General features: G+C 59.8%; 52 protein-coding genes and 1 pseudogene (2 of these 53 only partly in view). 21 read left to right on the top strand and 32 right to left on the bottom strand.

From position 1 onward, the window contains the following. Positions 1-153, top strand: the 3' portion of a protein-coding gene (locus F8N62_RS20730) for a Crp/Fnr family transcriptional regulator (RefSeq protein ID WP_150712424.1). Its footprint begins 534 nt before the window's first position; the window shows 153 of its 687 coding nt (coding positions 535-687); its start codon lies beyond the left edge, outside the window; its stop codon occupies positions 151-153. 46 nt (positions 154-199) lie between these two features. Here the strand turns inward: F8N62_RS20730 and uraH are convergent, their stop codons facing one another. Continuing rightward, positions 200-610 (bottom strand): hydroxyisourate hydrolase, encoded by a 411-nt coding sequence (gene uraH / locus F8N62_RS20735; protein ID WP_150712425.1) that lies wholly within the window; start codon positions 608-610, stop codon positions 200-202. Beyond that, on the bottom strand, positions 607-1,107 hold the full coding sequence (locus F8N62_RS20740) for a GlcG/HbpS family heme-binding protein (protein ID WP_150712426.1): 501 nt from the start codon (positions 1,105-1,107) through the stop codon (positions 607-609). Before F8N62_RS20740 ends, uraH begins: the two co-directional genes overlap by 4 nt. 136 nt (positions 1,108-1,243) lie before the next feature. Between F8N62_RS20740 and F8N62_RS20745 the strand changes: the two genes are divergently transcribed. Continuing rightward, positions 1,244-1,924: a heavy metal response regulator transcription factor gene (locus tag F8N62_RS20745; RefSeq protein ID WP_150712427.1), complete on the top strand. Its 681-nt coding sequence runs from the start codon at positions 1,244-1,246 to the stop codon at positions 1,922-1,924. Next, positions 1,914-3,299, top strand: coding sequence for a heavy metal sensor histidine kinase (locus tag F8N62_RS20750; protein ID WP_150712428.1), 1,386 nt, complete (start codon positions 1,914-1,916; stop codon positions 3,297-3,299). Before F8N62_RS20745 ends, F8N62_RS20750 begins: the two co-directional genes overlap by 11 nt. A gap of 32 nt (positions 3,300-3,331) precedes the next feature. On the opposite strand, the gene F8N62_RS20755 is transcribed toward F8N62_RS20750, so the two are convergent. Beyond that, positions 3,332-4,336: an AraC family transcriptional regulator gene (locus F8N62_RS20755; protein ID WP_150712429.1), complete on the bottom strand. Its 1,005-nt coding sequence runs from the start codon at positions 4,334-4,336 to the stop codon at positions 3,332-3,334. 100 nt (positions 4,337-4,436) lie between these two features. On the opposite strand from F8N62_RS20755, the gene F8N62_RS20760 reads away from it, so the two are divergent. The 5 genes from F8N62_RS20760 (at position 4,437) to F8N62_RS20785 (ending at position 10,407) form a co-directional block, all read left to right on the top strand. Continuing rightward, complete coding sequence (locus tag F8N62_RS20760; RefSeq protein ID WP_150712430.1) at positions 4,437-5,510, top strand: fatty acid desaturase; 1,074 nt, start codon at positions 4,437-4,439, stop codon at positions 5,508-5,510. A gap of 514 nt (positions 5,511-6,024) precedes the next feature. After that, a complete protein-coding gene (locus F8N62_RS20765) occupies positions 6,025-6,606 on the top strand; it encodes an alpha/beta hydrolase (protein WP_150712431.1) in 582 nt (193 codons plus the stop codon). 49 nt (positions 6,607-6,655) lie between these two features. Continuing rightward, positions 6,656-7,585: a sigma 54-interacting transcriptional regulator gene (locus F8N62_RS20770; protein WP_150712432.1), complete on the top strand. Its 930-nt coding sequence runs from the start codon at positions 6,656-6,658 to the stop codon at positions 7,583-7,585. Between the two features lie 252 nt (positions 7,586-7,837). Next, positions 7,838-8,620: a MetQ/NlpA family ABC transporter substrate-binding protein gene (locus F8N62_RS20780; protein WP_150712434.1), complete on the top strand. Its 783-nt coding sequence runs from the start codon at positions 7,838-7,840 to the stop codon at positions 8,618-8,620. Positions 8,621-9,285: 665 nt separating this feature from the next. Then, entirely contained in the window at positions 9,286-10,407 is a 1,122-nt protein-coding gene (locus tag F8N62_RS20785; RefSeq protein WP_150712435.1) for an RHS repeat-associated core domain-containing protein, read from the top strand. 31 nt (positions 10,408-10,438) lie between these two features. Here the strand turns inward: F8N62_RS20785 and F8N62_RS20790 are convergent, their stop codons facing one another. After that, on the bottom strand, positions 10,439-11,635 hold the full coding sequence (locus tag F8N62_RS20790; protein ID WP_150712436.1) for an AAA family ATPase: 1,197 nt from the start codon (positions 11,633-11,635) through the stop codon (positions 10,439-10,441). A gap of 237 nt (positions 11,636-11,872) precedes the next feature. On the opposite strand from F8N62_RS20790, the gene F8N62_RS20795 reads away from it, so the two are divergent. From F8N62_RS20795 to F8N62_RS20805, 3 genes are read left to right on the top strand one after another with little or no spacing between them, the layout of a single operon-like run. Next, positions 11,873-12,976 carry an efflux RND transporter periplasmic adaptor subunit gene (locus F8N62_RS20795; RefSeq protein WP_150712437.1) on the top strand — a complete coding sequence of 368 codons (1,104 nt, stop codon included), beginning with the start codon at positions 11,873-11,875 and terminating at the stop codon, positions 12,974-12,976. Beyond that, a complete protein-coding gene (locus F8N62_RS20800) occupies positions 12,973-14,037 on the top strand; it encodes an efflux RND transporter periplasmic adaptor subunit (protein WP_150712438.1) in 1,065 nt (354 codons plus the stop codon). Before F8N62_RS20795 ends, F8N62_RS20800 begins: the two co-directional genes overlap by 4 nt. Next, positions 14,034-17,087 (top strand): efflux RND transporter permease subunit, encoded by a 3,054-nt coding sequence (locus F8N62_RS20805; RefSeq protein ID WP_150712439.1) that lies wholly within the window; start codon positions 14,034-14,036, stop codon positions 17,085-17,087. Before F8N62_RS20800 ends, F8N62_RS20805 begins: the two co-directional genes overlap by 4 nt. A 93-nt stretch (positions 17,088-17,180) precedes the next feature. Here F8N62_RS20805 and F8N62_RS20810 read toward each other — a convergent pair whose 3' ends face one another. From F8N62_RS20810 to F8N62_RS20865, 12 genes are all read right to left on the bottom strand, one after another. Beyond that, positions 17,181-17,810 (bottom strand): class I SAM-dependent methyltransferase, encoded by a 630-nt coding sequence (locus F8N62_RS20810; RefSeq protein ID WP_150712440.1) that lies wholly within the window; start codon positions 17,808-17,810, stop codon positions 17,181-17,183. Between the two features lie 170 nt (positions 17,811-17,980). Then, a complete protein-coding gene (locus tag F8N62_RS20815; protein WP_150712441.1) occupies positions 17,981-18,625 on the bottom strand; it encodes a methionine ABC transporter permease in 645 nt (214 codons plus the stop codon). After that, a complete protein-coding gene (locus tag F8N62_RS20820; protein ID WP_150712442.1) occupies positions 18,615-19,736 on the bottom strand; it encodes a methionine ABC transporter ATP-binding protein in 1,122 nt (373 codons plus the stop codon). The genes F8N62_RS20815 and F8N62_RS20820 overlap by 11 nt, the downstream gene beginning before the upstream one ends. A gap of 2 nt (positions 19,737-19,738) precedes the next feature. After that, complete coding sequence (locus tag F8N62_RS20825; RefSeq protein WP_150712443.1) at positions 19,739-20,548, bottom strand: MetQ/NlpA family ABC transporter substrate-binding protein; 810 nt, start codon at positions 20,546-20,548, stop codon at positions 19,739-19,741. Positions 20,549-20,725: 177 nt separating this feature from the next. Beyond that, positions 20,726-22,093, bottom strand: a complete 1,368-nt coding sequence (locus F8N62_RS20830; RefSeq protein WP_150712444.1) for an LLM class flavin-dependent oxidoreductase — start codon at positions 22,091-22,093, stop codon at positions 20,726-20,728. Further along, positions 22,093-23,286: an SfnB family sulfur acquisition oxidoreductase gene (locus tag F8N62_RS20835; protein WP_150712445.1), complete on the bottom strand. Its 1,194-nt coding sequence runs from the start codon at positions 23,284-23,286 to the stop codon at positions 22,093-22,095. The genes F8N62_RS20830 and F8N62_RS20835 overlap by 1 nt, the downstream gene beginning before the upstream one ends. A gap of 38 nt (positions 23,287-23,324) precedes the next feature. Further along, the gene (locus F8N62_RS20840; protein ID WP_150712446.1) at positions 23,325-24,566 is read right to left on the bottom strand and encodes an SfnB family sulfur acquisition oxidoreductase; all 1,242 of its coding nucleotides are present in this window, start codon (positions 24,564-24,566) and stop codon (positions 23,325-23,327) included. A 357-nt stretch (positions 24,567-24,923) separates the two neighbouring features. Further along, the gene (locus F8N62_RS20845) at positions 24,924-25,643 is read right to left on the bottom strand and encodes a hypothetical protein (protein WP_150712447.1); all 720 of its coding nucleotides are present in this window, start codon (positions 25,641-25,643) and stop codon (positions 24,924-24,926) included. Positions 25,644-26,140: 497 nt separating this feature from the next. After that, the gene (gene tcyN, locus F8N62_RS20850) at positions 26,141-26,896 is read right to left on the bottom strand and encodes an L-cystine ABC transporter ATP-binding protein TcyN (RefSeq protein ID WP_150712448.1); all 756 of its coding nucleotides are present in this window, start codon (positions 26,894-26,896) and stop codon (positions 26,141-26,143) included. 4 nt (positions 26,897-26,900) lie between these two features. Beyond that, entirely contained in the window at positions 26,901-27,566 is a 666-nt protein-coding gene (tcyL, locus tag F8N62_RS20855) for a cystine ABC transporter permease (protein ID WP_150712449.1), read from the bottom strand. Beyond that, entirely contained in the window at positions 27,566-28,360 is a 795-nt protein-coding gene (gene tcyJ / locus F8N62_RS20860; RefSeq protein WP_150712450.1) for a cystine ABC transporter substrate-binding protein, read from the bottom strand. The genes tcyL and tcyJ overlap by 1 nt, the downstream gene beginning before the upstream one ends. 287 nt (positions 28,361-28,647) lie before the next feature. Next, positions 28,648-29,640 carry a D-cysteine desulfhydrase gene (locus tag F8N62_RS20865; protein ID WP_150712451.1) on the bottom strand — a complete coding sequence of 331 codons (993 nt, stop codon included), beginning with the start codon at positions 29,638-29,640 and terminating at the stop codon, positions 28,648-28,650. Between the two features lie 190 nt (positions 29,641-29,830). Between F8N62_RS20865 and epsC the strand changes: the two genes are divergently transcribed. Further along, the gene (gene epsC / locus F8N62_RS20870; protein ID WP_150712452.1) at positions 29,831-30,751 is read left to right on the top strand and encodes a serine O-acetyltransferase EpsC; all 921 of its coding nucleotides are present in this window, start codon (positions 29,831-29,833) and stop codon (positions 30,749-30,751) included. 384 nt (positions 30,752-31,135) lie between these two features. Next, positions 31,136-33,091 carry a choline transporter BetT gene (gene betT / locus F8N62_RS20875; protein ID WP_191632412.1) on the top strand — a complete coding sequence of 652 codons (1,956 nt, stop codon included), beginning with the start codon at positions 31,136-31,138 and terminating at the stop codon, positions 33,089-33,091. A 2-nt stretch (positions 33,092-33,093) separates the two neighbouring features. Here the strand turns inward: betT and F8N62_RS20880 are convergent, their stop codons facing one another. Continuing rightward, complete coding sequence (locus F8N62_RS20880; protein ID WP_150712454.1) at positions 33,094-33,354, bottom strand: hypothetical protein; 261 nt, start codon at positions 33,352-33,354, stop codon at positions 33,094-33,096. A 314-nt stretch (positions 33,355-33,668) separates the two neighbouring features. On the opposite strand from F8N62_RS20880, the gene mgrA reads away from it, so the two are divergent. Next, entirely contained in the window at positions 33,669-34,706 is a 1,038-nt protein-coding gene (gene mgrA / locus F8N62_RS20885) for an L-glyceraldehyde 3-phosphate reductase (protein WP_150712455.1), read from the top strand. A 161-nt stretch (positions 34,707-34,867) separates the two neighbouring features. On the opposite strand, the gene tauD is transcribed toward mgrA, so the two are convergent. The 7 genes from tauD to F8N62_RS20920 all read right to left on the bottom strand — a co-directional run bounded on the left by tauD (position 34,868) and on the right by F8N62_RS20920 (position 43,248). Then, positions 34,868-35,710, bottom strand: a complete 843-nt coding sequence (tauD, locus tag F8N62_RS20890) for a taurine dioxygenase (protein WP_150712456.1) — start codon at positions 35,708-35,710, stop codon at positions 34,868-34,870. 145 nt (positions 35,711-35,855) lie between these two features. After that, complete coding sequence (gene tauC / locus F8N62_RS20895) at positions 35,856-36,689, bottom strand: taurine ABC transporter permease TauC (RefSeq protein WP_150712457.1); 834 nt, start codon at positions 36,687-36,689, stop codon at positions 35,856-35,858. After that, complete coding sequence (gene tauB, locus F8N62_RS20900) at positions 36,686-37,480, bottom strand: taurine ABC transporter ATP-binding subunit (protein WP_150712458.1); 795 nt, start codon at positions 37,478-37,480, stop codon at positions 36,686-36,688. The genes tauC and tauB overlap by 4 nt, the downstream gene beginning before the upstream one ends. A gap of 16 nt (positions 37,481-37,496) precedes the next feature. Continuing rightward, positions 37,497-38,474, bottom strand: coding sequence for a taurine ABC transporter substrate-binding protein (gene tauA / locus F8N62_RS20905; RefSeq protein ID WP_150712459.1), 978 nt, complete (start codon positions 38,472-38,474; stop codon positions 37,497-37,499). A gap of 213 nt (positions 38,475-38,687) precedes the next feature. Beyond that, on the bottom strand, positions 38,688-40,271 hold the full coding sequence (gshA, locus tag F8N62_RS20910; protein WP_150712460.1) for a glutamate--cysteine ligase: 1,584 nt from the start codon (positions 40,269-40,271) through the stop codon (positions 38,688-38,690). 269 nt (positions 40,272-40,540) lie between these two features. After that, positions 40,541-40,924 carry a PaaI family thioesterase gene (locus F8N62_RS20915; RefSeq protein ID WP_150712461.1) on the bottom strand — a complete coding sequence of 128 codons (384 nt, stop codon included), beginning with the start codon at positions 40,922-40,924 and terminating at the stop codon, positions 40,541-40,543. Beyond that, on the bottom strand, positions 40,924-43,248 hold the full coding sequence (locus tag F8N62_RS20920; RefSeq protein WP_150712462.1) for a Tex family protein: 2,325 nt from the start codon (positions 43,246-43,248) through the stop codon (positions 40,924-40,926). Before F8N62_RS20920 ends, F8N62_RS20915 begins: the two co-directional genes overlap by 1 nt. A 360-nt stretch (positions 43,249-43,608) precedes the next feature. On the opposite strand from F8N62_RS20920, the gene ompR reads away from it, so the two are divergent. Further along, the gene (gene ompR / locus F8N62_RS20925; RefSeq protein ID WP_150712463.1) at positions 43,609-44,349 is read left to right on the top strand and encodes a two-component system response regulator OmpR; all 741 of its coding nucleotides are present in this window, start codon (positions 43,609-43,611) and stop codon (positions 44,347-44,349) included. A 103-nt stretch (positions 44,350-44,452) separates the two neighbouring features. Next, positions 44,453-45,766 carry an ATP-binding protein gene (locus F8N62_RS20930; RefSeq protein WP_150712464.1) on the top strand — a complete coding sequence of 438 codons (1,314 nt, stop codon included), beginning with the start codon at positions 44,453-44,455 and terminating at the stop codon, positions 45,764-45,766. Positions 45,767-45,893: 127 nt separating this feature from the next. Here F8N62_RS20930 and rimK read toward each other — a convergent pair whose 3' ends face one another. The 3 genes from rimK to F8N62_RS20945 are packed head-to-tail and all read right to left on the bottom strand — an operon-like array spanning position 45,894 to position 48,071. Then, positions 45,894-46,799 carry a 30S ribosomal protein S6--L-glutamate ligase gene (gene rimK / locus F8N62_RS20935; RefSeq protein WP_121731683.1) on the bottom strand — a complete coding sequence of 302 codons (906 nt, stop codon included), beginning with the start codon at positions 46,797-46,799 and terminating at the stop codon, positions 45,894-45,896. Continuing rightward, positions 46,796-47,257 (bottom strand): ATP-dependent zinc protease, encoded by a 462-nt coding sequence (locus tag F8N62_RS20940; protein WP_191632413.1) that lies wholly within the window; start codon positions 47,255-47,257, stop codon positions 46,796-46,798. The genes rimK and F8N62_RS20940 overlap by 4 nt, the downstream gene beginning before the upstream one ends. A 34-nt stretch (positions 47,258-47,291) precedes the next feature. Continuing rightward, positions 47,292-48,071, bottom strand: a complete 780-nt coding sequence (locus F8N62_RS20945) for an EAL domain-containing protein (RefSeq protein WP_150712554.1) — start codon at positions 48,069-48,071, stop codon at positions 47,292-47,294. Between the two features lie 116 nt (positions 48,072-48,187). Here F8N62_RS20945 and F8N62_RS20950 point away from each other — a divergent pair, with 116 nt between their 5' ends. The 3 genes from F8N62_RS20950 to F8N62_RS20960 all read left to right on the top strand — a co-directional run bounded on the left by F8N62_RS20950 (position 48,188) and on the right by F8N62_RS20960 (position 51,476). Next, on the top strand, positions 48,188-48,595 hold the full coding sequence (locus tag F8N62_RS20950; RefSeq protein WP_150712466.1) for an RNA-binding S4 domain-containing protein: 408 nt from the start codon (positions 48,188-48,190) through the stop codon (positions 48,593-48,595). A 254-nt stretch (positions 48,596-48,849) separates the two neighbouring features. Continuing rightward, positions 48,850-49,752 carry an Hsp33 family molecular chaperone HslO gene (gene hslO / locus F8N62_RS20955; protein ID WP_150712467.1) on the top strand — a complete coding sequence of 301 codons (903 nt, stop codon included), beginning with the start codon at positions 48,850-48,852 and terminating at the stop codon, positions 49,750-49,752. 182 nt (positions 49,753-49,934) lie between these two features. Then, positions 49,935-51,476 (top strand): phosphoenolpyruvate carboxykinase, encoded by a 1,542-nt coding sequence (locus tag F8N62_RS20960; RefSeq protein ID WP_150712468.1) that lies wholly within the window; start codon positions 49,935-49,937, stop codon positions 51,474-51,476. Between the two features lie 60 nt (positions 51,477-51,536). Here F8N62_RS20960 and F8N62_RS20965 read toward each other — a convergent pair whose 3' ends face one another. The 5 genes and pseudogenes from F8N62_RS20965 to F8N62_RS20985 all read right to left on the bottom strand — a co-directional run bounded on the left by F8N62_RS20965 (position 51,537) and on the right by F8N62_RS20985 (position 54,262). After that, complete coding sequence (locus tag F8N62_RS20965) at positions 51,537-52,391, bottom strand: DMT family transporter (RefSeq protein WP_150712555.1); 855 nt, start codon at positions 52,389-52,391, stop codon at positions 51,537-51,539. Between the two features lie 139 nt (positions 52,392-52,530). After that, positions 52,531-52,884, bottom strand: coding sequence for a DUF1493 family protein (locus F8N62_RS20970; RefSeq protein ID WP_150712469.1), 354 nt, complete (start codon positions 52,882-52,884; stop codon positions 52,531-52,533). 112 nt (positions 52,885-52,996) lie between these two features. Then, a complete protein-coding gene (locus F8N62_RS20975; RefSeq protein ID WP_150712470.1) occupies positions 52,997-53,284 on the bottom strand; it encodes a helix-turn-helix domain-containing protein in 288 nt (95 codons plus the stop codon). A 143-nt stretch (positions 53,285-53,427) separates the two neighbouring features. After that, positions 53,428-53,721 (bottom strand): annotated as a pseudogene (locus F8N62_RS20980) (hypothetical protein); the annotation flags it as partial. Between the two features lie 262 nt (positions 53,722-53,983). Then, positions 53,984-54,262: a hypothetical protein gene (locus F8N62_RS20985; RefSeq protein WP_150712471.1), complete on the bottom strand. Its 279-nt coding sequence runs from the start codon at positions 54,260-54,262 to the stop codon at positions 53,984-53,986. Between the two features lie 298 nt (positions 54,263-54,560). Here F8N62_RS20985 and F8N62_RS20990 point away from each other — a divergent pair, with 298 nt between their 5' ends. Continuing rightward, a complete protein-coding gene (locus F8N62_RS20990) occupies positions 54,561-55,064 on the top strand; it encodes a polysaccharide deacetylase (protein ID WP_150712472.1) in 504 nt (167 codons plus the stop codon). A 285-nt stretch (positions 55,065-55,349) separates the two neighbouring features. Beyond that, positions 55,350-56,967: the 5' portion of an ATP-dependent DNA helicase RecQ gene (locus F8N62_RS20995; RefSeq protein ID WP_150712473.1), read on the top strand. It continues 311 nt past the right edge of the window; only the first 1,618 of its 1,929 coding nucleotides appear in the window; the start codon lies at positions 55,350-55,352; the stop codon falls past the right edge of the window.

Consider the following 56,967-nt stretch of genomic DNA (forward strand, 5'->3'; position numbering starts at 1 on the left):
CCGCAGGAGCAGCTTGCATCGATGCTGTCGTTGTCGCGCCAGACCACCAATCAGCTGCTCAAGGATTTACAGGCGCAGGGGATTATCGGGTTGGGTTACGGTGAAATCGTAATCCTTGATGCGCCTCGGTTGCGGGCGCTGGCGACGATCTGAAACGTTCTCGTACCCTCCCGCAACGTCGGTTCCTTCAGTGTCGTGCTTACGAGCCGCGATAGGTCGAGAACCCGTAGGGGCTCAGCAGCAGCGGAATGTGGTAATGCTGATCCGTCTGCTTCACTTCAAAAATCACCGGGATCTCCGGAAAAAAGGTCTCGTGCCGGGCCTTTTTGAAATACTCGCCCGTTTTGAACACCACGCGATATTCGCCTGCCTCGAAAGGCTGTTTGGCGGGGAACAGTTCGGCGATGCGCCCCTGTTCATTAGTGGTTCCCTGTGCCAACGGCTGCCAGTCCTGACCGACGTGTTTTTCCAGCGTGACGTTGATGCCCGGTGACGGCAAACCGTTTTCCAGATTGAGCACATGCACGCTCAACGGGTTGCCGGCCGCCAGGGCCAGGCTCGACAGGCTGCTCAGGCCAAGGGCGATAAGGGTGGCGTTGAGGGTATTCATGGTGTGACTCCTTGATTGGTTTTGTTGATCTGCAGGCCGACGGTTTCTGCCGCTTTGATGGCGCAGTTTTCGTCCTGCTCGGCACCGCCGGCCCCGGCTATACCGAGCGCACCCACCAGTTCATTTCCGGCAAACAACGGCACCCCGCCGCCGAGTAAGAGCAACTCGTCGAGGGTGTTGAGGTTGGCGGATTCCGGGTTGTTGCGCGCTCGGTCGGCAAACGCCCGGGTCGGGGTTTTGCTCGACAATGCGGTGTAGGCCTTGCGTTGGCTGGCGGCGGTGTTGTGTGGACCGACACCGTCAGCGCGCAGCACCACCAGCAGGTTGCCGCCGCGGTCGAGCACCGACACGGTGCCGGTGCAACTGGCCAGGCTGGCGTCGGCCAGCAACCGTGCGGTGCGCAGATTGAGGTCGGCGTGACGGGGCAGTTCGACGGCGGCGAAAGCCTGGCCGGTCAGGCCGAACGCCAGGCTCGCAGCGAGTATTTTGAAGGTCATGGGCAGGTTCCAGAAACTGAGGTCGGCACCTTACCCGGCACACCTCGTCAAAACCTCGTCAGCGGGATTACAAGTTTGTAATGGGCAAGCGGCCCGAAGACGCCTAGCCTGTACGCCTGAATGATTGAGGTGTGCCATGCGTTTGCTGGTCGTAGAAGATGAAGCCAAAACCGCCAACTTCCTGGCCAAAGGCCTGGGTGAGTCAGGTTTCGTAGTGGATGTGGCGCTCAATGGCCTCGATGGGCGCTATTTCATTGAGCAGCAGGTGTACGACTTGATCATCCTCGATGTGATGCTGCCGGGCCTCAATGGCTGGCAATTGCTGCAGCTGATCCGCCAGCGCGGCGCCACGCCTGTGCTGTTTCTCACCGCCAAGGATGCCATCGAAGACCGCGTGCGGGGTCTCGAACTGGGCGCCGACGATTACCTGCTCAAGCCCTTCGCGTTCGCCGAGCTGCTCGCACGGGTGCGCAGCTTGCTGCGGCGCGGGCCGATGCGCGAAGCCGAGTCCTACGCCATTGCCGACCTCGAAATCGATGTGCTGCGCCGCCGCGTCAGTCGTGGCGGGCAGCGCATCAGCCTGACGAACAAGGAGTTCGCCCTGTTGCAGTTGCTCGCGAGCCGCCAGGGCGAAGTGCTGTCGCGTACGCTGATCGCTTCGCAAGTGTGGAACCTGAATTTCGACAGCGACACCAACATGGTCGAAGTCGCGGTGCGACGTCTGCGGTCGAAAGTCGATGACCCGTACATGCCGAAACTGATTCACACCGTGCGCGGCGTTGGTTATCAGCTGGAAGCGCCGGACGATGCGCTCTAGATCGATTGCCTGGCGGCTGGCGCTGGCTTATGCGGCCGTCTGTGCACTGGTCCTGAGCGCGATCGGCGTGTTCCTGTATCGCTCACTCGCCTCGGAGCTGGCGTTTCGCGACGACACGGCCCTGCTCGGTCGCCTGGAGCAAGTGCGCGCCTTGCTCGCCGACAGCGACAGCCTCGACGCCCTGCAGGCGCGACCACGGCTGTACCAGAACATGCTGGGCAATCTCGACAGCCTGTTGTTGGTGCGACGCGCCGATGGCTCGAACGTCATCGGCATTAACCCCCGCCAACGCGATTTGCCGTCGCTCAACGCGGTGCCTCGCGATCAATCACCGCAACGGCGCGACGTGCTGACCTGGCGAGCGCCGGACGGAGTTGAATTGGCGTTGTTGTCCGTTGAGGCCCGCGGCCCGAATGGCGAAGCGCTGACCGTCATCGCGGGCAAAGTGCTGAGCGAGCGCGAACAGATGCTCCGCAGCTATCGCATGAGGCTGTACACCGCGGTCGGGGTGGGAGCACTGCTCGCTTTCACCGTGGGCCTGGTGCTATTGCGTCGCGGACTGCGACCGTTGCGCCGGTTGAGCGAAGCAGTGCGCGGCATCGATCTGCGCAGCCTCGATCAACGTTTGCCCGTCCTTGGAACGCCGGCAGAACTACTTGAACCGGTGCAGGCGCTCAACGGCATGCTCGCCCGGCTGGACGACAGCGTGCAGCGGCTGTCGCAATTTTCCGGCGACCTTGCCCACGAGATCCGCACCCCGCTGCACACCTTGCTGGCGAGTAACGGGCAGGCGCTGAATCACCCGCGCACGGTGGCGGAATATCAAGAAGTGCTGGCCTCCAACATGGAGGAATTCGAGCGGCTCAAACGCATGGCCGAGAACCTGATGTTCCTCGCCCGTGCGGAACAGGCCGAGAGGGCGCTCGACCTGCGCACGCTGGATTTGCAACGTGTCGGCGATGAACTGTGCGACTACTTCGAAGCCCTGGCCGATGACCGTGATGTGCGCGTGGAACACACACTGTACGGCCTGTTGCTCGCCGATCAGCAACTGCTGCAGCGAGCCCTGGGCAACCTGCTGGCCAACGCCGTGCGCCATGCCGATGCCGGCACGCTAATCAGCCTGCGTCGCCGCGATGATGCAGGCCAGTGTTGGTTGCAGGTGCACAACCATGGCCCGGTGATCGCCCAGGCGCATTTGAGCAAAGTGTTCGATCGTTTCTACCGCGTCGATCCGTCCCGGAGCGAACCGGGCGACTCGGGCGGCCTGGGGCTGGCGATCGTGCGTTCGATCATGCAGCTGCATGGTGGGCAGGTGCGAGTCAGCAGCGGTGCCGGGGGCACCGTGTTTGAGCTTGGCTTCCGGGTGAATTGAAGACTGCTTTCGCGGGTACAGGCACAACACGTTCACCGCAACCCATCCCGAAACTGCCCCGGCGTCATCCCCGTCCAGCGCTTGAATGCGCGGCTGAAGCTGCTGGTATCGGCAAACCCCAGCAGATAACTGATCTCGCTCAGTGAACATTGCGGGTCACGCAGGTGCAGCAATGCCAGGTTTTCACGGCTTTCATTGAGCAGGGTGTCGAATCGATAGCCCTCATCCGCGAGATGCCTCTGCAGGCTGCGCAAGCTCAAATGCAGGGCCTTGGCGATGTGTTCGGCGCTGGGTTCGCCTTCGGGCAATTGCTCTTCAATGGCGTCGCGCACCTTGCGCTCCCAGGTCAGCGGCTTGAGTTGCGCGAGGGTGCGTTTGAGCACGGTTTCGTTATGTTCGGCCAGTTCCGGGTTAGCGTCATCGAGGTGGCTGTCGAAATCCACCAGCGAAAATTCCAGCCGGTCCTCGTCGGCCGAAAAATGCACGGGCGAGCGAAAGACCTTGTGCCATTGATGCGCGTCGGCCGGTTCCGGGCGGCGCAGGTACACCGCCAGCGGCGCGTAGTCACGGCCCAGTCGATTGCGACAGGTGCGCACGTAAATGGCGGTGAAGGCATCGATGGCCTCGAACGCCGGCGCCGGATTGCCGGGCGGGATTTTCAGGCAAAAGCGGTAGCGATCCTCGGTGCGGCTCAACTCCAGCTCCAGGGCGTCACTGACCACCTGGTGATAACGCACGATGCGTTCAAACACTTCCCGCAGACTGCCGCTGGCCACCAGCGCATAACCGAGCGCGTGAAAGGTGGTGGGGCTGACGAACCTCGACACCCGCAAGCCAATCGCCGGATCGCCACTGACCTGCACGGCGATTTCCCACAGGCGCGTGGTGCCGGACAACGGATAACGGGCGTTCGGGTCGTCCATCAATTGCGGGTCGAGCCCCGCCTGGTGGCACAGGGCGGTGCTGTCGAGGCCCAGCGCGTCGAGTTGCTTGCGCAGGGCACGGGTCCAGCTGGCGAGGGAGGTCGGTTCAGTCATGCTGATTGGCGCTTCCGGTCAACAGGTTGGCGTCCACGGCTACCGCCTTGCACAGGTTCACAAGGCAGGATGCGAACATCAATAACCAGAGGATGGAAGCATGGACGGTACTTCTGCAAGTCCCCAACGACTGAATGCAGCTCAGCGCTCTGCGCATATTCGCGAAGTGGTGCTGGCCAAAGGGGTGGCGTTGCGTAAACGCTACCCGATTCTCAACCATCAGGACGCGCTTGGCGCGGGGATTCTGACCTTCGCTTTGGCTGGAATGATCGGCTCGGCAGCGCTCTACATCAACGGGCATATAGCCTGGTGGGCATGCCTGCTGCTCAACGGGTTTTTCGCTTCGTTGACCCACGAGCTGGAACACGACCTGATTCATAGCATGTACTTTCGCAAACAACGCCTGCCGCACAACCTGATGATGGGCCTGGTATGGCTGGCGCGACCGAGCACGATCAACCCGTGGATCCGTCGGCATCTGCACCTCAACCACCACAAGGTATCCGGCACCGAAGCCGACATGGAAGAACGCGCGATCACCAACGGCGAGCCATGGGGTTTTGCGCGGTTGCTGATGGTGGGCGACAACGTGATGTCGGCGTTTATCCGCATGCTGCGGGCCAGGACATGGGCCCACAAGTTCAGCATTATCAAACGTACGTTGAAGGTTTATGCGCCGCTGGCGTTGGTGCATTGGGGCGCGTGGTACGTGTTCCTCGGTTTTCACGCGGCCAACGGCATCGCGCATCTGCTCGGGGCACCGATTGAATGGTCGGCGACCACCCTCGAGGTGATGCGGGTGATCGATATCGCGGCGGTGGTGATCATTGGCCCTAACGTGTTGCGCACGTTTTGCCTGCACTTTGTCAGCTCGAACATGCACTACTACGGCGATGTCGAGCCGGGCAATGTGATCCAGCAAACCCAAGTGCTGAACCCTTGGTGGATGTGGCCGTTGCAAGAGTTCTGCTTCAATTTCGGCAGCAGCCACGGGATCCATCATTTTGTGGTGAAGGAGCCGTTTTACATTCGCCAGATGACCGTGCCTGTGGCACATAAGGTCATGCGCGAGATGGGGGTGCGGTTCAATGATTTCGGGACGTTTGGGCGGGCTAACCGCTTTGTGCGCAAGGAAACAGCCGCACCACAGGAGGTGCGCGCCGCTCAGGCTTGATCGATGCACCCGGAAACTCAAAACCGCGTAGTCGCTCGTCATCATTCTGACCCAAAGGGGCGATACGTTAGGTGGCAGGCAAGTTCGCGTATTGTTGATCGGCATATGCGTTATGGTTCTAATAACGTAATTAAATATTCCTTTATTAGATATGCATTTCAGCCAATCATCGCGCCATCAGATGTTGAGTTTCCGGGGCCGTCTCCTTGGCAGGGTGCGGCCCCTTTTTTATTCCTCAGGAACCTCCCGAATCCCTAGTGGGAGCGAGCCCTGTGGTGAGGGGATTTATCCCCGTTCGGCTGCGAAGCAGTCGTATACGCGCACTGACTTTGAAATGCTGGGGCCGCTACGCAGCCCAACGTGGATAAATCCCCTCACCACAGGCTCGCTCCCACATTTGATCTGCGTCGTATATTCGATATAGGTCTTAATAAATAGCTTCTTATTCCTTAACGAATATAACTCTCCTCCCTATACTCGACCAGGAACAGACACGCAGCAGGAGAGCTCCCCCATGCGCAACGAATCCATTCGCTACCTGATTGTGCCGGGCTGGCAGGGATCGCCAGAAAACCATTGGCAAAGCCATTGGCAGAACAGCCTGCCGAACAGCGCGCGGGTGGAGCAGGCCGACTGGATTACGCCGCGTCGTGAAGACTGGGTCGCGGCGCTGGCCGAGGCGATTGCCGCCGACAGCACGCCGGTGATTCTGATTGCCCATAGCCTGGGTTGCATCACGGTCGCGCATTGGGCGGCCACTGCTCCGCTGAATTTTTTGCGTCAGGTGCGCGGTGCCTTGCTGGTCGCGCCAGCGGACGTCGAGCGCCCGGCCTGCGCGCCGGCACTGCGTAACTTCGCGCCGATTCCGACGAATCTGTTGCCGTTCCCGAGCCAGGTTGTCAGCTCCGATAACGACAGCGCCGTCAGTGCGCCGCGTGCATTGGAACTGGCACGTCAATGGGGCGCAGAAGCGGGGATTCTGGCGGGGGCCGGGCACATCAATGTGAAGTCCGGACACCAGCGTTGGGAACAGGGTTTTGCCTATCTCTACCGCCTGCAAAACCGCCTGGAACATCACGCCCTGCGTCGTGCTTGAATTTTAATTTAACGCCCCCGTCTCCGGCGGTTTTGGGCGGGAGTCTGCCATGAGTTTTGAAGCCTTCGGTCAGCCGCTGCTGACCTTTCCCGACGCAGAAAAAAGCCCACTGAGCATCCGCGCCAAGGCGTTGGTGTTTGTCGATCCGCGTTCGCGTCAGCTGCGTCAGGAACTGGAGCAACTGGCGCCGCGTTCGATCTGCGTACTGATCCGTGGCGAAACCGGTAGCGGCAAGGAATTGCTCGCGCGACACATTCACCGTGCCAGTGATCGCGGCGGTTTATTTGTGTCGGTCAATTGCGGCGCAATCAGCCCGACGTATGCCGACGCCGAATTGTTCGGCTACGCCGCCGGCAGCTACAGCGGTTCGGCGAGCAGTCGCGCCGGGTGGTTCGGCTCGGCGAACGGCGGCACGCTTTATCTGGACGAGATCGGCGACCTGCCGCTGCCGATCCAGATCAAGCTACTCGCCGCACTGGAAAACCACGAAGTCACCCGCGTCGGCGCCCATCAGCCGAGCCCGGTGGACGTGCGTCTTGTGGCTGCCACCAGCATTGATCTGGCGCAAGCGGTGGCCGCCGGGAAATTTCATGAGCGTCTTTACCATTACCTCAGCGAAGGTCAGCTCCATTTGCCGGCCTTGCGTGAGCGGGTCGGCGACATCCTGTCCCTCGCCGAATATTTCCTCGGCATCTACAGCCAGCGCCTGGAACTGCCGGTGCCACTGATCAGCGAGACTGCGCAGCTCGTACTGGAACGACACAGCTGGCCGGGCAACACCCGGGAGCTGGAAAATGTCATTCACTTTGCGTTGCTGGTCAGTACGGGTGACGAGATTCTGCCGGAGCATCTGAACCTGCCCGAGGCCCCGGCGCCGTTGACGCAGATTGAGCAGCAACTCAAGCACATCCTCGCCAACGGCACCGCTGCCGAGCAAACGGCCCTGAAACAACTCCTGAGGCAAGCCGAATCCCTGTAGGAGCGAGCTCGCTCGCGATGGACGTAAGGGCGCCGCTTGCATTCAGGAAGCCAGCATTATCGTTGACGTCCATCGCGAGCAAGCTCGCTCCTACAGGGTGCGAACAAAATGGAATATAGAAGTAAATAAAAGATATTGTTCCGGAATAAAAAATCCCGGTATTGTCCGCGTCACGCCAGCGATAGCACTTCGCTGGCACTTTCATAGTTAGCCGTCGCCACTGGCGACCGTGATTTTCGATAAGGACACTGCATGAAAAAGGTTCTGTTGTTCACCGCATTGGCGGCTGCCCTGACCGCGGGCCTGGCCCAGGCTGGCGAGAAACTGGTCGTAGCGGCGACCCCGGTGCCACACGCCGAGATTCTGGAACTGATCAAGCCAGCCCTCGCCAAAGATGGCGTGGACCTGGAAATCAAAGTCTTCACCGACTACGTTCAGCCGAACGTGCAGGTCGACCAGAAGCGTCTGGACGCCAACTATTTCCAGACCCTGCCGTACCTGAAAAGCTTCAACGAAGGTAAAGGCACTAACCTTGTGACTGTGATCGGCGTGCACGTTGAACCGTTCGGTGGCTACTCGAAGAAAGTCAAAAGCCTGGCCGAGTTGAAAGACGGCGCGACCATTGCGATTCCAAACGAAGGCAGCAACAGCGGCCGTGCCCTGATCCTGCTGCAGAAGGCGGGTCTGATCGAGTTGAAAGACCCGAAAAACGCTTTGGCCACGCCGAAAGACATCGCCAAGAACCCGCACAACTTCAAGTTCAAGGAACTGGAATCGGCCATGCTCCCGCGTGTTCTGGACCAGGTTGACCTGGACATGATCAACACCAACTACGCGCTGGAAGCGGGCCTGAACCCGGCTAAAGACGCGCTGGTGATCGAGGGTGCCGATTCGCCTTACGTGAACTTCCTGGTGGCGCGTCCGGACAACAAGGACAGCGTTGCCATTCAGAAACTGGCCAAGGCCTTGACCAGTCCTGAAGTGAAAGCCTTCATCGAGAAGAAGTACAGCGGCGCGGTACTGCCGGCGTTCTGATTGGGCGCAGTAACGAAACCCGCAAGTTCAAACGCCGACGGCTGATAGAGCGTCGGCGTTTTTTTGTGTTCGAGGAACCTGTGGCGAGGGAGCTTGCTCCGGCTGGGTTGCGAAGCGACCCTGAAACCTGCCCATGCGCTTCTTCAGGCACACCGCTTTGACTGGTTTTGCGACTGCAGCGCAGTCGAGCGGGAACAAGCTCCCTCGCCACAGAAGCAACCGCGAATCAGGCCACCCTGGCCTTTAACGCCCTGCGCAACGCCATCAACAACTTCACAATGTCCTGCGGATCCAGTCGTTGCGGCACTTTTACGTCAGCCATGTTCTCTTCCTTGTGATGGTTTGGCCGTGAGTCTGGCCAAAAGCGGTGCGTCCTTGGAGGGGTATTCAGAAAAATAGATACTTCCTACGGCGGTAGGGAAAATAGTCGTCTTCCTTCTACGCAGCAAATCTGCAGACAGTGTTTTGCGTGATATCAACAGGTGTTGACGGCGCATGACCCTTACCCACCATCAACGTCGGCATCCGGCGTGATTGTCGAGAGCGGCAAATGGCAGGGATGATTGGCCCGAACAGAAGAATAGCCTCGGATACCTAGCATTTCTGTCAGGTGTTCTAGCCCGCATTACTGGTGCAAGCTGAGGGCTTTGCGAACAGGGGGGCTTATGAGCGAATCAAAGGTCTGCGTGTGCCGTTATAGCTACAATGCGCTGGATTTGCTGACCGGGGTTGAGCCTGTGGGGCAACAAGCCCTGCAACGATTTTACTGCGGTGATCTTCTGGCGACCGATCTTCAAGGGGCGGCCAGTCAGAGCGTATTTCAACAGGGTAATCAACCGCTGGCGCTGCAAACCCGTAAGAGTGGTGGCATCAATAACCGTCTGCTGGCCACAGACCAACAGCGCTCCGTGTTGCAGGTCGCTGATCCAGACGGATCTGTGCATCAGGTTTATTCGCCTTACGGTCATCGTCGGGTCGAAGGTGGTCCTGGCAGTCTTCTGGGGTTCGCCGGCGAAGCGGTTGATCCGTTCACTGGTCATTATTTGCTGGGCAATGGCCACCGGATGTTCAACCCGGTGCTGATGCGGTTCAACAGGCCGGACGGATTGAGCCCGTTTGGTCGGGGTGGGTTGAATCCGTATGCGTATTGTCTGGGGGATCCGGTGAATTTCAGTGATCCGACCGGGCGGTTTGCCGAAATAGGCCGATTTATCGCCAGCATGCTGAGTTTGTTGAATACAGGACTGGGCATGACCCGTCCCATCCCCTCCTTTAACCTGGCCAAGGATGCCTTGAGATATGGTGCATTGAGGAAATTACCGCCCAGACAGTCCTTTGCGGCAACAAGCACGGTGGTGGCCAGTGGTTTGATACTCACCATAGGGGTGGTTGGGGTTGGCAGTGCCGTAGCGGCAATCGCCGACGATCCTGGGGCAATCAAAATACTGGGTTCTGTCGTTTTAGGGCTGACAACGTTGGCGTCTGCATCGAGAGTGGGAACTTACTGGGCGGTGAGAAAGCCCGGGACTGAAGCGGCCTTGATGAGTTTTGTGAAGAACAAGGGGAAGGTAAGCACCGCGTCACCGACCGCGTCACCCCTGCCTTCTGTTGGCCCCTCGGCTCCGTCACTAGAATCAGTGATATCAAGATCAGAGCCGCTGGTGATAGGGGTGAAGCGAAACCACGACACGATGCTTGAACCAGGATTAGGACCTGATCGGGTAATGTTGAAAGCCCACCGCACATTAGCGCCTACGAACGCAGCCAGAAAAATTCGTCGTCGCTAAATCTGAAGACGCAAGCCGAAACGTTGCCCGCTCAATCCGCCCAATACCACGCCGGCTCATCCAGCATCCGCTGCCCGACAATCCCGGTTTGCCCGAGGCTTTTCTCCAGCACGATGCAGTTGCATTCCGGGTCTTCCTGCAACGCCGAGATCAACCGCCGGGCATGCGACACCACCCATACCTGACAGTGCTCCGAGGCCCGGATAATCAACCGCGCCAATGCCGGCAACAGGTCCGGATGCAGGCTCGTTTCCGGCTCGTTCAACACCATCAACGTCGGCGGACGCGGCGTCAGCAGAGCCGCCACCAACAGCAAATAACGTAACGTTCCATCGGACAGTTCAGCCGCCGACAACGGTCGCAACAACCCTTCCTGATAAAACTCGATGGAGAAGCGGCCGCCGGCCAGCGGCTCGATGTGCAGGCGTGCGCCGGGGAATGCGTCGCTGATGGCATCGCGCAAAGCGTCGGGGTCGCCAATTTCGATAATGGTCTGCAACGCCGCCGCCAGATCTCTGCCGTCGTGGTGCAACACCGGGGTGCGCGTACCCAGTTGTGGCTGACGCACCGGTGCGTCGGCGTCGCTGCGAAAGTGATCGTAGAAGCGCCAGCGGCGGATGAATTCACGCATCTCCAGAACTTCTGGCGAGGTGCGCAAGCTGCCGACCTGATCGAACAGGCTGTCGAAAGTTGGCGTGTGCTGGGACAGCACGTCCCAGCCGCGGTTGGCGCGAGTGCGGATCATCGGGCCGTCGCGATCCACCAGCAGGCTCGCTGGACGAAAAAACGCCCCGGCCCACAGGCATTCGCGTTTGATTTGCGGGTCGAGGCTGAACCGTGACGGGATGGGCGTGCTGTGCCCCGGTAGCATGAAATGACCGTTGGACTCGGGTAATCCCAGGCTGATCGAGTAACCGAAGTCTTCCCCGGCAAACCCCAGCCGCAAGCGTTTGACGCCATGGCGCACCGTTGCCTCGATCGGTACTTCACCGTTGCGCATGCGTCGGGTGATGGTCTCCGGTCCGGCCCAGAACGTCGAATCCAGCCCGCCCTCACGGGCCAACGCGTTGACCACGCCGCCCTGAGCGGTTTCTGCCAGCAAGCGTAGCGCGCGATAGAGGTTGGATTTGCCGCTGCCGTTGGGTCCGGTGATCAGGTTCAAACGACCCAACGGGATCACCAGTTTATTGATCGAACGGTAATTGGCCACCGCGAGGGTTTTAAGCATTAAAGTGATCTCACGATAATCGTGCTGAAAAAATGACACGTAGGAGCTGTCGAGTGAAACGAGGCTGCGATCTTTTGACTTTGCTTTCTTAAAGGCAAGATCAAAAGATCGCAGCCTCGTTTCACTCGGCAGCTCCTACAGGGGAAATACTCTATCTGCGTGCGCGCAGGTGGAACCCTGTTCTAAGCTCACAGTCGTATCGCCATTGGCACGTTCGTACAATGCAAAGGAGTCTGCATGGCTGGTCCCGGATTGAAAAGAGTGGTTGGCCTGAGCCTCCTTGTCCTGCTGAGCGCCTGCGGCGAAAAACCTGCGGTCGAGAAAGATCGTCCACGGGTGTTCGTGCAAGCCGTCAGACCCCTGGATTACGCCCCGTCCGTGACCCTCACCGGCGACGTTCAGGCACGCGTTCAGACGGAGTTGTCTTTCCGCGTCGGCGGCAAGATCATCCAGCGCACGGTCGATGTCGGTGACCGCGTTTCGGCGAAACAAGTGCTCGCCAAACTCGATCCGAAGGACCTGCAGACCAATGTCGACTCCGCCCAGGCCCAAGTCGTCGCCGAGCAAGCGCGAGTCAAACAGACCGCCGCCGCCTTCGTTCGCCAGCAAAAACTCCTGCCCAAGGGCTACACCAGTCGAAGCGAATTTGACACTGCTCAGGCTGCGCTGCGTAGCAGTCAAAGCGCGCTGACGGCCGCACAGGCGCAACTGGCTAACGCCCGTGAGCAACTGAGTTACACCGCGCTGATCGCGGACGCACCGGGGATTATCACGGCGCGGCAGGCTGAAGTCGGCCAGGTGGTGCAGGCCACGGTGCCGATTTTCAGCCTGGCGCGAGACGGTGAGCGCGATGCGGTGTTCAACGTCTACGAATCGCTGCTGGCTGAGGCACCGGATGACAAAACCATCGTGGTCAGCCTGCTCGACAACCCGGCCATCAAGACCACCGGTACGGTTCGCGAAATCACTCCGGCGGTTTCCGCAGAGACCGGCACAGTGCAGGTCAAAGTGACGCTCCACGGATTGCCGGAAGGCATGCAGCTTGGCTCAGTGGTCAGTGCCACGGCCAAGACACCGGGCAAATCCGCGGTGGAGCTGCCGTGGTCGGCACTGACCAAAAACCTCAGCGACCCGGCCGTGTGGCTGGTGGACGACGAAGGCAAGGCGCAGTTGCACACGGTCACGGTCGGACGTTACCTGACCGGTAAAGTCATCATCAGCGACGGCCTCAAGGGCGGAGAGAAAGTGGTGATTGCCGGCGGTCAGTTGCTGCACCCCGGGGTGAAAGTGGAAGTCGCCGAGAACACCTACAAGGATCTGGCCGAAGGAACTCAGCCATGAAGCGTTTATTGCTGGTAATCGCTGTGATGCTGGCGGCCTGCTCGAAGGAAGAACCGCCGCCGGAGCCGATACGCCCGGTGCTGTCGATCAAGGTCCAGGCGCTGAACGAGGAAACCCTGGGCCGCTTCGCCGGCAGTATCCAGGCCCGTTACGAAACCAATGTCGGTTTCCGTGTGCCAGGCCGGATCGCCAGCCGTAACGTCGATGTGGGGGCCGAAGTCGAGAAGGGCGCCTTGCTCGCTACCCTCGACCCCACGGATCAGCAAAACCAGCTGCGTTCCGCCCAGGGTGATCTGGCGCGCATTCAGGCGCAACTGATCAACGCCCAGGCCAACGCCCGGCGTCAGCAGGAATTGTTTGATCGCGGCGTCGGTGCGCAGGCGCAACTGGACATCGCGCAGACCGACCTCAAAACCACCCAGGCCTCCATGGATCAAGCGAAGGCGGCGGTCGATCAGGCCAAGGACCAACTCGATTACGTGCAACTGCGCACCGACCACAAAGCCATCGTCACCGCGTGGAATGCCGAAGCCGGGCAAGTGGTCACCGCCGGCCAGCAAGTGGTCACGCTGGCGCAGCCGGACATCAAGGAAGCGGTGATCGACTTGCCCGACACGCTGGTCGATCAGTTGCCAGCGGACGTAGTGTTCCAGGTCGCCGCGCAACTGGACCCGAGCATCACCAGCACCGCCATCGTCCGCGAAATCGAACCCCAGGCCCAGAGCGCCACCCGTACCCGTCGCGCGCGCCTGACGCTGACAGACACGCCACCCGGTTTTCGCCTGGGCACCGCCATCAGCGTGACCCTGAGCTCGGCGATCAAACCGCGCATCGAGTTACCGATCAGCGTGCTGCAAGAAGTGGATGGAAAGACGCGGATCTGGGTCATCGACCCTCAGACGCAAACCGTTTCGCCGCGAGAGGTCAGCCTGCTCAGTCGCACCGACAGCACGGTGGTGCTGACCAACAGCGTGAAGTCCGGCGAGCGGATTGTGAGTGCCGGCGTGAACAGCCTGACCCCCGGGCAAAAAGTCAAAATCGATGAGGACGGCCCGCAATGAAAGGGAGTTTCAACTTATCCGAATGGGCCCTCAAGCATCAGTCGTTTGTCTGGTATTTGATGTTCGTCGCGCTGCTGATGGGCGTGTTCTCGTACATGAACCTCGGTCGCGAAGAAGACCCGTCGTTCACCATCAAAACCATGGTGATCCAGACCCGCTGGCCGGGCGCGACCCAGGAAGAAACCCTCAAGCAGGTCACTGATCGCATCGAGAAAAAACTCGAAGAACTCGACTCTCTCGATTACGTGAAAAGTTACACCCGTCCCGGCGAGTCAACGGTGTTCGTCAATCTGCGCGACACCACCAGTGCCAAGGACATCCCGCAAATCTGGTACCAGGTGCGCAAGAAGATCAACGACATTCGCGGCGACTTCCCCCAGGGCCTGCAAGGGCCGGGGTTCAACGACGAGTTCGGTGATGTGTTCGGTTCGGTTTACGCCTTTACCGCCGACGGTTTGTCGATGCGTCAGTTACGCGACTACGTCGAGCAGGTCCGCGCCGAGATCCGTGAAGTGCCGGGGCTGGGCAAGGTCGAGATGGTCGGCGAGCAGGATGAAGTCCTCTACCTGAACTTCTCCACGCGCAAACTCGCAGCGCTGGGCATCGACCAGCGTCAGGTGGTGCAGAGCCTGCAATCGCAAAACGCGGTGACCCCGGCGGGTGTGATCGAGGCCGGGCCGGAGCGAATTTCGGTGCGCACCTCGGGGCAGTTTGCTTCCGAGAAAGACCTGGAAAACGTCAACCTGCGGCTCAACGATCGCTTCTATCGTTTGGCAGATATTGCTGAGATCAGCCGGGGTTACGTTGACCCGGCGACCCCCGAGTTTCGTTTCGACGGCCATCCCGCCATCGGTCTGGCGATTGCGATGAAGAAGGGCGGCAACATCCAGGAGTTCGGCAAGGCGCTGCACCAGCGCATGACCGACCTGACCGCCGATTTGCCGGTGGGCGTCGGCGTGCACAGCGTTTCCGACCAGGCCGGCGTGGTCGAAAAGGCCGTCGGCGGCTTCACCAGCGCGCTGTTCGAGGCGGTGGTGATCGTACTGATTGTCAGCTTCGTCAGCCTCGGCGTGCGCGCCGGCCTGGTGGTGGCGTGCTCGATTCCGCTGGTGTTGGCGATGGTCTTCGTGTTCATGGAATACAGCGGCATCACCATGCAGCGGATCTCCCTCGGCGCGCTGATCATCGCCCTCGGCTTGCTGGTGGACGACGCGATGATCACCGTGGAAATGATGGTCACGCGTCTGGAGATGGGCGAGACCAAGGAGCAGGCGGCCACGTTCGCCTACACCTCGACCGCATTCCCGATGCTCACCGGCACCCTGGTGACGGTCGCCGGTTTCGTACCCATCGGCCTCAATGCCAGTTCGGCGGGCGAGTACACCTTTACGCTGTTCGCGGTGATTGCGGTGGCGATGCTGGTGTCGTGGATTGTCGCGGTGTTGTTTGCGCCGGTGATCGGCGTGCACATCCTCAGTGCCAAGGTGAAACCCCATAACGCCGAGCCCGGACGCATCGGTCGCGCCTTCAATTACGGCATGTTCTGGGCGATGCGCAATCGTTGGTGGGCCATCGGCATCACCATTGCCTTGTTCGTGGCGTCGGTGTTTTCCATGCAGTTTGTGCAGAACCAGTTCTTCCCGTCCTCGGACCGCCCGGAAATTCTCGTTGACCTGAACCTGCCGCAAAACGCCTCGATTGCTGAAACCCGCAAGGCGGTGGACAAGCTGGAAGCGACGCTCAAGGGCGATCCGGACATCGTGCGCTGGAGCACGTACATCGGCGAGGGTGCGATCCGTTTCTACCTGCCGCTCGACCAGCAATTGCAAAACCCGTACTACGCGCAACTGGTCATCGTCAGCAAAGGCCTGGAGTCGCGCGAGGCGTTGAGCCAGCGTCTGCGCGAGCGCTTGCGCAAGGATTTCGTCGGCATCGGCAGTTACGTCCAGGCGCTGGAAATGGGCCCGCCGGTGGGCCGGCCGATCCAGTACCGGGTCAGCGGCAAGGACATCGATCAAGTGCGCAAGCACGCCATCGCGCTGGCCACCGAACTGGATAAAAACTCGCACATCGGCGAGATCATTTACGACTGGAACGAGCCGGGCAAAGTCCTGCGCATTGATATCGCCCAGGACAAGGCGCGGCAACTGGGGCTGTCGTCGGAAGACGTGGCCAACCTGATGAACAGCATCGTCGTCGGAGCGCCAGTGACGCAGGTGGATGACGATATCTACCTGATCAACGTGGTGGGTCGTGCGGTGGACGCGGAGCGTGGCACGCCCGAGACCCTGCAAAATCTGCAGATCGTCACCCCCGGCGGCACCTCGATTCCGCTGCTGGCCTTCGCCACCGTGCGCTACGAACTTGAGCAACCGCTGGTGTGGCGTCGCGACCGCAAACCGACCATCACCATCAAAGCGGCGGTACGCGACGAGATTCAGCCGACCGATCTGGTCAAGCAACTGAAGCCGGACATCGACAAATTCGCCGCTGCGTTACCGGTAGGCTACAAGGTCGCCACCGGCGGCACCGTCGAGGAAAGCGGCAAGGCCCAAGGGCCGATTGCCAAGGTCGTGCCGTTGATGCTGTTTTTGATGGCGACCTTCCTGATGATCCAGTTGCACAGTGTGCAGAAGCTGTTCCTGGTGGCCAGTGTCGCGCCGCTCGGATTGATCGGCGTGGTGCTGGCGCTGATCCCGACCGGCACGCCGATGGGCTTCGTGGCGATCCTCGGGATTCTGGCGCTGATCGGCATCATCATCCGCAACTCGGTGATTCTGGTGACGCAGATCGAAGCGTTGGAGAAAGAGGGGCTGGCGCCGTGGGATGCGGTGGCACAAGCCACTGAACACCGTCGCCGGCCGATTCTGCTGACGGCGGCGGCAGCGAGCCTGGGGATGATTCCGATCGCCCGGGAAGTGTTCTGGGGGCCGATGGCCTACGCGATGATCGGCGGCATCATCATCGCGACCTTGCTGACGCTGCTGTTTTTGCCGGCGCTGTATGTGGCTTGGTACAAGATTCGCGAGCCGAAGCAAGAATCTGTCTGACCTAAAAGCAAAAGATCGCAGCCTGCGGCAGCTCCTACATGGGATAACGTAGACCCTGTAGGAGCTGCCGCAGGCTGCGATCTTTTGATCTGCCTATCTTGCGCGACGCCAGACACTCGCCAGCCACGGCTGCTGCTCCCGCGGCAACCCCGCCGGCCGGTAGTAATGCTCCAGCTCCACAAACCCCGCCGTAGTCAGCAAATCCTGCCACGCCTGAAGATCGTGATACGCCCCATACCGCGGCCCGTTCCAGCCCTCCTGATTCTCACCCCGCGGATTGGAGCTGAACAACACACCGCCCGGTTTCAAAGCCCCGTACAACTCCTTCAACACCCGGGGCAATTCCTGGCTTGGAATGTGAAACAGCACCGCATTGGCGAAAATCCCGTCGAAGCGTTCAGCCGGCAAATCAAGTTTTAGAAAGTCCTGCTGCCAGACCTCACAACCACTGTCTTCGCGCGCCATCTGCGCAAATTTTTCCGAACCGTCGAGGCCGATGGCGGTGTGGCCCATGCGCGTGAACGTCTGCAAATCACGACCCGGGCCGCAGCCAAAGTCGAGAATGTCGAACGGCGCCTCGCCCTGAACATGCCGCAACAGCGCATCGATGTTCTGGCTGACATCGTGATCGCGCGTCCCATCGCGAAAATCTTCGGCGACCGAGTTGTAATGGCTGAGGGTGGTGGTTGTGATCTGATCGAGGTCGTCGGGGGACTGTTTCATGGTCGGGCTACGCAGGCAGTGTGAATCCGCAGAATATACGCCATGAAGCCGGTGGCTGCTGCGCAGCCATTCGCGAGCAGGCTCGCTCCCACAGGGAAATGCATTCTAATTGTGGGAGCGAGCCTGCTCGCGAAAGCGATATCACGGATGAGCGATGGCTGAAGCCAGTCTCACCGCTTGTTCAACCCCCGCGCCAACCGATCCCCACCCAGCTGAATTACCGCCACCAACACCACCAGCAGCACAATTACCGTCAGCATGATCTGGCTATCAAACCGCTGGTACCCATACCGGTACGCAATGTCTCCCAACCCACCCGCACCAATCGCCCCAGCCATGGCCGATGAGTTGATCATGGTCACCAGGGTAATGGTGAAACCACCGACAATCCCCGGCAGCGCTTCAGGCAACAACACATGCCAGACGATGTGCCAGCGCCGGCATCCCATCGCTTGCGCCGCCTCTATCAAGCCGAAATCAACCTCGCGCAAACTGACTTCGGCAATCCGCGCAAAGAACGGCGTGGCCGCAATGGTCAGCGGCACCACGGCGGCCCACACACCGTAAGTGGTGCCGACGATCAGCCGGGTGAACGGTATCAACGCCACCATCAGAATCAGAAACGGAATCGAGCGAAACAGGTTCACGAACGCGCCTAGTGCGCGGTTCAGCGCCGGCGCTTCGTAGATACCGCCCTTGGCGCTGGTGACCAGGATCACCGCCAGCGGTATGCCCGCCAGCAGTGCGATCAGCGATGAGACGCCGACCATCAAAAACGTGTCGATGAAACCTTGCAGCAAGCGATCAAACCACATAACCCAGCACCTCCACCTGTTGCGCCCAGTGGCTGGCGCGCTGACGCAATTGTTCGGTACCGAGCGACGAGCCGGTCACCGCCAATAGCAATTGCCCCAGCGCATGCCCCTGTATCCGTTCCACGCCACCTTGGAGCAAGCGCACGCGACCACCGAGTGCGGCGAACAACGCTGCCAGATCCGGTTCGTCCGTGGCGCTGCCGGTGAATTGCAGACGCAGCACCACGGCGGCGTCAGGAGACTGTGGCTGAGGTCGCAGACGATTTTGCAGGTCTTGCGGCAACGCGTGTTGCAACGGCGCGAGCAAGGTTTTGCTGACCTCATGCTGCGGGTTGCCAAACACTTCCCAGACCGGACCTTGTTCGACGATGCGTCCGTGCTCCAGCACCACAACGCGGTCGCAGATATCGCGAATCACCGCCATCTCGTGGGTAATCAGCACGATGGTCAGGCCAAGGCGCTGATTGATCTCGCGCAGGAGGCCGAGGATCGATTGTGTGGTCTCCGGGTCCAGCGCCGACGTGGCTTCGTCGCACAGCAGAATCTCCGGGTCATGCACCAACGCGCGAGCGATGCCGACGCGCTGTTTCTGCCCGCCGGACAGCTGTGCCGGATAGGCCTTGTGCTTCTCTTGCAGGCCGACCAGTTCCAGCAGTTCACGAACCTTCTGCTCGCGTTTTTCCTTGGGCACACCGGCGACTTTCAGCGGCAACTCGACGTTCTGCCAAACCGTCTTGGCCGACATCAGGTTGAAGTGCTGAAAGATCATGCCGATGCGCCGACGCAGTGTCACCAGACGCTCCTCATCGAACGCGCCGATGTCCACTTGATCAATCAGTACGCGCCCGGTGCTCGGTTGTTCGAGGCGGTTGATGGTGCGGATCAGCGACGACTTGCCGGCGCCGCTGCGGCCGATGATGCCAAACACTTCACCGCGCTGGATCGCCAGATCGATGCCGTGCAGCGCTGCGACCGGGCCTTGCTGGCCGTTGTAGGTTTTGCCCAGGCCGATGAACCGTACGTGAGCGCGGTTAAGGTCCGGGTGCAGCTCGGTTTGTTCGGCTTTCTGGGGCTCTGGAATTTCCAGTCGCCGTAGGATCGCGGCCGTCATGCTCAGCTTTCCCAACCGGCTTGATAGAGCTTGCCGTGGGCCTTGTCCAAAGCCGCGCGGACGGCGGGCGAATGTTGGTAGATATCGACGAATTTGATCAGGCGCGGGTCGGCGTTGTTTTTCGGCTGGATCACGAACTGGATCACGTATTCCTTGTGGTCAAGGCCGTCGAACAGCAGCGCGGAACCGGCATCAAACGTCTTGGCCAGACGGATATAGGCCGGGTAGCCCTGAACCAGATCGGCGTCATCGTAGGCGCGCACCAGTTGCACGGCTTCGACCTGGAGGATTTTGATGTTCTTCGGGTTGTCGATGATGTCTTCTTCGGTGGCCTTGTAGCCGACCCCCGGCTTGAGCGTGATCAACCCGGCCTTGGCCAACAGTTGCAGGCCGCGACCGCTGTTGATCGGGTCATTGGCGATGGCGACGCTGGCGCCTTCCGGCAGCTCGTCGAAGCGTTTATATTTTTTCGAGTAGAGGCCGACGTTGTTAATGATCCCCGGTGCGAACGGCACCAGGTCAAAACCGGCGGCGGCCTTGGCGTTTTCGAGGAACGGCACGTGCTGGAAGTAATTCACGTCGATGTCGCCAGCGGCGAGGCTGACGTTGGGGGCGATCCAGTCGGTGAACTCCACGAGCTCGACCTTGAGGCCTTGTTTGTTGGCTTCTTCGACAGCGGCTTCCAGCGGGATGGCGAAAGCGGCAGTGGTGCCGACTTTCAGCGGCGCGTCGGCGGCGAAGGTGACGGAGCTGAAGAGGCCGAGGGCCAGGGCCAGTGCTTTGACTGGGTGGGTTAAGAGTTTTTTGGTCATGGTGGTTATTCCAGTCAATGATGTAATGAGTGCGCGCATTTGTGGCGAGGGAGCTTGCTCCCGCTGGGCTGCGGAGCAGCCCCAAAGCCATTCGATGAGGTGTGTCAGGTAAAACTCGGTCGCAGGTTTTGCGACTGCTGCGCAGCCGAGCGGGAGCAAGCTCCCTCGCCACAGGTTTTATCGGCGGTAAGCCGACCCGGTATGTTGCTCAGGCAAATGCGCCTCTGCGTGAAACAGCTTCTCCCGCAGGCTGCCGTCGTCATAAGCGGTCTTGTACGACCCGCGCCGCTGCAACTCCGGGATCACCAGCTCAATGAAATCCACATAGCTTTCCGGCGTGACAATCCGCGTCAGGTTGAAACCATCCAGCCCGGTTTCGGCGATCCACGATTCCAGCTCATCGGCCACTTGCTCCGGTGAACCCACCACCGTGATGTAGCGGCCACCGAGGGCGTGCTGGTCGAGTAATTTGCGTCGGGTCCAGTCGTTGTTTTGCAGATTTTTGGTCGCCGACTGGATCGCGTTGCTTTTCACGTACTGGATCGGTTCGTCGATTTCATACTCGGAAAAATCAATCCCGGTAGAAGCGGAAAAATGCGCCACGCCGGCCTCGGCGCTGGCGTAGCTCAGGTACTCGGCATGCTTCTTCCAGGCCAGCTCCTCGGTGGCGCCGACAATCACGTTCAGCCCCATGAACACTTTGATGTCCTCGGGATTGCGCCCGGCCTCGACGGCGCTGGCGCGAACCTTGTCCACTTGAGCCCTGGTCGACGGTTTGTTCTGGCCGCTGATGAACACGCACTCGGCGTGACGCCCGGCGAACAGCAAACCGCGATCCGAACTCCCTGCCTGAAACAGCACCGGCGTGCGTTGCGGCGAGGGTTCGCAGAGGTGATAACCCTCCACCTGATAAAACTCGCCCTTGTGCTCGACCTTGTGCACTTTGTCTGGCTGCGCGTAGATCCGTTGCTGAGGATCGTTGAGCACGGCGCCGTTTTCCCAGCTGCCTTCCCAGAGTTTGTAGAGGACTTCGAGGTACTCGTCAGCCTGATCGTAACGACGGTCGTGTTCGACCTGCTCGCTGAGGCCCATGGCTTTGGCGGCACTGTCGAGGTAGCCGGTGACGATGTTCCAGCCGACCCGACCGCGGCTCAAATGATCGAGCGTCGACATGCGCCGGGCGAACAGATACGGCGGCTCGTAGGTCAGGTTGGCGGTGAGTCCGAAGCCGAGATTTCTGGTGACCGCTGCCATCGCCGAGACCAGTAGCAACGGATCGTTGACCGGCAGCTGGATCGACTCCTTCAACGGTACGTCCACCGAGTTTTGATAGACGTCGTACACACCGACAATATCCGCAATAAACAGACCGTCGAACAAGCCGCGCTCCAGCAACTGCGCCAGCTCGGTCCAGTATTCGATGGTTTTGTATTGGGTCGAGGTGTCCCGTGGATGGGTCCACAAACCATGGTTGATGTGCCCGATGCAGTTCATGTTGAAGGCGTTGAGCAGGATTTTCTTTTTGGTTTTTAAAGGTGTGCTCATCAGATGGTCCCTCGCAACGGCGGGTTTTCATCGTTGAGGTAGTAATTGCCGACGGCGTGATACTTCCAGCGCACCGGGTCGTGCAGCGTGTGCACCCGGGCGTTGCGCCAGTGGCGATCCAGTCCGTGCTCGATCAACGTTGCCTGGCTGCCGGCCAGTTCGAACAGCGCAGTGCCGGCGGCGAGGGAGATTTCGGTGCTGATGGCGCGGGCTTCGGCGACGGCAATTGACGCGGCGGCGACGGTCTCGGCGTTAGTCTCGGCCTGGGCCTTGTCGAGGAGTTCGCCGGCGCGATCCAGCAGCGCTTCAGCGGCGTGCAGACGGATGCTCAAGTAACCGAAACTCTTGAGAGACAGCGGGTCTTCAGTGGCTTTTTCATGGGTGGCATCGATCCATGGCCGGGTTTTGGTGCGCACAAAATGCAGCGCATCTTCGTAGGCGGCACGGGCGATGCCGGTGTCGATGGCCGCGTGAAGGATCTGCGCCAGCGGACCGACCGGGGTCGGCCGTTCGAACGCACTTTGAAAGGGGATCACGTCTTCGGCGGTGACATAGACGTCTTCGAACACCACCGAACCGCTGCCGGTGGTGCGCTGGCCGAAACCGCTCCAGTCGTCGATGACGGTCAGGCCTTTGCTGTTGCGCGGGACGAATGCGAGTTGCTGCACGCCGTTTTCATCTACCACCGAGGTGGGAATCCGTTGCGCGTAGATCGCGCCGGTGGCGTAAAACTTGCGGCCGTTGATGCGATAGCCATCCCCGTCGCGTGTCAGGCGGGTGATGCGGTCGTGTGCGGTTTTTGTTCCGAGTTCGGCAAGGGCGTTGCCGAAGCGTTGACCGGCCAGCACTTCTGCGTACAAACGTTTTTTCTGCTCGGCGCTGCCGTTCACGCGCAGCACTTCGAGGGCGTAGAAATGATTCTGCGGAATTTGCCCGAGGGAGCCGTCGGCCTGGGCGATCAAGGCGATCACTTTGGCCAGCGTGACGTTGGAAACGCCCGCGCCGCCATACGCCTTCGGCACGCTGATGCCCCACAGGCCGGAGCGGGAAAACACTTCCAGTTCCGGGTGCGGCAGACGGCGTTCGCGGTCGCGCAGGGCGCTGTCACGTTTGAAATCTTCGGCCAGGTCACTGGCGACGATCAGGGCTTGCTCATCGCTGGTGATGACCGCGACGTGGTGAGAAATGGGCATGTGTTTCTCCAGAGATCTGGTCAAAAAAGTGCGGGTCGTTAGATCCAGGAGTGGCGAGCGGGCAATGTGCCGTTCAGGTGGTAAGCACCGACGGCGTGATACTTCCAGCGCACCGGGTCGTGCAGCGTGTGCACCCGCGCGTTGCGCCAGTGGCGATCGAGGTTGAACTCAGCGAGGGTGGCGCGGCTGCCGGCCAGTTCGAATAGCTTTTCGCTGGCCAGTAGCGAGATTTCGGTGGTCAGCACCTTGGCTTCGGCCACGGCGATCGAGGCGCGGGCGGCGGACTCGGCCGTCAGCGGCGCGGCGTTGACCTGATCCAGCACCTGGCCGGCCCTGCGCAACAGCGCTTCGGCGGCGTGCAGTTCGATTTTCAGTTTGCCGATATCAGCGATCACGTACAGGTCATCGCTGGCCCGCTCGACCTTGGCGTCGATCCATGGCCGGGCACGGGTTTTCACGAACTCGATGGCGTCGTCGATGGCCCCGCGAGCGATGCCGGCATCGATGGCCGCTTGAATCAGCTGCGACACGGCGCCCTGAATGTTCGGGGTGTCATTGATCTTCCAGTTATCCACCACCAGCTCGGCGTCGACCCGCACGTTGTTGAGCAAAACGGTGCCACTGGCGGTGGTGCGTTGGCCGAAACCGGACCAGTCATCGACGATGCGCAGGCCCGGTGTGCCGCGACGAACGAAGGCCAGCACTTGCTTGTCGTCATCGTTCAACGCCTTGACCGCCACCCAGTGAGCGAACAGTGCCCCGGTGGAGTAGAACTTCTGCCCGCTGATGACAAAACCGTCGCCGTCGGCGGTGATTCTTGCCTTGAGTTCGAGGGTATTTTTGGTGCCGCGCTCAGGCCCTGCGTTACCGATGCGCCAGCCTTCAAGCACGCTTTTGAACAGCTGCTTTTTCTGCGCTTCAGTGGCACTGCCCAGCAGCAGATTGAGAATGCCGAAGTGGTTCTGCGGGATCTGGCCCAACGCCGGATCGACGGCGGAAATGATCGCGAAGACTTCAGCCACGGTGACGAACGAAACCTGCGGGCCGCCGTATTCGCGCGGGATGGCAATGCTGCCCAGACCGCTGCGGGTGAACTGTTCAATTTCCGACCACGGCAGCTTGCGCTGCTGGTCACGCCTGGCCGCTTGCAGGCGGGCGACATGCGCCAGCTCGTGGGCGGCCTTGATGGCTTGCGCGTCGTTGCGCAAGACCTGTGCGGGCAACAACAACGGGGCGATGTCCAGATCACTCTGAACAATTGCATCTGCCAGACTGGACATCAGTGCCGCTCCTTGGCTGCACGCAATGCCCTGGCGATCTGCACTGGGGTGATTGTGTTCCGGACCATACCTACCTCACATCTCATGGGATCGCCGCGAGGGTGGCGGCGAAAGAAAACAAGAATGTCCGGTGGTCCGGTGCATATACCCTAAACGTGTGTAAAAAATTAATAAACTAACTTTTAGGAATATGAATAGAAGTGTGTCGTGCGCAACTGTATGCAGGGCAACACTTTGTCTTTGTAGCAACAGACACACTTCTGTAGGGAGCGAGCTTGCTCGCGATGGGCGTTAACGATGACGTGGGTTTCCTGGAGGATCACGGCGTCCCTGAGTCCATCGCGAGCAAGCTCGCTCCTACAGAGGGCGGGCTTTTGTGCATCCTATTTTCAAGTTGCGGGCCGGCGCCCAACGGGAGTTGTTGCCCACCCGGTCGAGGATGCAGTAGGTCACCTCCAGCCGCAGGTCTTCGCCCGCTTCGACAATGATTGCCGGCGGCACCCAGACTTGCACCGGCTGGCCGACATCGCCGGCCTTGAGTCGTGGCAGGTCCATCCGCGCATCGCCCCAGCGCAACGTGATCTCGTCGTCTACAGCCATGTTCAGGTACGGCTCGATGGTCAGGGGAACACCGCGCTTGATCTGGTTCGGGTTGACTCCCTGACGTCGAATGGCCTCGGGAATAATCACCGGTGCCAGGCTCTGGTTTTCGTCAGCGTACAAGGTAGAAGGCTGGCCTCCCGGGCAGTTCAGCTTGATCTGCACTCGGGTTGTCGGCGACAGCGCGGGCTCTTGGCCGACCTGCATGAGCCGGTAGTGAATGCGCGAGGAGCCATTGGCGATAAAGCTTTGCGGTACGCGCAGGCTGACGGCTTTCCCGACGTCGTGGGTATTCAACACCCTGGAGGCCACGTAGCAGTTATCCCAGAACAACTCGATCAGGTCGCCTTCGTCCATGTCGGGGTAAGGCGCCACATCGATCAGCAGACGAGCCGCCGACGTCACGTTGATGCCGCTTTTGTGGGATTGCGCCACGGTCGGTGCCGCAAGTTCTTTTTTGTTCGAGATGTTTTGCATGGGTTTCTCCTTGACGTCTTGCAGCGAAGTCCATTTCAGGAATATAAAAAATGCGATTCACGAACAGCAAAACCGTTCATTACATGTATTTAAATAATAATGGGGCGTGATGAGTTTCGATTGCTGGAGACTAGATAAGAGTGCGCTCCATTGGGTGTCAATAGAGCGCATTAGTTAAAAGCAGGATCTGGCGTTATTCAGAAAGCTCCTACGTCTCGAAGTTAATAAACTACGTTGCCCTGTCGAATATTGCCGGCAAAACAAGCGGTTTTCGCCTTGGTGGCGCGGAGGTTACCCATGTCTCACCACATTTCAGGCGAGATCATAGTAAAGACGTTCAGTCGGTTACAGGGCGTACATATGTACCGCAGCTTCTGACAAGAAGTTGTCTATCGTGCGGACACATTTATATAGATTCAGTTTTGTTCGATAGGCGAGGGGGGGTGAAGACGGGGGCACTTCCATCCATGGAAGTTACGCGGCGGTGCGCATGTGTTTCAGGCGTGAGTGTTATTCAGAAACTTGCTGAGAAACTGTTTTGTCCGTTCCTCTTTCGGGTTGGCAAACAATGCCTTCGCTTCACCTTGCTCGACGATTACACCCTTGTCGAAAAACACCACGCGGTTGGCCACGTCGCGGGCGAAGCCCATTTCGTGGGTGACGATGACCATGGTGCGCTTCTCTTCGGCCAGGCTGCGGATGGTCGCCAGCACTTCGCCGACCAGCTCCGGGTCGAGCGCCGAGGTGGGTTCGTCGAACAGAATCACCTCGGGCTCCATCGCCAGCGCACGGGCAATCGCGACACGCTGTTGCTGACCGCCGGACAGGCGTCGCGGGTAAGCGTCTTCCTTGCCAGCCAGGCCGACCCTGGCCATGAGCTTTTTACCCAGGGCAACGGCGTCGGCGTGCGGCATCTTCTTGACGATGACCGGGCCTTCGATGACGTTTTCCAGGGCGGTGCGATGGGGAAACAGGTTGAAGTTCTGGAACACGAAACCCACGTGCTGACGCAAACGACGCACCAGACTCTGCTGCTGGTTCAACGGACGGCTGCCATCGATCTCGATGTCACCGACCTTGATCCGGCCGCTGCTGGGTTCTTCGAGGAAATTCAGGCAACGCAGGAAGGTGGTTTTCCCCGAGCCGCTCGGCCCGATGATCGCCACCACCTCGCCTTCCTTCACCTCCAGATCAATGCCGTTAAGCACTACTTGACCCTTGAACTGCTTTGTCAGTTTTTCCACGACAATCATGGGGTCAGGACTCCTGGTCGTGCCGATTGACCCGTGCTTCCAACTGGTTCTGCAGGTGCGACAGCACCGTGGCCAGAACCCAGTAGATCAGCGCGGCGGCAAGGTACATGGTGAACACTTCGAAGGTGCGCGCTGTGATCAGCTGCGCCTGACGGAACAGCTCCGGCACCTGGATGGTGGCGGCCAGCGCGGTGTCCTTTACCAGCGAAATGAAGCTGTTACCCAGCGGCGGCAATGCGGTGCGCATCGCTTGTGGGATGATGGCCCGGCGCAGGGTCTGCGCACGGGTCATGCCAATGCTGGCGGCAGCTTCCCACTGACCGCGCTCGATGGAGCTGATCGCGGAACGCAGGATTTCACAGGCGTAAGCGGCCATGTTCAGCGAGAAGCCGATCAGGGCCGCCGGCAGCGGATCGAGTTCCATACCCAATTGCGGCAAGCCGTAATAGATCACGAACAGTTGCACCAGCAACGGCGTGCCGCGAAAGAACGACACGTAGATGCGGGCGATCCAGCTGACCAGCTTGAAGCGCGACAGGCGCATCAGTGCCAGGCCGAAGCCCAGCATGAGGCCGAAGAACATCCCGCCCAGGCTCAAGATGACCGTGTAGTAGGCCCCCTTGAGCAGGAACGGCAGGGAGTCCAGTGCGAGTTGGAAAGCTTCTTCCATTACTGAGTAACGTCAGCGCTGAAGTATTTTTCCGAAAGCTTTTTCAGCGTTCCATCGGCACGCAGCTTGTCGATGGCTTTGTTCACCGCAGCCAGCAGTTCAGGCTCGCCTTTGCGCAGAGTAATACCGGCTTCCTGACGGGAGAACGCTTCGCCGGCGGCAACAGTGTCCTTGGCCTTCCTGGCGTATTCGAGTGCGGCGAGGCGATCGATCAGAATGGCGTCAATGCGGCCGACGCGCAGATCCTGGAACTTGGTCGGATCATCGTCATAGGTCTTGATGATCGCTTTCGGCTGGTTGTCCTTGAGCCATTGCTCGTAGTTGGTCCCCAGACCAACGCCGACTTTCTTGCCCGCCAGATCGTCAGCAGTCTTGATGGTGTCTTTGTTCTTGGTCAGAACCAGTGCCTGAATCCCGGAGACAGTGTACGGCTCGGAGAAGTCATACTTCTTCTTGCGCTCTTCGGAGATGGTCACCTGGTTGATCACCGCGTCCAGACGCTTGGATTCCAGCGCCGCAAGGATGCCGTCCCATTTGGTCGGTTGCAGCTTGACCTTCACGCCCAGTTCTTTGGCCAGGGCTTCGGAGAATTCGACTTCGAAGCCGGCCAGTTTGCCGTCGGCGTCGACGAAACTGAACGGTGGATAAGTACCTTCCAGACCGACGTTGATCACGCCCGCGTCCTTGATTTTTTGCAGTTGCTCACCGGCAACCGCTTGCCCCAGCAGACCGGCGCTCAGCGCCAGGCCCAGCGAACCTACCAGCAGATTTCGACGTAGTGCGGAAAAATTCATGACAAGCCCCTGTGTTTTCTTATGAAGACGCTTTTAGGAATGTTGGCAAAATCGGGATTTGGACGACTGCGATATCCTGCCCTAAAGCAGCGTATGCGTCTCGCTCCAAATTCGCCTGCGGCGTGACTATATGATGGCTTTTTTAGATGAGAAAATAATAAATATAGAGATAGTTATTCTATCTGGAAATATATGGTGTCTGATTAAAAGATCGCAGCCTTCGGCAGCTCCTACGGGGGCCGCGCAGTGTAGGAGCTGCCGGAGGCTGCGATCAGTTGACCTTTGCCTTACAGCGACGCTGTATACGCAAACAACGCTGGCGCCCCGCCGGTGTGCAGGAAGATGATCGGCCCCTCATCAAACCGCTGACGCCCGATCCCGTCGAGCAAGCCCGCCATGGCCTTGCCCGTGTACACCGGATCCAGCAGCAACCCTTCCTGGCTCGCCAGCAGCTTCAGCGCCGACAGCGTTCCGGCATTCGGCTCGCCATAACGCGGGCCGAAATACTCGTCCCATAACTCGACCTTGAAACTGGCCGGCAAGTTCACGTCCAACAGCGCTGCCGTGCGCTCGGCGAGGCCTTGAACCTTCGGCCGTTGATCTTCCTCGCTGCGCGAAACCGTCACACCAATCACTGGCAAATCCGGCAGTACTTCGCTCAGCGCGAGTGCCAGGCCGCTGTGGGTCCCGGCGCTGCCCGAGGCCAGAACCACCGCAGCGAAGGTCAGCCCGGTGTCCTTGATCTGCTCGGCCAGTTCCAATCCTGCGCGCACATAACCCAAGGCGCCCAATGCGTTCGAGCCGCCGATCGGCACGAGATACGGCTTCTTGCCATTGCTGCGCAGGCGCGCGGCCAGCGCTTCCAGTTGTTCGTCCGCATTGTCGAGGTTTTCTACCAGCTCAACCTTGGCGTCGAACAAGTCCAGCAGCAGCCGATTGCCGTTGCCGACGTAGTTGGCGTCGTCGGTGCCCAGAGGATTCTCCAGCAACGCGACGCAACCCAGACCCAGCCTGGCCGCAAGAGCGGCGGTCTGACGTACGTGGTTGGACTGAAGGGCGCCCGCAGTGATCAGCGTATCCGCGCCTTGAGCCAGCGCATCGGCGCCCAGGTATTCGAGTTTGCGCAGCTTGTTGCCGCCCATCGCGAGCGGCGTCAGGTCGTCGCGTTTCACGTACACATCGCGGCCCAGCCAGGTCGACAGGCGTTCGAGTTTTTCCAGAGGGGTCGGGTGGCCGAGCAGATCGAGGCGGTCGAAACGGGCGAGCTGTTGTTTGATCATGGGTCCGTACTGGCGGTGGGGGATGTCAGGACTATAGGCACGGCTATTAGCATGGGCAACCGCCATTCACATATATCTAAAAGTGCTGAGCACAGCACAATCGGTTCTTGCTTCGGCTTCGTGACCTTGCCGTAGAGTAAGCGCCGTCAGCGCGGCCAGACAGTCCGGCCGCCGCAGTGGAGTTTTTACCGTGAGCGAGCGTTCCAGTCATTGGCAATTGCAGACCATCGTCAGCCAGCTGCGCACGGCGCGTGACCAATGGCGCGCGCAAAACGGCCGTGCCAGCGGCGAGCAGGGCGGTCGTGAATTGCCCTCGCGCGCCGCCATGGCGGAGATCCTTGAGGCGCTGTGCGGGGCGTTGTTTCCGATGCGCCTCGGACCGGTGGATTTGCGCGAAGAGAGTGAGGACTTCTACGTGGGTCACACGCTGGACGTTGCACTGAATGCCTTGCTGGCTCAGGCGCGTCTTGAACTGCGCTACGCCGCCCGCCACAGCGCCGAGGCCGACACTGAAGTCGAGGCCAAGACCATCCAGATCATCCAGGACTTTGCCCTCGCATTGCCAGGGTTGCGCAGCCTGCTGGACACCGACGTGCTCGCGGCCTATCACGGTGACCCGGCCGCCCGCAGCGTCGATGAAGTATTGCTGTGCTATCCGGGGATTCTGGCGGTGATTCACCATCGCCTCGCACACCATTTGTACCGCGCCGGGCTGCCGCTGCTGGCGCGGATCAGCGCCGAAATCGCCCACTCGGCGACCGGTATCGACATTCACCCGGGCGCGCAAATCGGCCGTAGCTTCTTTATTGATCACGGGACGGGCGTGGTGATCGGCGAAACCGCGATCATCGGTGAGCGTGTGCGGATTTATCAGGCCGTCACCCTGGGCGCCAAACGCTTCCCGGCGGATGAAGACGGCCAACTGCAGAAGGGCCATCCGCGGCATCCGATTGTTGAGGACGATGTAGTGATTTATGCCGGCGCGACTATTCTGGGACGCATCACCATTGGCAAGGGCTCGACCATTGGCGGCAACGTCTGGCTGACCCGCAGCGTGCCGGCGGGATGCAACCTGACGCAGGCGAATCTGCAGCATGATGACGGGACGTAGGAGCTGTCGAGTGAAACGAGGCTGCGATCTTTTCGAGCACCACCTCACATCAAAGTCAAAAGATCGCAGCCTCGTTTCACTCGGCAGCTCCTACGGCCAGCTCCTACGGCCAGCTCCTGCCTTGCGTTCCAGCAAAAACCTGCGAAACCCCACGTCATACCCTTCCTTGAGCTAGCGTACAAACAGTACCGCCGAGCCTTGCGATTAGTCCTTAGCGCCCTATCCATGTTTAACTTGAACGCTCATTCAAGTTAAACCGCCGGTTTGCTGCCCGCTCACAACAGGAGGCTTGCCCTTGCCGAGTCCGTTATTGATTGCCCGGTTTCATTCCCTTGAGGCGCACCTTTCATGAGTGCACCGTCCACCCCCGCCAGCCAGGTCCGCATGAACCCGCCGGTGTTTTACTTCGCGGCGAGCTTCATCCTGCTGTTTGGCATCGTCGTCATCGCCATGCCTGAACAGGCCGGTGCCTGGCTTCTGGAAGCGCAAAACTGGGCGGCCAATACGGTCGGCTGGTATTACATGCTCGCGATGACCCTGTATCTGGTCTTCGTGGTGGTCACCGCCTTGTCCGGCTACGGCAAGATCAAGCTCGGTGCCGACCACGACGAACCCGAATTCAGTTACCTGTCCTGGGCTGGCATGCTGTTCGCCGCCGGGATCAGCATCACGCTGTTTTTCTTTTGCGTGTCCGAACCGCTGACCCACCTGTCGCAACCGCCGCAAGGCGAGGCCGGCACGGCGGATGCGGCGCGTCAGGCAATGCAGATTCTGTTTCTGCATTGGGGCCTGCATGGCTGGGGCGTGTTTGCCTTCGTCGGCATGGCGCTGGCCTATTTCGCTTACCGGCATAACCTGCCGCTGGCGTTGCGCTCGGCGCTGTACCCGCTGATTGGCAAACGCATCAACGGGCCGATCGGTTATGCCGTGGATGGCTTCGGCATCATCGCCACGGTGTTCGGTCTCGGTGCCGACATGGGCTTCGGCGTGTTGCACCTCAACTCGGGGCTCGACTACCTGTTCGGCGTTGCTCACACCCAATGGGTTCAGGTCGGCCTGATCACGCTGATGATGGGGGCGGCGATTATCGTTGCGGTGTCTGGCGTCGATAAAGGCGTGCGGGTGATGTCCGACATCAACATGCTGCTCGCCTGTGCGCTGTTGCTGTTCGTGTTGTTCGCCGGCCCCACGCAACACCTGCTCAACACCCTGATCCAGAATATCGGTGACTACCTCGGCGCGTTGCCGATGAAGAGTTTCGACCTCTATGCCTACGACAAACCGAGCGACTGGCTGGGTGGCTGGACGGTGTTCTATTGGGCGTGGTGGATTGCGTGGTCGCCGTTCGTGGGCCTGTTCATCGCACGGATTTCCCGTGGCCGGACCATCCGCGAATTCGTCTTCGGCGTGCTGTTGATTCCGCTCGGTTTCACCCTGGCGTGGATGTCGATTTTCGGCAACAGCGCCATCGACCAGGTGCTCAACCACGGCATGAGCGCGCTCGGCATGTCGGCCATCGACAACCCGTCGATGACCCTGTACCTGCTGCTGGAAACCTACCCGTGGAGCAAAACCGTGATCGCGGTCACGGTGTTCATCAGTTTCGTATTTTTCGTCACCTCGGCCGATTCCGGCACCGTGGTGCTGTCGACGCTCTCGGCCAAGGGTGGCAACCCGGACGAAGACGGACCGAAATGGTTGCGGGTGTTCTGGGGCGCGATGACGGCGCTGGTGACCAGTGCGCTGCTTTTTTCGGGCAGCATCGATGCGCTGAAGTCGGCGGTGGTGCTGACGTCGTTACCGTTCTCGATGATCTTGCTGCTGATGATGTGGGGCCTGCACAAAGCGTTTTATCTGGAATCGCAAAAGCAGATCGCACAATTGCATTCGCTTGCGCCGGTATCAGGCTCGCGGCGGGGCGGATGGCGCCAACGCTTGACTCAGGCTGTGCATTTCCCCTCGCGCGACGAGGTCTACCGCTTCCTTGATACGACGGTGCGCCCGGCGATCGAAGAAGTGACGGCGGTGTTCGTCGAGAAGGGTTTGAACGTGGTCACTCAACCCGACCCGGCCAACGACAGCGTCAGCCTGGAAATCGGTCATGGCGAGGAGCATCCGTTCATCTATCAGGTGCAGATGCGTGGCTACTTCACGCCATCGTTCGCCCGCGGCGGCATGGGTTCCAAGGAGCTCAATAATCGCCGTTACTACCGGGCCGAGGTGCATTTGAGCGAAGGCAGCCAGGACTACGATCTGGTGGGCTACACCAAGGAGCAAATCATCAACGACATCCTCGATCAGTACGAGCGGCACATGCAGTTTCTGCATCTGGTGCGTTGACCCTAAGTCTCGTTGCTCAGCGCCATGAACAACACCAGCGACGCCACCGGCACGCCGAACACAATGCTGCCGACCACCAGTTCCGTCATCACAGGCTGGCCGGCAGTGACCACCCCAACGGCGCCGTTGATCATGGTCAGGGCCAGCCACAGGACGATGAAGCTGTAAGTCAGCGTCTGGCGGCTGAAGCCAATGTTTTCGCCGATGAACAGCATCAGCGCCAGAAGGATCAGGCCGAAGGTGATGATGATCGTGGTGTGCATGACTGCGTTCCTCCCTGCAGATGTTTGGTGCCTTGCGGAACCCTTCGCGAGCAGGCTCGCTCCCACATTTAGAATGCATTCCCCTGTGGGAGCGAGCCTGCTCGCGAAGGGTTCACTGTGGCCTGAAATAAGCATAGTTAAGCCAACCCGCCATTGACCCGCAGTATCTCCCCGACGCAGAGCGTGGGAGCTATCGTTTGTGAAACGTTTCAGCATTTTCTCGAGTCCGAGGTTTATCGGCGTTTGTCCGGGCGTATGCTGGGCAACTTGCGAAGCAGTCGATACCCACTTCAAGACAGACTAGAGAGGATCCGATGACCTACACCGCTGCCGAAAACCGCTACGACTCCATCCCTTACCGCCGCGTTGGTCGCAGCGGCCTGGTACTGCCGGCGCTGTCCTTGGGCCTGTGGCACAACTTCGGCGACAGCACGCCGATCGACACCCAGCGCGCGTTGCTGCGCACTGCGTTCGACCTGGGCATCAACCACTTTGACCTGGCCAACAACTATGGCCCGCCGTACGGCAGCGCCGAGATCAATTTCGGCCGTTTGCTGCGTGAAGACTTCAAGCACTACCGCGACGAACTGATCATTTCCAGCAAGGCCGGTTGGGACATGTGGCCCGGCCCTTACGGTCAGGGCGGCGGTTCGCGCAAATACGTGCTGGCCAGCCTTGATCAGAGCCTGCAACGGCTGGGGCTGGACTACGTGGATATCTTCTACTCCCACCGTTTCGACCCGGACACACCACTGGAAGAAACCGCCAGCGCACTCGCTACTGCGGTGCAGCAGGGCAAGGCGTTGTATATCGGCATCTCCTCCTATTCCGGAGTGAAAACCCGTGAAATGGCGGCGCTGTTGAAAGAATGGAAAGTGCCTTTGCTGATTCACCAACCGGCGTACAACCTGCTCAATCGTTGGGTGGAAAAAGACCTGCTGGACGTCACCGACGAACTCGGCACCGGGGTGATTGCGTTCACGCCGTTGGCGCAAGGCTTGTTGACCGACAAATACCTCAATGGCATTCCCAAGGATGCGCGGGTCAATCGTCCGGGTGGCGGCTCGTTGCAGTCTTCGCACCTGTCCGAGGCCAACATCGCCCATGTGCGCGGGCTCAATGAGATTGCCAAGCGTCGTGGTCAGAGCCTGGCGCAACTGGCGTTGGCCTGGACACTGCGCGATCCGCGCGTGACTTCGGCGCTGATCGGTGCGAGCCGGCCGGAACAGATCATCGAGAACGTCGGGGCGTTGAAGAATTTGAGCTTCAGCGCAGAGGAACTGGCGGAGATTGACCGGTTTGCCCAGGAGGGTGGGATCAATCTTTGGGAGAAGCCTTCGACGGCTGAGTAATTAGTCGGCACCGGATTATTCGGTGCCTTTCAGATCGCCATCGCGAGCAAGCTCGCTCCCACAGGTTCAGCGGTGTTTACAGGATCTGTGTACGACACGGACACTGTGGGAGCGAGCTTGCTCGCGATGAGGCCTGAACAAGCAATGAAGATGACAGGGGTTCAGCGAAAAAACGGCACATCCCCCAACACCGTAGCCCGCTGCATCACCCGCCGCGCCGGGCGGTAATCGTCCACCGCGTAATGCTGTGTCACGCGGTTATCCCAGAACGCCACATCGTCCTTCTGCCAGCGCCAGCGAATGGTGAATTCCGGCCGCGTCGCATGTGCGAACAGAAACTTCAAAATCGCCTCGCTCTCGGTTTCCGACAGTTCATTGATCTTCGACGTGAACCCTTCACTGACGAACAACGAGCGGCGCCCGCTCACCGGGTGCGTGCGGATCACCGGGTGTGACAGCGGTGGATTCTTGCGGCGTGCTTCTTCCCACTGAGCCAGTGCTTGCGGCGTATTGCCGTAGCGCTCCAGCGGAAACGAGCGGGTGAAATCGTGAGTGGCCGTCAGCCCTTCAAGCAAACTTTTCATCGGCGCCGACAATGCTTCATACGCCGCAATACCGCTGGCCCACAGGGTGTCGCCGCCGAACTCTGGCAGCAGTTTGGCGCTGAGCACCGCGCCCATCGCCGGGGTCGGCAGGAACGTCACGTCGGTGTGCCAGATGGCGTTGTCGCGCACGTCGGTGACGGCGGTGTCGAGGATCAGTACTTCCGGTTGTTCCGGCACATTCGGGTAGATCGGGTGGATGTGCAGGTCGCCGAAGTTGGCGGCGAAACGCGCCTGTTGTTGCGGCGTGATCGGCTGGTCGCGGAAGAACAGCACCTGATGCTTGAGCAATGCCTGCTCGATCGCATCGCGCTGTTCCGGGTTCAGCGGCTGGCTGACGTCGATGCCGTGGATTTGCGCACCGAGCGCGGAGCTGAGAGGAACGATGGTCAGGTTGCTCATGGTCTTTCTCTTCTATCCAGGGTGTCGAACACCGCCTCTGTAGGAGCTGCCGAAGGCTGCGATCTTTAGCTTTTCTGTTGGAGGGCAAGATCAAAAGATCGCAGCCTTCGGCAGCTCCTACAGGGGGGGGCAAAAACAGGGGGCGTTAGTGAGCCTGGCCGTGCCACGGCACCAGTTTGCGTTGCAGGGCGCGCAGGCCCATTTCCATGGCGAAGGCGATCAGCGCGATGACCAGAATCCCCAGCACCACCACATCGGTGACCAGAAATTGCGCGGCCGACTGCACCATGAAGCCCAAGCCGCTGGTGGCGGCGATCAGCTCGGCGGCGACCAGCGTCGACCAGCCCACCCCCAGACCAATGCGCACGCCCGTCAGAATGTCCGGCAAGGCGCTGGGTAAAATCACATGGCGAATCAACTGCGCCCGGGTCGCGCCCAACGACTGCGCGGCGCGCAATTTGGCCGGGTCGACGGTGCGCACACCGGTCGCCGTGGCAATGGCGATCGGGGCGAAAATTGCCAGGTAGATCAGCAAGACTTTCGACAGCTCCCCGATGCCGCACCAGATCACGATCAGCGGCAAGTAAGCCAACGGCGGAATCGGCCGATAGAACTCGATCAACGGATCGAGAATGCCGCGAGCGATACGGTTGTGACCGATGGCAATACCCACCGGAACGGCGGTCAACACCGCGAAGCCGAGACCCAGACCGATACGGCTGAGACTCGAGCCCAAGTGCTGCCACAAGGTCGAATCCATGTAGCCGGCTGTCGCCAGCAGCCAGCCTTTGTGCAGCACGGCGGACGGTGGCGGCAGGAACAGCGGCTCGATCATCCCGGTGGCGGTCACGGCCCACCACAGTGCAATCAGCGCCACCAGCGTCAGTACGCTGATCCAGCGCGTGCTCACACTGCGCCGCAGAACAATTACCGTCGAGCCTGGTTTCACCGTCACGACCGGAATTTCATAGCTGCTCATGCGCGCTCCTGCCGCGTGGCGGCGCTGCGTTGGTTAAACACTTTGGCGAGTACGTGTTCGCGGGTTTCGATGAAGCGCGGGTCGGACTTGATCGAGCGTGCCGATTCGCCGGCGGCGTAACGCTGACCGAAATCAAGGCTCAGGCGCTCGACGATCTGCCCGGGGTTTGGCGCCAGCAGTATCAGGTCCGTGGCGAGGAACACCGCTTCTTCGATGTCGTGGGTAATCAGGAACACCGGTTTGGCGGTGCGCTGCCAGACTTGCAGCAGCAGCTCCTGCATCTGTTCGCGGGTAAAGGCGTCGAGGGCGCCGAAAGGTTCGTCCATCAGCAGCACGCGCGGGTCGGCAGCCAGCGCACGGGCCAGGCCGACGCGTTGCTTCTGGCCACCCGAGAGTTGCCAGATGCGCCGATGTTCGAAGCCGCGAAGGTCGACCAGTGCGAGCATTTCCCGGGCGCGGATTTCGCGTTTGTCCCGGGATACACCTGCCAGTTCAAGACCGAAACCAACGTTGGCCAGCACGTCCTGCCAAGGCAGCAAGGCGTCGTCCTGGAACACCACGCCGCGTTCGGCGCTCGGGCCTTTGACCGGCACGCCGTCAAGGGTGATGCGTCCGGCGCTGGGTTCGACAAAACCGGCAATCAGGTTCAACAGCGAAGTCTTGCCACTGCCGGACGGGCCCAGAGCCACCAGCAATTGCTGGGGCCCGAGGCTCAGGGAAATATCCGCCAGTACCGGTTCCGGGCTGCCGGGGTACTGTGCGCTGATGCGCTCCAGCTGTAGCAAAGCCATCGCAATTGACTCCGGATCAGTTAGTGATGAACTTGGCGCTGACGTAAGGCGCGTAGTCCGGCAGCACGGCCTCGACCTTGCCTTGTTCCTTGAGGAACGCGGCGGTGTCGGTGATGGCTTTGGTGGTCGGTGCGCCAAGGGTGATCACCTGATCAGCCGCCAGCGGGTAGACGTTGCCTTGCAGCAGCAGCGGGATGTCGCTGGCCTTGGCACCTGACAGCTTCACCAGTTTGTCGACGTTGGACTGATTGGCGAGCCAGGCTGTCGGGTCTTTGCGGTACTCGGCGTAGGCGTCGAGGGTGACTTTGGCGAACGCAGTGACGATTTCCGGGTGCTTCTCGGCGAAGTCTTTGCGCACGATCCAGGCATCGAAAGTCGGTGCACCGAACTTGGCCAGTTCGCCGGAAGTGATCAGCACTTTGCCGTTTTCCTTGGCCACGCCGAGCGCGGGGTCCCAGACGTAGGTGGCGTCGATGTCGCCGCGTTTCCATGCGGCGATGATCGCTGGCGGCGCGAGATTGAGCACGGTGACTTTCGAGGGGTCGATGTTCCAGTGCTTCAGAGCGGCAAGCAGGCTGTAATGTCCGGTGGACACGAACGGCACGGCGATTTTTTTGCCGATCAGGTCTTGTGGTGTTTTGATCCCGGAACCGTCGCGGGCGACCAGGGCTTCGGCCGCGCCGATCTGGGTGGCGATGAGGAAGGTTTCTACCGGGACCTTGCGAGTGATTGCAGCCGTCAGGGGGCTGGAACCGAGGTAACCGATTTGCACGTCGCCCGAGGCGATGGCGGCAATGATGTCGGCACCGTTGTCGAATTTGCGCCAGTCGATGTTGGCGTTAGTGGCTTTTTCGTAGGCGCCGTCGGCCTGGGCGACTTTCGCCGGGTCAACGGTGGTCTGGTACGCGACAGTGACGTCAGCCGCCTGGGCAAACAGACTCGCTGCAGCCAGGGACGCGGCCGCCAGGAGGCGAAGAGAGAAATTCAGTTTCATTGAGAAGCTCCTTGTCAGGCGACCGAGTGTCGGCTTGAAAGGAGACTAAATGATCTAAGAATCCGAAAATAAATAACTTTTTCGAATGAGCTTATGAGCGGAAAATTCTAAGAGATCAAAAGATCGCAGCCTTCGGCAGCTCCTACAAAAAGCAGCTTGAAACCGATCAAAAGTAGGAGCTGCCGCAGGCTGCGATCTTTTTACAGGCGCTGATTAATTGCTAATCGCCAGAATACTGGCCTGATACGACCCGACAAACACATCGAAATCGCCCACCTCGTTCTGCTCCAGCTCAACCTGCTCCGCCAGCGACGAACGCGCCCGTTCTTCAAACCGCGCTTGATCTTCGGCGTTCAAAGGCTCGCTGCGGAAATACTCGGCATGAGCCTGGCTCTGGCGCAGGGAGAACTGGCTGAAACTTTCCTTGTGCTCCGCCATCGCTGCCAGCACCTGGGCCGATGGCGTCAGGGACGGATCCTTGACCTTGGCCAGTTGCGCATCCATTGCCTTGCTGTGCGCATCGCCGCCATGACTCTGATCCAGCAACGCGGCCAGTGGTGCGATCTGCTCCAGCAACTCGCTCGCCCATTCCTTGAGGTCAACCGGTTGCCCGTCGCGTTGCAATTGCAGGCCCGGACGGCGACCTTCCTTGACCACGCTGAGGAAGTTCGAGGTCGCGTTGCCACAGCTGTTGTTGGTCAGCAGCGGACTGTCATTCAGCGCGCAGTACAGCAGGAATGCATCGAGGAAGCGCGATTCCGTGAGGTCGATGCCCATTGGCAGGAATGGGTTGATGTCCAGGCAACGCACTTCGACGTACTGAATGCCACGGGCCATCAGCGCCTGAATTGGCCGTTCGCCGGTGTAGGTCACGCGCTTCGGACGGATGTTGGAGTAGTACTCGTTTTCGATCTGCAGGATGTTGGTGTTGAGCTGAACCCACTCACCGTCCTGATGCGTGCCGATTTCGACATACGGCGCGTAAGGCGTTGCCACCGCTTTGCGCAGGCTGTCGGTGTAGCTCGCCAGATCGTTGTAGCACGGGGTCAAACCGGCCTGAGCGTTGCTCTGGTAACCCAGATCGCTCATACGCAGGCTGGTGGCGTACGGCAGGTAAAGCGTATCCGGGTCCAGCTGTTCCAACTGGTGCGAACGGCCGCGCAGGAAACCGGCGTCCAGCGCCGGCGAAGCACCGAACAGGTACATCAACAGCCAGCTGTAGCGACGGAAGTTGCGGATCAGCGCGATGTAGGCCGTTGACTGATAGTCGCGATCAGTGCCGACAAACCCTTCCGTTTCCTTGAGCAGCGGCCAGAGCGCTTCCGGCAGGGAAAAATTGTAGTGAATCCCGGCGATGCACTGCATGGTCTTGCCGTAGCGCAGGGCCAGGCCCTTGCGATACACATACTTGAGCTGCCCGATGTTTGAGGTGCCGTAATAGGCGATCGGGATATCTTCCTCGGCCGGCAACGGGCACGGCATCGATGGACTCCACAGGTACTCGTTGCCGAGCTTGCTGTAGGCAAACCGGTGAATCTTTTCCAGGCTCGCCAGCGTATCCGCCGGGTCGGGCAGGGCGGGCGTAATGAACTCCAGCAACGACTCGGAATAGTCGGTGGTGATTTGTTCGTTGGTCAGCGCGGAACCCAATTCTTCCGGGTGCGGCGTTTGCGCCAGGCGACCTTCGCCGGTCACGCGCAGGCATTCACGTTCGATGCCGTGAAGGCACTGTTCGAGCAGAGAGAGGTGGGCGCGCTCACCGAGCAGAGCCAGGCGGCGGTTGAGAAGTTCGCTCAAGTTGGATTCCTTCACGCGTCAGTCGCCCCAATATGGGGGTGGGCAAGACGGTCTACAAGGGTGAAGTTGAAACTGGCGTTTTCGCCTGGTTTTTGAGCAGCACAGGCCAATGTCAGTAGCCGAGTCGCCACAATCCCTGTGGGAGCGAGCTTGCTCGCGATGAGGGCGTGTCAGGCAACATCATTGTTGTCTGACCCATCGTCATCGCGAGCAAGCTCGCTCCCACAGGTTTCGTAGCGCCGAAATTAACTCAAATCGATGACGGCTAGCTACAGGACAGCGAACGTGCCTTGTGCTTTTGCGACGAGTTTATCGCCCTGCATCACGTCGGCCTCGACCACCAGCGTGCGACGGCCCGGGTGAATCACCCGCGCCGTGCACATCACTTCGCCGTCAGACACAGCGCGGATGTAGTTGATCTTGCACTCGATGGTCACGCTCTGCTGGTCAAAGCCGTGGGCGCTGGAACACGCCAGCCCCATGGCAATGTCCACCAGACTGAACAGCGCCCCGCCGTGCAGTTTGCCCCCGCGATTGCGCAGCGCTGGCTCAAGCGCCAGGGCGACTTGCGCCACCCCGGTGTTCAGGCTGTGCAAACGACAGCCCAGCAACTTGAAAAATGCGCTTTCGGTGACCCCGGCAGGGAGCTCCATCAGCGTTTCTTCAACTGCTTGGCGTTGGCGAACAACGAAGCCATGGCGTTGTTGGCCGGGGCTGGCGCCGTGGTTTCCTTGCGCGGTGCGTTGTTCTGGGACTGGCGCGGTGCCGAACCCGGACGCGCGCCACGGGCACCGTCGATTTTCTCGCCCGGGGTGTCGCTCATGCGCATCGACAGGCCCACGCGTTTACGCGGGATGTCGACTTCCATGACCTTCACTTTCACCACGTCACCGGCCTTCACCGCTTCACGCGGATCTTTGATGAACTTCTCCGAAAGCGCAGAGATGTGCACCAAACCGTCCTGATGCACGCCGATGTCAACGAACGCGCCGAAGTTGGTCACGTTGGTCACCACGCCTTCGAGGATCATCCCCAGCTCCAGGTCCTTGAGGTCTTCGACGCCTTCCTGGAACTCGGCAGTCTTGAACTCGGGACGTGGGTCGCGGCCAGGTTTTTCCAGCTCTTGCAGAATGTCAGTGACCGTCGGCAGACCGAAGGTTTCGTCGGTGTACTTCTTCGGATCGAGACGCTTGAGAAAACTCGCGTCGCCGATCAGCGAACGGATGTCGCGATCAGTTTCAGCGGCAATGCGCTGCACCAGCGGATAGGCTTCCGGGTGAACCGCGGACGAATCCAGCGGGTTATCGCCGTTCATGACGCGCAGGAAACCGGCGGCCTGTTCGAAGGTTTTTTCGCCCAGACGAGCGACTTTTTTCAACGCCACACGGGTTTTGAATGCGCCGTGCTCGTCACGGTGGCTGACGATGTTCTGCGCCAGAGTCGCGTTGAGGCCGGAGATACGGGCCAGTAGCGCCACGGACGCCGTATTCACGTCCACACCCACGGCGTTTACGCAGTCCTCGACCACCGCGTCCAGACCGCGCGCCAATTTCAGCTGCGACACGTCGTGCTGGTACTGGCCGACACCGATGGATTTCGGATCGATTTTCACCAACTCGGCCAGCGGATCCTGCAAGCGACGGGCAATCGACACCGCGCCACGGATCGACACGTCGAGGTCCGGGAATTCTTTCGAGGCCAGTTCCGACGCCGAGTAAACCGATGCGCCAGCCTCGGAGACCATGACCTTGGTCATCTTCATGGCTGGGTATTTTTTGATCAATTCAGCGGCGAGCTTGTCGGTTTCACGGCTGGCGGTGCCGTTGCCGATGGCGATCAGGTCCACCGAATGCTTGGCGCACAGGGCCGCGAGTACTGCGAGGGTCTGGTCCCACTTGTTGTGCGGCACGTGCGGGTAAACGGTAGCGTGATCCAGCAGCTTGCCGGTGGCGTCGACCACGGCGACCTTGCAGCCAGTGCGCAGGCCCGGGTCGAGGCCCAATGTGGCGCGCGGGCCGGCCGGAGCCGACAGCAGCAAGTCGTGCAGGTTGTGCGCGAACACGTTGATCGCTTCGGCTTCCGCGCCATCGCGCAGCTCGCCGAGCAGGTCGGTTTCCAGATGGGTGTAGAGCTTGACCTTCCAGGTCCAGCGCACCACTTCGCCCAGCCATTTGTCGGCGGCGCGGTTCTGGTTCTGGATGCCGAATTGCTGGCCGATCATGCCTTCGCACGGGTGCATGGCGCCCGGCAGCTCGTCGCCGACTTTCAGTGCGCAGCTGAGGATGCCTTCGTTGCGGCCACGGAAAATCGCCAGTGCGCGGTGCGACGGCATGCTTTTGAGGGGTTCATCGTGTTCGAAATAGTCGCGGAACTTGGCGCCTTCCTCTTCCTTGCCGGCGATGACGCGGGCACTGAGGGTGGCTTCCTGTTTCAGGTAGCTGCGCAGCTTATCCAACAGGCCGGCGTCTTCGGCGAAGCGCTCCATGAGGATGTATTTGGCGCCTTCGAGGGCGGCCTTCACATCCGCCACGCCTTTTTCGGCGTTGATGAAACGGGCGGCTTCGGCGTCCGGCGTCAGGCTCGGGTCGTTGAACAGGCTGTCGGCCAGCTCGCCGAGGCCGGCTTCCAGGGCGATCTGGCCCTTGGTGCGGCGCTTCTGCTTGTACGGCAGGTACAAGTCTTCGAGGCGGGTCTTGGTGTCGGCGAGCTTGATGTCGCGTTCCAGTTGCGGGGTCAGCTTGCCTTGCTCCTGGATGCTGGCGAGGATGCTGACGCGCCGTTCGTCGAGTTCTCGCAGGTAGCGCAGGCGCTCTTCCAGATGACGCAACTGGATGTCATCGAGGCTGCCGGTCACTTCTTTCCGGTAACGGGCGATGAAGGGAACGGTAGAGCCTTCATCGAGTAGCGCGACGGCCGCTTCGACCTGTTGTGGGCGTACGCCGAGTTCCTCGGCGATGCGGCTGTTGATGCTGTCCATAAAACCACCTGACAAATTGTGAAAGCAGGCTCGCGGGCACAGGGATAAAGGCTCGGCGAGTCTGGTTGAGCGGCCTGGCCAGCGCCGCTACCTGGATCAACAGGCATCCCGTTGACCCGTGAAATCGAACAATTACTGCCGCGGCGTCGAAAATAAAAAGCCGCGACCAGGGATACGATCAGACGTTGCCTGACACAAAAGGCCGCGCATTATAACCAGCGTTGTGTCATTCGGGGGCATCGCAGGCTGTAGGCACAATGCCCGGAATCCTGGCGGTGAAGGAAAAATCTGCTAACAATGCACACGGTGCGTATAACGACAGCTACGCCATAATGCGCGCCGAGATCAAAGGAGCATCCAATGAGCAGCACTGCAAACATTGCTGAAGGCGAAAAAATTCTTATTGTTGACGACGACCCGGGGCTCAGCAGCCTGCTGGAACGCTTTTTCGTCAGCAAGGGCTACCGCGCTCGCGCCGTGCCGAACACTGAACAAATGGACCGCCTGCTGGCGCGTGAAGTGTTCAACCTGGTCGTCCTCGACCTGATGCTGCCCGGCGAAGACGGTTTGACCGCCTGCCGCCGTCTGCGTAGCGCGAACAATCAGATCCCGATCATCATGCTCACCGCCAAGGGCGACGAGCTGAGCCGCATCAAGGGCCTGGAACTGGGCGCCGATGATTACCTGGCCAAGCCGTTCAACCCGGACGAGCTGATGGCTCGCGTGAAGGCGGTCTTGCGTCGTCAGTTGGCGCCGGTGCCGGGCGCGCCGGGCAGCGAAGACGAAAGCGTGACGTTCGGCGACTACGAACTGTCGCTGGCGACTCGCGAACTGAAACGCGGTGACGAAGTTCACATGCTCACCACAGGCGAGTTCGCGGTGCTCAAGGCGTTGGTGATGAACGCGCGTCAACCGCTGACTCGCGACAAGCTGATGAACCTGGCCCGTGGTCGCGAATGGGATGCCCTGGAGCGTTCCATCGACGTACAAATCTCCCGTCTGCGCCGGATGATCGAACCTGATCCGTCCAAACCGCGTTATATCCAGACTGTCTGGGGCGTGGGCTATGTGTTCGTTCCGGATGGCGCCGCCACCAAGTGATCGGCGATTTGTAGGAGCGGGTCGCGCGGACGTAGTTGTCCGCAGACTCGCGATCCGCAATGTGCGAGCATCGCTCGCTCCTGCAAGTGTGTAGCGGTTATTCATGAAAACCCCCGTGTGGTTCCCCCAGAGTTTTTTCTCCCGCACCTTGTGGCTGGTGCTGATCGTCGTCCTGTTTTCCAAGGCGCTGACCCTGGTTTATCTGCTGATGAACGAAGACGTGCTGGTGGATCGCCAATACAGCCACGGCGTCGCCCTGACGCTGCGCGCCTATTGGGCCGCGGATGAAAATAATCGCGACAAGATTGCCGAAGCGGCGACCTTGATCCGGGTGGTAGGCACCGGTGTGCCCGAAGGCGAGCAACACTGGCCTTACAGCGAGATTTATCAGCGGCAGATGCAGGCCGAACTCGGAGCCGACACGGAAGTGCGCCTGCGCATGCATTCGCCACCGGCGTTGTGGGTCCGGGCACCAAGCCTGGGCGATGGCTGGCTGAAGGTGCCGCTGTACCCGCATCCGTTGCGCGGCCAGAAAATCTGGAACGTGTTGGGCTGGTTCCTCGCCATCGGCCTGTTGTCCACGGCCTCGGCGTGGATCTTTGTCAGTCAGCTCAACCAACCCTTGAAGCGTCTGGTCTACGCCGCACGGCAACTCGGCCAGGGTCGCAGCGTGCGCCTGCCGATCAGCGACACACCCAGCGAAATGACTGAGGTGTATCGCGCCTTCAACCAGATGGCTGAAGACGTCGAACAGGCCGGTCGCGAGCGCGAATTGATGCTGGCCGGGGTGTCCCATGACTTGCGTACACCTCTGACGCGATTACGCTTGTCCCTGGAATTGATGGGCGACCACAGCGACCTGACGGACGACATGGTGCGCGACATCGAGGATATGGACGCGATTCTCGACCAGTTCCTGGCGTTCATTCGCGATGGCCGCGACGAGTCGGTGGAAGAGGTTGACCTGACCGATCTGGTTCGCGAAGTCGCCGCGCCGTATAACCAGAATGAAGAGAAAGTGCGCCTGCGCCTGGAGCCTATTCAGCCGTTTCCGTTGCGACGGGTGTCAATGAAACGGTTGCTGAACAACCTGATCGGCAACGCGCTGCATCATGCTGGCAGCGGGGTTGAAGTGGCGGCCCATGTCTCCGGGGATGTGAATGCACCTTACGTGGTGTTGAGCGTCATGGACCGTGGGGCGGGGATTGATCCATCGGAGCTGGAAGCAATCTTCAATCCATTTACCCGGGGTGATCGTGCTCGCGGTGGCAAGGGAACCGGGTTGGGCCTGGCGATTGTGAAGCGGATTGCTTCGATGCATGGCGGCAATGTTGAGCTGCGCAACCGGGAGGGTGGCGGGCTCGAAGCACGGGTGCGGTTGCCGTTGGGGTTGATGCTGCCTCGGGATGCGGTTTAAAGACTGACATCCTCCGCAAGGCTGATGGCCCCTTCGCGAGCAGGCTCGCTCCCACATTGGAATGCGTTCACCTTGTGGGAGCGAGCCTGCTCGCGAAGGCGGCATCCCTGCCGCCGCCTGCATCAGATCAGCCCTTGCCTTTGGTCCGCGTCATATTCGGCCCACCATTCTTCTCCAGATGCTCAATGATGATCCCGGCCACATTCTTCCCGGTGGTGGTTTCAATGCCTTCCAGCCCCGGCGACGAATTCACTTCCATCACCAACGGCCCGTGATTGGAACGCAGGATATCCACACCGGCCACCGCCAAGCCCATCACCTTCGCCGCGCGCAATGCGGTCATGCGTTCCTCCGGCGTGATCTTGATCAGACTGGCGCTGCCACCCCGATGCAGGTTGGAGCGAAACTCCCCGGGTTTGGCCTGACGCTTCATCGCCGCAATCACCTTGTCGCCGACCACGAAGCAGCGGATGTCCGCACCGCCGGCTTCCTTGATGTACTCCTGAACCATAATGTTTTGCTTGAGGCCCATGAACGCCTCGATCACCGACTCCGCCGCCGTCGCGGTTTCACACAGCACCACACCGATGCCCTGGGTGCCTTCCAGCACCTTGATCACCAGCGGTGCGCCGTTGACCATGGCGATCAAGTCGGGAATGTCGTCCGGCGAATGCGCAAAGCCGGTGACCGGCAAGCCGATGCCGCGGCGCGAGAGCAATTGCAGCGAGCGCAGTTTGTCCCGCGAGCGGGCAATCGCCACCGATTCGTTGAGCGGGAACACGCCCATCATTTCAAACTGACGCAACACCGCGCAGCCATAGAACGTCACCGACGCACCGATCCGCGGGATCACCGCGTCGAAACCTTCCAGCGGCTTGCCGCGGTAGTGGATCTGCGGCTTGTGGCTGGCAATGTTCATGTAGGCGCGCAGGGTGTCGATCACCACCATTTCATGGCCACGCTCGGTTCCGGCTTCGACCAGACGACGAGTGGAATACAGACGCGGGTTCCGCGACAGCACAGCGATCTTCATGCAACACCTGTGGAAGAGGTAGATACCGGGAACACCGGCTTGTCTTGTACATATTTGATGCCTGGATTGACCACCAATTGGCCGTCGATCAGGGCTTTGGAACCGAGTAACAGGCGATAGCGCATGGACTTGCGGCAGGCGAGGGTGAACTCGACCGGCCAGACCCGATCACCGAGGGCCAGAGTGGTGCTGACCACGTAACGCTTCTGCGCATGGCCGTTGGAGCTTTTAATGGTCTTCATCGTTACCAGTGGCGCTTCGCAGCGTCGGTGCCGCAGTTGCACCACCGTTCCCAGGTGCGCCGTGAAGCGAACCCAGCGTTCACCGTCCCGCTCGAACGGTTCGATGTCGGTGGCGTGCAAGCTGGAGGTGCTGGCGCCGGTGTCGATCTTTGCCCGCAGGCCCGCGACTCCCAAACCAGGAAGCGCCACCCACTCGCGCAGACCGACAACGGTCAAATGGTCAAATGTCTTCAATAGGAAAAACCGGCGATTATCGCGTCCAGGCGTCAGGTGATACCTGAGCCAGCGCTTTGAATTCAGGCTTGGCGAACCAGTAACCCTGCATCAGAAAAATTCCACAGTCCGCCAGGAAATCCCGTTCTCCAGCGCTTTCAATGCCTTCGGCGATGACTGTAACGTCCAACTCCGCACAGATTGTGACAATCCCCCGAACGATAGCCTGACGAACACGGTCGCGGTCGACATCGCGGATCAGTGCCATGTCGAGTTTGATCAGATCCGGTTGGAAATCAGCCAGCAGATTGAGCCCCGAGTAGCCCGCGCCGAAATCATCGATGGCGGTCTTGAAGCCGAATTCGCGGTATTCACGCAGAATATTAGTCAAATGGCGATAGTTATCTACGTGCTCGCTTTCGAGGGTTTCAAAAATCAGTCGTTCAATAGGAAAGTTGTGTTTTTTTGCCGCCTCAAGGGTGCTGCGGATACATAGCTCAGGGCGGTAGACAGCGTTGGGCATGAAGTTGATGGATAAGTGTGTCTGCATGTTTAGTTTTGCCGCGCCTTCGATAGCGCGGGTCCGGCAAAGCTGGTCGAAGCGGTAGCGATTCTCGTCAGTGACCTGGTCGAGCACCGACAACGCGCCCTCTCCGGCCACACCGCGTACCAGCGCTTCATGGGCAAAAATCGACTGATTGCGCAGGTCGACGATCGGTTGGTACGCAAAAGAAAAATCGAAACCCAGCGGCTCGCTTTGCTGACAGCCCTTGCAGCCGGTCTGCGACGAGGTCAATGAAGACGGAAATATAGTCACTCGATCACTCCACGCCGGTGAGTCGGCCAGAATCACAGTCTATCTGGAGGGCCGCGTTCTTGCGCCCGACAGAAACGGTAGTACAGTTCCGACTATTGGCCGAAAGAGGAATTCATATGGCACAAAAACAGGAAGAGGACGACAAGGTCCGTCTCGATAAGTGGTTGTGGGCCGCGCGTTTTTATAAAACACGTGCTTTGGCCAAGGCGGCGATAGAAAGCGGCAAGGTGCATTGCCGGGGCGAACGCTGCAAACCGGGCAAGGAACCGCGGATCGGCGACGAGTTCCAGATTCGCATGGGGTTCGAAGAACGCACGGTGGTGGTACAGGCGCTTTCTATCGTGCGCCGTGGCGCGCCGGAAGCGCAGACGTTGTATGCCGAAACCGACGCCAGCATCGCCAAGCGCGAAGCGGCCGCGGCCATGCGCAAGGCCGGCGCGTTGGGCATGAGCACCGACGGCAAACCGAGCAAGAAGCAGCGGCGGGACTTGTTCAAGTTTCGTGGCAGCAGTAACGACGAGTAGGGCAAGAGATCGCAGCCTTCGGCAGCTCCTACAGAGGCACGCGCACCCCGTAGGAGCTGCCGAAGGCTGCGATCTTTTATGATGACTGCGTCAGCGAACCGGAATGTTGCCCACCACACTCATCCCTTGCTTGGAACAAACCCCGATTGTTCATAAAATGCCCACCATGGCTGAACGGGGCACACCAAAAGGGTGCCGCAGGGGCGTAATTTTCGTTTTTATTATTTTGTCATTTACTTCAGATACCCAGACCTATGACCGAGCTACCGGATACCGACTACACCCAACGCTTCATCTTTGATGACAGCGACACCCGCGGCGAGCTGGTTTCGTTGGAGCGCAGCTACGCCGAAGTCCTCGCCAAGCACACTTATCCCGAGCCGGTCGCGCAGTTGCTCGGTGAGCTGATGGCAGCGGCGTCGTTGCTGGTCGGCACGTTGAAGTTCGATGGTTTGCTGATTCTTCAGGCGCGATCCGAAGGCCCGATCCCGTTGCTGATGATCGAATGCTCGAGCGAACGTGAAATCCGCGGGCTGGCCCGGTACGAGGCCGACCAGATTGCTCCCGACGCAACCCTTGCCGATCTGATGCCGAACGGAGTGTTGGCGCTGACGGTCGATCCGACCGTTGGCCAGCGTTATCAAGGCATTGTCGACCTCGACGGCGAAACCCTGTCGGAGTGCTTCACCAACTATTTCGTCATGTCGCAACAAGTCGGCACGCGGTTCTGGCTGTACGCCGATGGCCGTCGTTCTCGCGGCCTGTTGCTGCAGCAGTTGCCGGCCGACCGTCTGAAAGACGAGGAAGAACGCGCCGCCAGCTGGCAGCACATCACTGCGCTGGGCAGCACCCTGACCGCCGATGAATTGCTCAGCCTGGACAACGAAACCGTGTTGCATCGCCTCTACCACGAAGAGCAGGTCCGGCTGTTCGATGTGCAGAAGCTACGCTTCCGTTGCAGTTGCTCGCGCGAACGTTCTGCCAATGCGCTGGTCAGTTTGGGTCTGGAAGATGCGCAGGACCTGGTCGTCGAACATGGCGGCAACATCGAGATCGACTGTCAGTTCTGCAATGAACGTTACCTGTTCGACGCTGCCGATATCGCCCAATTATTCGCCGGAGCGGGCGTCGACACACCGTCAGATACCCGGCACTAAAACGGTTCAGCGCAGGTAAATTCACTGGATAGTGCCGGAATAACGCCGTTACGACGGGAGGGCCCTACTTTTTTTGGGCGTTTCTGGCATAATCCGGCCCACTTTTTGTCGCGGTAGTAGTGCACGACTTTCTACTACAAAACGTTTGGAGCACACTCGGCCACTGGCCGACGGGGAATCTCATGACGCAAGCCAATAACGCCGTGTACACCGATCTGAGTGTTGATGATCTGGTAAAAGAAGCTCTGAATCGCGGTGAAGGCGAGCTTGCCGATACCGGCGCGCTGGTTGTTCGCACCGGTCACCGTACCGGTCGCTCGCCAGTCGATCGCTTCATCGTTGAAGAGCCGTCCACGCAGGCGGCTATTGCCTGGGGCCCGATCAACCGCAAGTTCCCGGCCGACAAGTTCGATGCCCTGTGGGACCGCGTCGAGGCGTTCAACAACGCGCAAGAGCATTTCGTTTCCCACGTGCATGTAGGTGCGTCGGAAGATCACTACCTGGCTGTCAAGATGACCACCCAGACGGCCTGGCAGAATCTGTTCGGTCGTTGCCTGTTCATCAACCCGGCGCAGTACAACCCGGCTGGCCGTGACGAGTGGCAGGTGCTCAACGTTGCCAACTTCGAATGTGTTCCAGAGCGTGACGGCACCAACTCCGATGGCTGCGTGATCCTCAACTTCGCACAGAAGAAAGTGCTGATCGCCGGCATGCGTTACGCCGGTGAAATGAAAAAAGCCATGTTCTCGGTGCAGAACTTCCTGCTGCCGGCTGCCGATGTGCTGCCAATGCACTGCGCTGCCAACATCGGCGAAGAGGGCGATGTGACCCTGTTCTTCGGTCTGTCCGGCACCGGCAAGACCACCCTGTCCGCCGACGAAAGCCGTTACCTGATCGGTGACGACGAACACGGCTGGGGCGAAGGCGTTGTTTTCAACATCGAAGGCGGTTGCTATGCCAAGTGCATCGACCTGTCCGAGAAGAACGAGCCGGTCATCTGGAAAGCCATCAAGCACGGCGCAGTCCTGGAAAACGTTGTCATCGACGACGCCAAGCACGCCGACTACGCCGATGTCAGCCTGACCCAGAACAGCCGCGCCGCCTACCCGCTGGAGCACGTTGCCAAGCGTTCCGAGAAAAATCTCGGTGGCGAGCCAAACGCGGTGATCTTCCTGACCTGCGACCTGACCGGCGTGCTGCCGCCAGTGTCGATCCTCAGCGAAGAACAAGCGGCCTACCACTTCCTGTCCGGCTACACCGCACTGGTGGGCTCGACCGAAATGGGTTCCGGCAGCGGCATCAAGTCGACCTTCTCCACCTGCTTCGGCGCACCGTTCTTCCCGCGCCCGGCCGGTGAATACGCAGAACTGCTGATCAAGCGCATCCGCGGCTTCGGCTCCAAGGTCTACCTGGTCAACACCGGCTGGACCGGCGGCGGCTACGGCGTCGGCAAACGCTTCAACATCCCGACCACTCGCGGCGTCATCGCAGCGATCCAGAGCGGCGCGCTGATCGGTGCTGAAACTGAACACCTCGGCACCATCAACCTCGACGTGCCACTGGCCGTACCGGGCGTTGACACCGGCCTGTTGAACCCACGTAACACCTGGGCTGACAAGGCTGCTTACGATGAAGCGGCTAAAGCACTGGCTGGGTTGTTTGTTGAGAACTTCAAGAAGTTCGAAGTGAGCGACGCGATCAAGGCTGCTGGGCCGAAGTTGTAAGTTTGGTTTGATGTGATGAAAAAGCCGCCCTTCGGGGCGGCTTTTTTGTGTGCGACGGGTTCAGGTTTTCAGGTGCAGGACGAACGCTGCGACCAACACCAGAACCACGCCCAACACCTGTATCTTCGCCAGTCTTTCCTTGAGTAATACATAGCCCAGAATCGCCGCGATTCCGCCCGACAGGGTGCTGATCACCGTCACAACAGAGACCGACCCGGCCACCGCGCCCCAGGCGAATGAAGAGAACCCGCCCAGGTTCATCAGGCTCGCTCCCGTCAACGTCATGCAGTTTTTCAACGGCGGAATTTTAAGTCCGTCCTCGATCCTCAGAACGATGACCACCAGCACGATCAGCCCGATGAGATACGCGAGCCATAGCATCGTCACCGGTCCGAGGGCCGGAAGCACGAACTGCCCTTGTAGCCAGAAACTGGTGCCGTAGAAAACCGCGGCCAGTAGCGCGTAGGTAATCGAGCTGCCGGCTTGTGTGGTGTGGGGCAATTCCGAGTCTTTGTGGATGCTGGAAAGGATTACCCCGATCACGCACAGCCCTATGCACAGCAGCTGGATCAAGCTGATCTGTTCACCGCCGGCCCAGGACAGCAACGTCGTCACCACCCCATAAGAGGTCACCACGGGTGCGACGATGGACGCTTTGCCAAGGGCGAACGCCTTGGACAGCGCGAGCGCACCAGACACAGTCAGCACGGCGGCGACCACGCCGATCAACCAGACACTGGGTGGTGCCGACATCGATTTGAGGATGAACGCGGGGAAGGCGACCAGCAACAGGCTCATGATGCTGAACCCTAGCGCCTGGCCAAAATACACGGCGCGTTTGACGCCTACGGCGCGGGCATTCAAACCCACCAGAAAATCTGTGCCGCCCCAGAGCAGGGCGGCGAGTAAACCCATCAGTACGTCCACGCTATGTCCTTATAGGTGTTTGCTGCGCACGTTAGAGACCTTCACAGCGTCTGCGTGTTATTTGAACTGCCATTATTCCAACTAAATTCGCAGTAAATAGCCAGAATAATGCCACTTATAAAATCTGCTATAGGCTTTCAAGCGTTTGGGTATCCCAGCGTTGCGACTTCACCGCTTGGTATAGCATGCCGATGGTGAGTAGGATTTTGTCGCCACGCCCCTTTGCCCTTCGCTTGAGAAGCGCATCAAACCCTTCCGGCTGAAAGTAGCGATAGGCATCGTAGTCCCCGAAGTCGACCCCGAACTGTTCTTCCAGTGCTTCCACCAGGTGCCGCGCTTCAGCGCCGTCGCAGCCCCAATCGAAGTTGATCGAGGTAGTGAGGCTGATGGTTTTGCGTTCGGGCAGGCCGAGCTCCTCGTGCAGCAACTGCATAAGCAGCTGCATGGTGTGGTCGTCGGGGAAATTGGGGGCGAGGTTCATGGTGCATCGTCAGTAAGGGCTTGCCGATGGGGCGTTCTGGGCCCGATTTTGCGGCAGGTCTAGAGCGAAAACCATCGGCAATGGACGACGAAGGTAGAATCGAACGGCATGTTCAACCGGCTAACGCATTCAACACATGGACAGGATCATTATGAATGGCTTTCAGCAGGGCTTTGGCTGGCCCTGTCGGTTCGCGACGTCCTTGCTCCCAGTTGCGCAGAGTGCCGAGTTGGACGTCGATCAACGCTGCGAACTTAGCCTGAGTCAAGCCGGTGGCTTTACGGATTTCTTTGACTTGCAACGCATCAACATGAAATTCGCGGGAAGGTCGACGCTCGCCCCGTACGATCTCGTCCATCTGTTGCACGCTTTCCATCAGCTCATCAAAAAACCTGCTCATGGTTATCTCCAGTGTTCGATGACGGCTTTTAACGCTTTGCGTTCTTCGGCGGTCAGGTCTTGTTGTTCATTTTTAGGGTAGATCATCAACAAGGCGATCTGCGATGCCGAGACGAAATGGTAGTAGATCACCCGCGCTCCGCAGGCGCGGGCTTTCCAGCCCATCATGCGTTGTTGGGCAACTGTGAGCAGGTCGCAGACGTCTTGGGCCAAGAGGTAGAGCGCGTGGGTGATGTGGGGGATGTCTTCGAGATCGCCTTGCTCGAAGGATTGGCAGTGCAGGGTTCGGAGCAGTTCGCTGGAGGCTCGGACACGCTGGAGGGCGGCTTCGAGGATGTCTTGCGGGTTGGCTTCTGTGTCGATGATCAGGGCTGGGGTATCGGTCAGGTTGGTTTTGAGTGGGCGGTAGCGGCTTGGAAACGGATTTAATGTGGTCACTGAAGAACACCTCTGCTTAACGGGAAAGTGAGTCCTCTCTATTCGGGTGACCAAGCCCGGTCGCTGATTGGCAGCGACAGCCCGACTATAGATATGAATCACCGGTTAGCGATAGGCAACGAAGAGTCTTCTGTTGTAGGACCGGGATGAAGCTTGGGAAGGGCGTTGCCTACGGATTTATCTCCAGTCGAAATGCGGTAGTCAGGTTCACCGCGTTATCGTTCTTCGCGAGCAGGCTCGCTCCCACAAGGGGTTGTGGTGTTCATTCGCTTGTAGGGATTTTCGGCAGGCGTTGTCGGGCGATTTCGAGGAGTTCTTGGCCGTCCTGGGTCAGCAGGTAAAGGGCGCTGATGAGGTTTGGGATGTCGCTCGCGTCTGCTTGTTTGAAACATAGGCAATACAAGGTTTCGAGCAGGTCGCTGGCGGCGCGGATGCGTTGGCGGGCGGCGTCGAGGATTTCGTGGGGGTCGGCCTCAGTGTCGATGACCAGAACCGGGGTGTCGCTGTAGCTGCTTTTAAGTGGGCGATAGCGGTCTTGCATCTGAGTCAGTCCTTTTGAAAGTCGGGCAGGCCGACGTACTGTCCCAGCCGCGGCGAAAACTATGAAGGCAGTGACGTTCTGCGGCAAGACGGCCGAAACCGACAGTTTTCGTAGGGGTTTTTACTGGGTTTTGGGGAATGGCCCTACGTGTTTACCGGGGTTTTTCACACCTAAACCCCTATAGGTGAAATTTCCCACTGGTTTCTCAGACGCGCCGTAGCAAACCTCTGTATGGTGCGCGCCAGAATCTGTAGGGCGTTTCGAAAATGCCTGGGTAAGCACTTAAAGGGAATTAGGCATGCACTGGCTACGTTTGGCCTCGGTTTTGTTGTTATGGATGGGCGCTTGTCGTTTGACTGGCGCGGCTGACGCGGGTAACTCGATGGTGCGGGCCAGCCTGGACCGCACCGGTTGGCCGAACGCTCTTACGACTCAGGCGAACATGGACACCGCTGCTCGCGCCGAGGTGCTGATGTTCGGCAAGGCGCTGCTGGCCAGCGAAATGCTTGACGAGCAGGGGCTGAAACAGCGTCTGGGCGTGCAGGTGGTCACGCTTAAGTCTGTGCGACAGGTGCGTGACGGCTTGTGGGATCGGTTGCTGACCACCTACCGCAATGCCAGCCAGAACTGCGACGGCGAACCATTCTGCCCGCGTGTACGAAGCGTTGTTGATTTGCGTCAGTTGGCGGCGGCGTTCACCGGTGAAATCAGCCCGGCTCATGCGGAGTGGGCGAGCAAGAGCCGGGTGTTTCATGAGCTGGCGCTGAATGAGCAGCTGCGGGTGGCGGTGTTGGTGCCCTGAGTGATTTCAAGATTATTGTGGTGATTGGGCTGGCGTCATCGCGAGCAAGCTCGCTCCCACAGGGTTTTTAGGTCGTACACAGATTCTGAGTTCCTGAAACTTGAAAGTGGGAGCGAGCTTGCTCGCGATAGCAATCTGAAAAGCCGCTCATTCCTCAAGCCCTGCAAACTACCCCCCGCCATCCGCTGTATCATCCCGTATCGTTTTTGCCCCCGACCTTTTCTCGACTCGCTGCGATCACCGGCTAGGCTTTGGGCTTCGCAGCGGTCAACGGAGTGACAGCTTATGCACCACACCCTGGAACAGGTTTTTGGTTATCCACAGTTTCGGCCCGGCCAGGAGGCGGCGATCAGCGCGGTGCTGGCTGGACGCTCGGCAGCGGCGATTTTTCCCACGGGTTCGGGCAAATCCCTGTGTTACCAGTTGTCGGCGGTGTTGCTGCCGCACCTGACGCTGGTGGTCTCGCCATTGCTGGCGTTGATGCAGGATCAATTGGCGTTTCTACAACGACACGGCATTGCGGCGGGCAGTATCGATTCGGCGCAGAGTCGCGATGACGCAAATGAGGTGATGGCCCGCGCCAGGTCCGGCGAATTGAAGATTTTGATGGTTTCGGTTGAGCGTCTGAAGAACGAGCGTTTCCGCAATTTCTTGCAGCAGGTGCCCATCTCATTGCTGGTGGTCGACGAGGCACATTGCATCTCGGAGTGGGGCCACAACTTCCGCCCCGACTACCTGAAACTCCCCGACTATCAGCGTCAGTTCAACATTCCTCAGGCACTACTGCTGACCGCCACCGCGACGCCGAAAGTGATCGCCGACATGGAGGCGAAGTTCGCCATCGCTGCCGAAGACGTGATCACCACCGGTTTCTACCGGCCGAATCTCAATTTGCTGGTGGAACCGGTGCGCGGGCAGGATAAACGCCGACGTCTTGTCGAATGGATGAAACAGCGTCCGGACCAACCGGCCATCGTTTACGTCACCCTGCAAAAAACCGCCGAACACATTGCCGAGCACCTGGAGCGCAATGGCATCCAGGCCGAGGCTTATCACGCCGGCTTGCCACACGAAAAACGCGAAGGCATCCAGAAGCGGTTCATGGGCGGGCAGTCCAATTGCATCGTCGCCACCATTGCCTTCGGCATGGGCATCGACAAGAGCGACATTCGCAACGTGGTGCATTTCGACCTGCCCAAATCCATCGAAAACTACAGCCAGGAAATCGGCCGCGCAGGGCGTGACGGGCTACCGTCGGACTGCCTGGTGTTGGCTAACCGCGACAGCCTCAATGTACTGGAGAACTTCGTCTACGGCGACACACCGGAGCTGGAAGGCATCCTCTACGTGCTCGACGAATTGCGCGCCGCCGCGCCCGAGGGCCAGTGGGAACTTCTGTTAGGGCCGCTGACGGACCAGAGCAACATCCGCCAATTGCCGCTCAAGACTTTGCTGGTGCAGTTGGAGCTGCGCGGGATCATCGCGCCGCGTTACGCCTATTACGCTGAGTACCGCTTCAAGTATTTGCAGGAACCGGAAGATTTGCTGGCCCGATTCGAGGGCGAGCGTAAAGATTTTGTTGCCGCGATCATTCGGACCTCCCCGCGAGCGCGGACCTGGGCCACGGTGAATTTCGACGCGCTGTACGAACAGCATCAAGCCGAGCGCAATCGGGTGGTCAAGGCGCTGGATTATTTCCAGGAGAAAGGCTGGATCGAACTGGAAAGCAAGCAAATGACCGAGGTCTACAGCCTGCTGAAGACGGACTTCGACAGTCAGGCGCTGAGTGCCGAACTGCACGATTGTTTCGCCCGCCACGAACGCACCGAGGTCGCGCGAATTCACGCCATGCTGGATTTGTTCGCCACCGACCATTGCCTCGGACAGCGCCTTGCCGCGTATT

The sequence above is a fragment of the Pseudomonas fluorescens genome, from assembly GCF_902497785.1.
GTDB lineage: Bacteria > Pseudomonadota > Gammaproteobacteria > Pseudomonadales > Pseudomonadaceae > Aquipseudomonas > Aquipseudomonas fluorescens_BO.

Excerpts from the sequence above, each read along its gene's own strand:
- F8N62_RS20815 (WP_150712441.1), bottom strand. The coding sequence starts at position 18,625 with ATGTGGTTTGATCGCTTGCTGCAAGGTTTCATCGACACGTTTTTGATG.
- F8N62_RS20795 (WP_150712437.1), top strand. The coding sequence starts at position 11,873 with ATGGCTGGTCCCGGATTGAAAAGAGTGGTTGGCCTGAGCCTCCTTGTC.
- F8N62_RS20790 (WP_150712436.1), bottom strand. The coding sequence starts at position 11,635 with ATGCTTAAAACCCTCGCGGTGGCCAATTACCGTTCGATCAATAAACTG.
- F8N62_RS20800 (WP_150712438.1), top strand. The coding sequence starts at position 12,973 with ATGAAGCGTTTATTGCTGGTAATCGCTGTGATGCTGGCGGCCTGCTCG.
- F8N62_RS20835 (WP_150712445.1), bottom strand. The coding sequence starts at position 23,286 with ATGCCCATTTCTCACCACGTCGCGGTCATCACCAGCGATGAGCAAGCC.
- F8N62_RS20780 (WP_150712434.1), top strand. The coding sequence starts at position 7,838 with ATGAAAAAGGTTCTGTTGTTCACCGCATTGGCGGCTGCCCTGACCGCG.
- F8N62_RS20810 (WP_150712440.1), bottom strand. The coding sequence starts at position 17,810 with ATGAAACAGTCCCCCGACGACCTCGATCAGATCACAACCACCACCCTC.
- F8N62_RS20915 (WP_150712461.1), bottom strand. The coding sequence starts at position 40,924 with ATGGAGCTCCCTGCCGGGGTCACCGAAAGCGCATTTTTCAAGTTGCTG.
- F8N62_RS20785 (WP_150712435.1), top strand. The coding sequence starts at position 9,286 with ATGAGCGAATCAAAGGTCTGCGTGTGCCGTTATAGCTACAATGCGCTG.
- ompR (WP_150712463.1), top strand. The coding sequence starts at position 43,609 with ATGAGCAGCACTGCAAACATTGCTGAAGGCGAAAAAATTCTTATTGTT.
- F8N62_RS20960 (WP_150712468.1), top strand. The coding sequence starts at position 49,935 with ATGACGCAAGCCAATAACGCCGTGTACACCGATCTGAGTGTTGATGAT.
- F8N62_RS20770 (WP_150712432.1), top strand. The coding sequence starts at position 6,656 with ATGAGTTTTGAAGCCTTCGGTCAGCCGCTGCTGACCTTTCCCGACGCA.
- F8N62_RS20970 (WP_150712469.1), bottom strand. The coding sequence starts at position 52,884 with ATGAACCTCGCCCCCAATTTCCCCGACGACCACACCATGCAGCTGCTT.
- tauA (WP_150712459.1), bottom strand. The coding sequence starts at position 38,474 with ATGAAACTGAATTTCTCTCTTCGCCTCCTGGCGGCCGCGTCCCTGGCT.
- F8N62_RS20975 (WP_150712470.1), bottom strand. The coding sequence starts at position 53,284 with ATGAGCAGGTTTTTTGATGAGCTGATGGAAAGCGTGCAACAGATGGAC.
- F8N62_RS20755 (WP_150712429.1), bottom strand. The coding sequence starts at position 4,336 with ATGACTGAACCGACCTCCCTCGCCAGCTGGACCCGTGCCCTGCGCAAG.
- F8N62_RS20965 (WP_150712555.1), bottom strand. The coding sequence starts at position 52,391 with ATGGGTTTACTCGCCGCCCTGCTCTGGGGCGGCACAGATTTTCTGGTG.
- F8N62_RS20990 (WP_150712472.1), top strand. The coding sequence starts at position 54,561 with ATGCACTGGCTACGTTTGGCCTCGGTTTTGTTGTTATGGATGGGCGCT.
- F8N62_RS20880 (WP_150712454.1), bottom strand. The coding sequence starts at position 33,354 with ATGCACACCACGATCATCATCACCTTCGGCCTGATCCTTCTGGCGCTG.
- F8N62_RS20920 (WP_150712462.1), bottom strand. The coding sequence starts at position 43,248 with ATGGACAGCATCAACAGCCGCATCGCCGAGGAACTCGGCGTACGCCCA.
- F8N62_RS20830 (WP_150712444.1), bottom strand. The coding sequence starts at position 22,093 with ATGAGCACACCTTTAAAAACCAAAAAGAAAATCCTGCTCAACGCCTTC.
- F8N62_RS20805 (WP_150712439.1), top strand. The coding sequence starts at position 14,034 with ATGAAAGGGAGTTTCAACTTATCCGAATGGGCCCTCAAGCATCAGTCG.
- F8N62_RS20930 (WP_150712464.1), top strand. The coding sequence starts at position 44,453 with ATGAAAACCCCCGTGTGGTTCCCCCAGAGTTTTTTCTCCCGCACCTTG.
- F8N62_RS20820 (WP_150712442.1), bottom strand. The coding sequence starts at position 19,736 with ATGACGGCCGCGATCCTACGGCGACTGGAAATTCCAGAGCCCCAGAAA.
- tauB (WP_150712458.1), bottom strand. The coding sequence starts at position 37,480 with ATGGCTTTGCTACAGCTGGAGCGCATCAGCGCACAGTACCCCGGCAGC.
- F8N62_RS20840 (WP_150712446.1), bottom strand. The coding sequence starts at position 24,566 with ATGTCCAGTCTGGCAGATGCAATTGTTCAGAGTGATCTGGACATCGCC.
- betT (WP_191632412.1), top strand. The coding sequence starts at position 31,136 with ATGAACCCGCCGGTGTTTTACTTCGCGGCGAGCTTCATCCTGCTGTTT.
- hslO (WP_150712467.1), top strand. The coding sequence starts at position 48,850 with ATGACCGAGCTACCGGATACCGACTACACCCAACGCTTCATCTTTGAT.
- mgrA (WP_150712455.1), top strand. The coding sequence starts at position 33,669 with ATGACCTACACCGCTGCCGAAAACCGCTACGACTCCATCCCTTACCGC.
- F8N62_RS20845 (WP_150712447.1), bottom strand. The coding sequence starts at position 25,643 with ATGCAAAACATCTCGAACAAAAAAGAACTTGCGGCACCGACCGTGGCG.
- F8N62_RS20760 (WP_150712430.1), top strand. The coding sequence starts at position 4,437 with ATGGACGGTACTTCTGCAAGTCCCCAACGACTGAATGCAGCTCAGCGC.
- uraH (WP_150712425.1), bottom strand. The coding sequence starts at position 610 with ATGAATACCCTCAACGCCACCCTTATCGCCCTTGGCCTGAGCAGCCTG.
- tauD (WP_150712456.1), bottom strand. The coding sequence starts at position 35,710 with ATGAGCAACCTGACCATCGTTCCTCTCAGCTCCGCGCTCGGTGCGCAA.
- rimK (WP_121731683.1), bottom strand. The coding sequence starts at position 46,799 with ATGAAGATCGCTGTGCTGTCGCGGAACCCGCGTCTGTATTCCACTCGT.
- F8N62_RS20750 (WP_150712428.1), top strand. The coding sequence starts at position 1,914 with ATGCGCTCTAGATCGATTGCCTGGCGGCTGGCGCTGGCTTATGCGGCC.
- tcyN (WP_150712448.1), bottom strand. The coding sequence starts at position 26,896 with ATGATTGTCGTGGAAAAACTGACAAAGCAGTTCAAGGGTCAAGTAGTG.
- F8N62_RS20985 (WP_150712471.1), bottom strand. The coding sequence starts at position 54,262 with ATGCAAGACCGCTATCGCCCACTTAAAAGCAGCTACAGCGACACCCCG.
- F8N62_RS20865 (WP_150712451.1), bottom strand. The coding sequence starts at position 29,640 with ATGATCAAACAACAGCTCGCCCGTTTCGACCGCCTCGATCTGCTCGGC.
- tauC (WP_150712457.1), bottom strand. The coding sequence starts at position 36,689 with ATGAGCAGCTATGAAATTCCGGTCGTGACGGTGAAACCAGGCTCGACG.
- F8N62_RS20950 (WP_150712466.1), top strand. The coding sequence starts at position 48,188 with ATGGCACAAAAACAGGAAGAGGACGACAAGGTCCGTCTCGATAAGTGG.
- F8N62_RS20765 (WP_150712431.1), top strand. The coding sequence starts at position 6,025 with ATGCGCAACGAATCCATTCGCTACCTGATTGTGCCGGGCTGGCAGGGA.
- F8N62_RS20745 (WP_150712427.1), top strand. The coding sequence starts at position 1,244 with ATGCGTTTGCTGGTCGTAGAAGATGAAGCCAAAACCGCCAACTTCCTG.
- F8N62_RS20740 (WP_150712426.1), bottom strand. The coding sequence starts at position 1,107 with ATGACCTTCAAAATACTCGCTGCGAGCCTGGCGTTCGGCCTGACCGGC.
- tcyJ (WP_150712450.1), bottom strand. The coding sequence starts at position 28,360 with ATGAATTTTTCCGCACTACGTCGAAATCTGCTGGTAGGTTCGCTGGGC.
- F8N62_RS20825 (WP_150712443.1), bottom strand. The coding sequence starts at position 20,548 with ATGACCAAAAAACTCTTAACCCACCCAGTCAAAGCACTGGCCCTGGCC.
- tcyL (WP_150712449.1), bottom strand. The coding sequence starts at position 27,566 with ATGGAAGAAGCTTTCCAACTCGCACTGGACTCCCTGCCGTTCCTGCTC.